At 59.9% G+C, this 57,671-nt stretch carries 44 protein-coding genes, 4 tRNA genes and 1 pseudogene (2 of these 49 running past the window's edge); 9 read left to right on the top strand and 40 right to left on the bottom strand.

Annotation, left to right across the window (positions count from 1 at the left end):
- Both T5B8_RS05515 and T5B8_RS05510 read left to right on the top strand, forming a co-directional pair.
- A protein-coding gene (locus T5B8_RS05515; protein WP_353176937.1) for a CocE/NonD family hydrolase crosses the window boundary here: on the top strand, positions 1 to 1,080 show its 3' portion. It extends 936 nt beyond the left edge of the window; the window shows 1,080 of its 2,016 coding nt (coding positions 937-2,016); the start codon falls outside the window, past its left edge; it ends in the stop codon at positions 1,078 to 1,080.
- 43 nt (positions 1,081 to 1,123) lie between these two features.
- Positions 1,124 to 2,539, top strand: coding sequence for an amidase (locus T5B8_RS05510; protein WP_353176935.1), 1,416 nt, complete (start codon positions 1,124 to 1,126; stop codon positions 2,537 to 2,539).
- On the opposite strand, the gene ectA is transcribed toward T5B8_RS05510, so the two are convergent.
- Entirely contained in the window at positions 2,536 to 3,063 is a 528-nt protein-coding gene (gene ectA, locus T5B8_RS05505) for a diaminobutyrate acetyltransferase (RefSeq protein ID WP_353176934.1), read from the bottom strand. The two genes, T5B8_RS05510 and ectA, sit on opposite strands and share 4 nt — an antisense overlap.
- Positions 3,064 to 3,280: 217 nt before the next feature.
- Between ectA and T5B8_RS05500 the strand changes: the two genes are divergently transcribed.
- Positions 3,281 to 3,745 (top strand): DUF2243 domain-containing protein, encoded by a 465-nt coding sequence (locus T5B8_RS05500; RefSeq protein ID WP_353176932.1) that lies wholly within the window; start codon positions 3,281 to 3,283, stop codon positions 3,743 to 3,745.
- Positions 3,742 to 4,530 carry a cytochrome c oxidase assembly protein gene (locus T5B8_RS05495; protein WP_353176930.1) on the top strand — a complete coding sequence of 263 codons (789 nt, stop codon included), beginning with the start codon at positions 3,742 to 3,744 and terminating at the stop codon, positions 4,528 to 4,530. Before T5B8_RS05500 ends, T5B8_RS05495 begins: the two co-directional genes overlap by 4 nt.
- Before the next feature lie 38 nt (positions 4,531 to 4,568).
- On the opposite strand, the gene T5B8_RS05490 is transcribed toward T5B8_RS05495, so the two are convergent.
- Positions 4,569 to 6,422: an alpha/beta hydrolase gene (locus tag T5B8_RS05490; protein ID WP_353176929.1), complete on the bottom strand. Its 1,854-nt coding sequence runs from the start codon at positions 6,420 to 6,422 to the stop codon at positions 4,569 to 4,571.
- A 554-nt stretch (positions 6,423 to 6,976) separates the two neighbouring features.
- On the opposite strand from T5B8_RS05490, the pseudogene T5B8_RS05485 reads away from it, so the two are divergent.
- Positions 6,977 to 8,066 (top strand): annotated as a pseudogene (locus T5B8_RS05485) (IS3 family transposase).
- A 422-nt stretch (positions 8,067 to 8,488) separates the two neighbouring features.
- Here the strand turns inward: T5B8_RS05485 and brxL are convergent.
- From brxL to T5B8_RS05365, 24 genes are all read right to left on the bottom strand, one after another.
- Positions 8,489 to 10,627: a BREX system Lon protease-like protein BrxL gene (gene brxL, locus T5B8_RS05480; protein ID WP_353176927.1), complete on the bottom strand. Its 2,139-nt coding sequence runs from the start codon at positions 10,625 to 10,627 to the stop codon at positions 8,489 to 8,491.
- Positions 10,628 to 10,639: 12 nt separating this feature from the next.
- Positions 10,640 to 13,138, bottom strand: a complete 2,499-nt coding sequence (gene pglZ, locus T5B8_RS05475) for a BREX-1 system phosphatase PglZ type A (protein ID WP_353176925.1) — start codon at positions 13,136 to 13,138, stop codon at positions 10,640 to 10,642.
- Positions 13,135 to 13,812, bottom strand: coding sequence for a DUF4276 family protein (locus tag T5B8_RS05470; protein WP_353176924.1), 678 nt, complete (start codon positions 13,810 to 13,812; stop codon positions 13,135 to 13,137). The genes pglZ and T5B8_RS05470 overlap by 4 nt, the downstream gene beginning before the upstream one ends.
- Complete coding sequence (locus T5B8_RS05465) at positions 13,809 to 14,921, bottom strand: AAA family ATPase (RefSeq protein ID WP_353176922.1); 1,113 nt, start codon at positions 14,919 to 14,921, stop codon at positions 13,809 to 13,811. The genes T5B8_RS05470 and T5B8_RS05465 overlap by 4 nt, the downstream gene beginning before the upstream one ends.
- 61 nt (positions 14,922 to 14,982) lie before the next feature.
- Positions 14,983 to 15,618: a retron system putative HNH endonuclease gene (locus tag T5B8_RS05460; protein WP_353176920.1), complete on the bottom strand. Its 636-nt coding sequence runs from the start codon at positions 15,616 to 15,618 to the stop codon at positions 14,983 to 14,985.
- Positions 15,615 to 16,895, bottom strand: coding sequence for an AAA family ATPase (locus T5B8_RS05455; protein ID WP_353176918.1), 1,281 nt, complete (start codon positions 16,893 to 16,895; stop codon positions 15,615 to 15,617). The genes T5B8_RS05460 and T5B8_RS05455 overlap by 4 nt, the downstream gene beginning before the upstream one ends.
- A gap of 10 nt (positions 16,896 to 16,905) precedes the next feature.
- Positions 16,906 to 20,394 carry a BREX-1 system adenine-specific DNA-methyltransferase PglX gene (pglX, locus tag T5B8_RS05450; RefSeq protein ID WP_353176916.1) on the bottom strand — a complete coding sequence of 1,163 codons (3,489 nt, stop codon included), beginning with the start codon at positions 20,392 to 20,394 and terminating at the stop codon, positions 16,906 to 16,908.
- Between the two features lie 5 nt (positions 20,395 to 20,399).
- Positions 20,400 to 21,779 (bottom strand): DNA-processing protein DprA, encoded by a 1,380-nt coding sequence (locus T5B8_RS05445; protein WP_159177829.1) that lies wholly within the window; start codon positions 21,777 to 21,779, stop codon positions 20,400 to 20,402.
- A 3-nt stretch (positions 21,780 to 21,782) separates the two neighbouring features.
- Positions 21,783 to 23,879: a RecQ family ATP-dependent DNA helicase gene (locus tag T5B8_RS05440; RefSeq protein WP_159177830.1), complete on the bottom strand. Its 2,097-nt coding sequence runs from the start codon at positions 23,877 to 23,879 to the stop codon at positions 21,783 to 21,785.
- A 141-nt stretch (positions 23,880 to 24,020) separates the two neighbouring features.
- Positions 24,021 to 25,691: an ATP-binding protein gene (locus T5B8_RS05435; protein ID WP_353176913.1), complete on the bottom strand. Its 1,671-nt coding sequence runs from the start codon at positions 25,689 to 25,691 to the stop codon at positions 24,021 to 24,023.
- Positions 25,692 to 25,731: 40 nt separating this feature from the next.
- Entirely contained in the window at positions 25,732 to 29,313 is a 3,582-nt protein-coding gene (gene brxC, locus T5B8_RS05430) for a BREX system P-loop protein BrxC (protein ID WP_353176912.1), read from the bottom strand.
- 43 nt (positions 29,314 to 29,356) lie between these two features.
- The gene (locus T5B8_RS05425) at positions 29,357 to 29,947 is read right to left on the bottom strand and encodes a DUF1788 domain-containing protein (protein WP_353176987.1); all 591 of its coding nucleotides are present in this window, start codon (positions 29,945 to 29,947) and stop codon (positions 29,357 to 29,359) included.
- 17 nt (positions 29,948 to 29,964) lie between these two features.
- Positions 29,965 to 30,582, bottom strand: a complete 618-nt coding sequence (locus T5B8_RS05420) for a DUF1819 family protein (protein WP_353176910.1) — start codon at positions 30,580 to 30,582, stop codon at positions 29,965 to 29,967.
- Positions 30,583 to 31,354: 772 nt separating this feature from the next.
- On the bottom strand, positions 31,355 to 31,816 hold the full coding sequence (locus tag T5B8_RS05415) for a hypothetical protein (protein WP_353176909.1): 462 nt from the start codon (positions 31,814 to 31,816) through the stop codon (positions 31,355 to 31,357).
- A 164-nt stretch (positions 31,817 to 31,980) separates the two neighbouring features.
- Positions 31,981 to 32,057, bottom strand: a tRNA-Arg gene (locus T5B8_RS05410).
- Between the two features lie 14 nt (positions 32,058 to 32,071).
- Positions 32,072 to 32,164, bottom strand: a tRNA-Ser gene (locus tag T5B8_RS05405).
- A gap of 168 nt (positions 32,165 to 32,332) precedes the next feature.
- The gene (locus tag T5B8_RS05400; protein WP_353176907.1) at positions 32,333 to 32,512 is read right to left on the bottom strand and encodes a carbon storage regulator; all 180 of its coding nucleotides are present in this window, start codon (positions 32,510 to 32,512) and stop codon (positions 32,333 to 32,335) included.
- Between the two features lie 9 nt (positions 32,513 to 32,521).
- Positions 32,522 to 33,796 (bottom strand): aspartate kinase, encoded by a 1,275-nt coding sequence (locus T5B8_RS05395; RefSeq protein WP_353176905.1) that lies wholly within the window; start codon positions 33,794 to 33,796, stop codon positions 32,522 to 32,524.
- Positions 33,797 to 33,858: 62 nt separating this feature from the next.
- Positions 33,859 to 36,471 (bottom strand): alanine--tRNA ligase, encoded by a 2,613-nt coding sequence (alaS, locus tag T5B8_RS05390; protein ID WP_353176985.1) that lies wholly within the window; start codon positions 36,469 to 36,471, stop codon positions 33,859 to 33,861.
- Positions 36,472 to 36,563: 92 nt separating this feature from the next.
- Positions 36,564 to 36,863, bottom strand: coding sequence for an MTH1187 family thiamine-binding protein (locus tag T5B8_RS05385; protein WP_353176903.1), 300 nt, complete (start codon positions 36,861 to 36,863; stop codon positions 36,564 to 36,566).
- Positions 36,864 to 37,236: 373 nt separating this feature from the next.
- Positions 37,237 to 37,716: a regulatory protein RecX gene (locus T5B8_RS05380; RefSeq protein WP_353176901.1), complete on the bottom strand. Its 480-nt coding sequence runs from the start codon at positions 37,714 to 37,716 to the stop codon at positions 37,237 to 37,239.
- A 30-nt stretch (positions 37,717 to 37,746) separates the two neighbouring features.
- Positions 37,747 to 38,832: a recombinase RecA gene (gene recA, locus T5B8_RS05375; protein ID WP_353176899.1), complete on the bottom strand. Its 1,086-nt coding sequence runs from the start codon at positions 38,830 to 38,832 to the stop codon at positions 37,747 to 37,749.
- Positions 38,833 to 38,910: 78 nt separating this feature from the next.
- A complete protein-coding gene (thpR, locus tag T5B8_RS05370) occupies positions 38,911 to 39,465 on the bottom strand; it encodes an RNA 2',3'-cyclic phosphodiesterase (RefSeq protein WP_353176897.1) in 555 nt (184 codons plus the stop codon).
- A 19-nt stretch (positions 39,466 to 39,484) separates the two neighbouring features.
- On the bottom strand, positions 39,485 to 39,994 hold the full coding sequence (locus tag T5B8_RS05365) for a CinA family protein (RefSeq protein WP_353176895.1): 510 nt from the start codon (positions 39,992 to 39,994) through the stop codon (positions 39,485 to 39,487).
- A 306-nt stretch (positions 39,995 to 40,300) separates the two neighbouring features.
- On the opposite strand from T5B8_RS05365, the gene mutS reads away from it, so the two are divergent.
- Positions 40,301 to 42,931: a DNA mismatch repair protein MutS gene (gene mutS / locus T5B8_RS05360; protein ID WP_353176894.1), complete on the top strand. Its 2,631-nt coding sequence runs from the start codon at positions 40,301 to 40,303 to the stop codon at positions 42,929 to 42,931.
- A 26-nt stretch (positions 42,932 to 42,957) separates the two neighbouring features.
- Here mutS and T5B8_RS05355 read toward each other — a convergent pair whose 3' ends face one another.
- The 11 genes from T5B8_RS05355 to T5B8_RS05305 form a co-directional block, all read right to left on the bottom strand.
- Entirely contained in the window at positions 42,958 to 43,194 is a 237-nt protein-coding gene (locus tag T5B8_RS05355) for a DUF2970 domain-containing protein (protein ID WP_353176893.1), read from the bottom strand.
- A 3-nt stretch (positions 43,195 to 43,197) separates the two neighbouring features.
- Positions 43,198 to 43,698 (bottom strand): DUF2505 domain-containing protein, encoded by a 501-nt coding sequence (locus T5B8_RS05350; RefSeq protein WP_353176891.1) that lies wholly within the window; start codon positions 43,696 to 43,698, stop codon positions 43,198 to 43,200.
- A 44-nt stretch (positions 43,699 to 43,742) separates the two neighbouring features.
- Positions 43,743 to 45,146, bottom strand: a complete 1,404-nt coding sequence (locus T5B8_RS05345) for an ABC1 kinase family protein (protein ID WP_353176890.1) — start codon at positions 45,144 to 45,146, stop codon at positions 43,743 to 43,745.
- Between the two features lie 184 nt (positions 45,147 to 45,330).
- A tRNA-Met gene (locus T5B8_RS05340) sits at positions 45,331 to 45,406 on the bottom strand.
- An 84-nt stretch (positions 45,407 to 45,490) separates the two neighbouring features.
- The gene (gene ychF / locus T5B8_RS05335; protein WP_353176889.1) at positions 45,491 to 46,582 is read right to left on the bottom strand and encodes a redox-regulated ATPase YchF; all 1,092 of its coding nucleotides are present in this window, start codon (positions 46,580 to 46,582) and stop codon (positions 45,491 to 45,493) included.
- A 51-nt stretch (positions 46,583 to 46,633) separates the two neighbouring features.
- Entirely contained in the window at positions 46,634 to 47,224 is a 591-nt protein-coding gene (gene pth, locus T5B8_RS05330; RefSeq protein WP_353176888.1) for an aminoacyl-tRNA hydrolase, read from the bottom strand.
- A 48-nt stretch (positions 47,225 to 47,272) separates the two neighbouring features.
- Positions 47,273 to 48,001, bottom strand: a complete 729-nt coding sequence (locus T5B8_RS05325; RefSeq protein ID WP_502950777.1) for a 50S ribosomal protein L25/general stress protein Ctc — start codon at positions 47,999 to 48,001, stop codon at positions 47,273 to 47,275.
- A gap of 169 nt (positions 48,002 to 48,170) precedes the next feature.
- Positions 48,171 to 49,124: a ribose-phosphate diphosphokinase gene (locus tag T5B8_RS05320; RefSeq protein ID WP_353176886.1), complete on the bottom strand. Its 954-nt coding sequence runs from the start codon at positions 49,122 to 49,124 to the stop codon at positions 48,171 to 48,173.
- 219 nt (positions 49,125 to 49,343) lie between these two features.
- Positions 49,344 to 49,418 (bottom strand) — tRNA-Gln (locus T5B8_RS05315).
- A gap of 342 nt (positions 49,419 to 49,760) precedes the next feature.
- Positions 49,761 to 50,387: a lipoprotein insertase outer membrane protein LolB gene (gene lolB, locus T5B8_RS05310; protein WP_353176885.1), complete on the bottom strand. Its 627-nt coding sequence runs from the start codon at positions 50,385 to 50,387 to the stop codon at positions 49,761 to 49,763.
- Entirely contained in the window at positions 50,384 to 52,024 is a 1,641-nt protein-coding gene (locus tag T5B8_RS05305; RefSeq protein WP_353176884.1) for a tetratricopeptide repeat protein, read from the bottom strand. Before T5B8_RS05305 ends, lolB begins: the two co-directional genes overlap by 4 nt.
- A gap of 257 nt (positions 52,025 to 52,281) precedes the next feature.
- On the opposite strand from T5B8_RS05305, the gene hemA reads away from it, so the two are divergent.
- From hemA to prmC, 3 genes are read left to right on the top strand one after another with little or no spacing between them, the layout of a single operon-like run.
- The gene (hemA, locus tag T5B8_RS05300; protein WP_353176882.1) at positions 52,282 to 53,595 is read left to right on the top strand and encodes a glutamyl-tRNA reductase; all 1,314 of its coding nucleotides are present in this window, start codon (positions 52,282 to 52,284) and stop codon (positions 53,593 to 53,595) included.
- Positions 53,592 to 54,677, top strand: coding sequence for a peptide chain release factor 1 (prfA, locus tag T5B8_RS05295; RefSeq protein ID WP_353176880.1), 1,086 nt, complete (start codon positions 53,592 to 53,594; stop codon positions 54,675 to 54,677). The genes hemA and prfA overlap by 4 nt, the downstream gene beginning before the upstream one ends.
- A gap of 7 nt (positions 54,678 to 54,684) precedes the next feature.
- Positions 54,685 to 55,515, top strand: coding sequence for a peptide chain release factor N(5)-glutamine methyltransferase (gene prmC / locus T5B8_RS05290; RefSeq protein ID WP_353176878.1), 831 nt, complete (start codon positions 54,685 to 54,687; stop codon positions 55,513 to 55,515).
- Positions 55,516 to 55,551: 36 nt separating this feature from the next.
- Here prmC and T5B8_RS05285 read toward each other — a convergent pair whose 3' ends face one another.
- The 3 genes in view from T5B8_RS05285 to T5B8_RS05275 are tightly spaced (at most 5 nt apart) and all read right to left on the bottom strand, a layout consistent with a single transcriptional unit that may run on beyond the window.
- Positions 55,552 to 55,878 carry a circadian clock KaiB family protein gene (locus T5B8_RS05285; protein WP_353176876.1) on the bottom strand — a complete coding sequence of 109 codons (327 nt, stop codon included), beginning with the start codon at positions 55,876 to 55,878 and terminating at the stop codon, positions 55,552 to 55,554.
- Positions 55,875 to 57,596: a circadian clock protein KaiC gene (gene kaiC, locus T5B8_RS05280; protein WP_353176875.1), complete on the bottom strand. Its 1,722-nt coding sequence runs from the start codon at positions 57,594 to 57,596 to the stop codon at positions 55,875 to 55,877. The genes T5B8_RS05285 and kaiC overlap by 4 nt, the downstream gene beginning before the upstream one ends.
- A 5-nt stretch (positions 57,597 to 57,601) precedes the next feature.
- Positions 57,602 to 57,671, bottom strand: partial view of a putative bifunctional diguanylate cyclase/phosphodiesterase gene (locus T5B8_RS05275; protein ID WP_353176874.1) — the 3' portion only. 2,003 nt of this gene lie beyond the right edge of the window; only the last 70 of its 2,073 coding nucleotides appear in the window; its start codon lies beyond the right edge, outside the window — the gene reads right to left on this strand; it ends in the stop codon at positions 57,602 to 57,604.

Below are 57,671 nucleotides of genomic sequence, written 5' to 3'. Positions count from 1 at the left end.
GCCTGGATGCAGGAGAGCATTCCGCCCTCGGGGAGCTACAGCTTCCGCCCCGGCTATTGGGCTGGCGAAAGCCAGTGGCCGCCGCAGCGCGATGAACGCGTATACCAGCTCGAACCCGATCTGCTGACCGAGAACTTCGACAATCCCGAAGTCGGCCACCACGATGTCGAGTCGCCGCTGAGCGTGGGCCTGTTCGCCGGCAAATGGTGCTCCTATGCCGCCGGCCCCGACCTGCCCCACGATCAGCGCGAGGAAGACGGCGGCGCCCTGGTGTTCGATACCGAGCTGTTCGAGCAGGATTTCGAAATGCTTGGCGCGCCGGTGGTCGAACTGGAGCTGTCCTGCAATCAGCCGACCGGCATGGTCGCGGTGCGTCTGTCCGACGTTGCCCCGGACGGCAGCGCCACGCGTTGTACCTACGGGCTGCTCAACCTCACCCATCGCAACGGCCACGACCGGGTCGAGGAACTCGAGCCGGGCAAACGCTATCGCGTATCGGTGCAATGCAACGAGCTGGGCCAGATCATCGCGGCCGGCCACTGCCTGCGCCTGAGCGTGTCCTGCTCCTACTACCCGCTGGCATGGCCGCCGGCGCAGTCCACCCGGCTGACGGTTCATACCGAGAACTCGCGCCTGCGCCTGCCCGAACGCGAGCGCCAGGCAAGCGACGCCGATATCGCCTTCGATGCGCCGCGCGACGTACCCAAGCTCGACGTCGAACAACTCACCCAGGGTCAGCAGCGCTGGCTGGTGCATCGCGATCTCGACAGCAACGAGTCGACGCTGGAGGTCATCAAGGACGGCGGACGCTACCACATCGCCGACGCCGATCTGACCGTCGCCGACGATACGCGCGAGTACTACAGCTTTCGCACCGGCGATTTCGGCTCGCCCAGCGCGGAAGTCGTGGCGCATCGCACGCTCGAACGTGAAGGCTGGTCGGTCTACACGCGTACCCGCACCGTGCTCACCGCGGACAGCAAGGATTTTCACGTGCACGCCGAGCTCGACGCCTACGAAGACGGACGTCGCGTCTACTCGAACAACTGGAATCGAACGATCGCGCGCAACGGCGTTTGATGCGAGCACGCGCTACGCAGATTTGGACGACCCGAAAACAGCTATGCAAATCGATGACTACATCCGCCTGACTGGGACCGATATGCTGGCGCGCCTGGCCCGGCGTGAGGTCAGTGCGACAACGCTGGCCGACTGCGCGCTGCGGCGTATCGAACAGGTCGATGACCGGCTCAACGCCTTCTGTCATATCGACGAACGCGCTACCCGGGATGCCGCGGCAGCCGCCGACGAGCGCTACCGCAGCGGCCAGCCCATGGGCCGGATCGACGGTTTGCCCGTGGCGGTGAAAGACGCCTTCGACATGATCGGCTGGCCGACCCGCGACGGCTCCAAACTCACCGACAGCCAGGCCAAGACCTTCGATGCACCCACGGTCACGGCCTGTCGACGCCATGGCTTCGTGCCCGCCGGCAAGACCACTACACCGGAATTCGGCTGGAAAGCGGTCACCGATTCGCCGCTGACGGGCATCACCCGCAACCCCTGGAACACGAACATGACCTGCGGTGGCTCGAGCGGCGGCAGTGCCGCGGCGGTGGCCGCAGGCGTCACCCCGGTCGCGCTCGGCGCCGATACCGGCGGCTCGATACGCATCCCGGCCAGCTTTTGCGGCGCGGTGGGCTTCAAGCCATCACATGGCCATGCGCCCACCCTGCCCGGCAGCCACCACGACAAGCTTACCGAACGCGGGCCGATTACCCGCACGGTTCAGGACGCGGCTACGCTGATCGACGTTATTACCGAAAGTGATCCGAGTACGCCCCAGCACGGCGGCGACGAAAGCCGCTCCGACCGTGCCATGGCCGGCGACATCCGCGGTCTGCGTATTGCCTTCAGCCCGGCGCTGGGTTTCGATGTCGACGTGGATCCGCAGATCGCGGCCGCGCTCGAGCATTGCGCGGACCTGCTGGCCAGCCACGGTGCGCGCGTGGTGCGTACCGATCCGCCCATCCATCCGGATACGGGCTCGCTGCGCGACAGCTACCACCAGCTGTTCTTCACCGAGACGGCGGTCATGGCCCGGAACTGGAGCGCCGCCCAGATCGAAACGCTGGATGCGCCCCTGCAGCCGATGGTCCAACGCTATCTACAGGCCAGCGCGGCCGATTATCTCGCCGCCGACAGCGAACGGGTCGCGCTGATGCAGCGCATGAGCGATTTTCATCGCGACTACGATCTCGTGCTCTGTCCGACCGCGCCCGTACTGCCCTTCGAGGCCGGACGCGAAGTACCGGCCGATTGGCCGCACGAGCGCTGGACCAGCTGGGCGGTGTTCGCCTGGCCCTGGAACATGAGCGGCCAGCCGGCCATCACCGTACCCTGCGGCTTCGGTGACGGCGAGCGCCCGATCGGCGCCCAGTTCGTCGGCGCCCGCCACGCCGATCATCTCGTGATGCGCGCCGGGCGCGTACTACAGCAGACCCATCCGCTCACCGACCGGGCACCACGTCTGGGCTAAGCGCCGTCGCTTGCCTGGCCGCGCCCCGGTGTCGATAGCGGCGTGACCGTGAACAGTTCTTCCGGATAGACGTTGTCGGGGCCGAAGTGGGTAGCTTCCAGGTAATCCGGGGTCACGTGGCACTGCGCGCCCTCGGCCTGGGCCAGACGTCGGAACAGCCCCTGCGAGGCGCTGTTGCTCGCCGTCACCGTGGCTTCGAGGGTCGTGACCTGGGCACAGACCGGTCGCGCCAGCACGGCCTGAATCATGCGCAGCGGCAGGCCTTCACCCCGCCCCTCGGCATGCACGCCCACCTGCCATAGGAAATAGGTGTTCGCCTTCTTCGGATGCAGATAGCCGCTCACGAAGCCGATGATATGCCCGCCGCGTTCGGCGACCACGGTGGTTTCCGAGAAATGGGTGCACTGCAGGATATTGCAGTAGACCGAGTTCTCGGCCAGCGGATGCAGCGCCCGCACGAAACCGTGCAGCCGCGCGCCGTCGTTTACATCGGGTTCGCGAAGAACCAGCGTTTCGTCGCTCATTGCGTTATCGCCGTTTGGAATCTGGCGCCATGCTAAAACCCAGACTGCGTTTCCTCCTTGAGTAGAAGTACGTAACGGTAGCCACCGGGGCGTCGGACATCGATTACGGTATCGATGGCCAACGCAGCGCGACGCAACCGCATGCGGAAATTGCGGATTGTTCGTGGCGGCGTGCCGGCCTAGCCTCGGACCGACATTTTTCGTTCAAGGCCGCGCGATGTCCGCTTTTGAACACACCGGCGTCAATACCCGTGCCACCCTCCAATCCGGCCTGCTGATCGGCATCGGGCTGATGGCAGCGATCGACGAGATCGTGTTCCATCAGCTGCTGGCCTGGCACCACTTCGTCGACGTGCGCTCGGGCGCCTTCGCCCTGTTCTCCGACGGTCTGCTGCATGCCGGCGAGCTGCTGTTCCTGGTGGCCGGGGCGTTTATCGCCCGCTCGCTGTTGCAGGCACAGCGCTTCGCGCCCCGGCATTTCAAAGCCGCCCTTTTGCTCGGTGCGGGTGGTTTCCAGATCTTCGACGGCGTGGTCGATCACAAGATCCTCGGCCTGCATCAGGTGCGCTATGTCGACCCCGTCTGGCCCTACGACGTGGCATGGATCGGCGCCGGCCTGCTCATACTCGTGGCGGGCATGCTCGCCCTGCGCAACGCGCGGCGACACAGCGCCCACCAGTGATCGGGCATGCGTTGCTCGTCGCGGGCGTCTGCGCGGCGACTCTGGCCTATGGTCGGGCCTGGTACGCCTGTCGAAACGAATGGCCCCTGCGACGGGGGCTGAGCTGGCTGGCGGGCGCCGCGCTGGCCCTGATCGCACTCAGCCCGCCCATGATGCATTTTGGCCATGCCCGCATCGAAGGCCATATGATCCAGCACCTCATGCTCGGCATGTATGCCCCGGTTGGGCTGGTGCTGGCCGCGCCCGTCACCCTGGCGCTACGCGTGCTGCCAAAGCGCGCCGGCCGTACCCTGGTGCGTCTGCTCGCCAGCATACCGGTGCGCATGCTTGCCCATCCGGTCAGCGCCGCGCTGCTGGATATCGGCGCCATGTTCGTGCTGTATCTCACTCCGCTCTACGGCTTCATGCACGACACGCCGTGGGCGAGCACGCTGCTGCACCTGCACTTTCTGCTCGCCGGCTGTCTGTTCGTATGGTCGATCGTCGGGCCGGACCCGGCCCCACACCGCCCCGGGCTACGCCTGCGCCTGCTCGTGTTCTTCCTGGCAATGGCGCTGCACGGCGCCCTGTCGAAGTACATGTATCTGCACGGCTATCCGCTCGATTCGGCGAGCACGCTCGATCAGCGGCGCTTGGCAGCAGAACTGATGTACTACGGCGGCGACCTGGCCGCGATCGCCATGGCGATTGCCTTCTTTGCCGCCTGCTTCAGACCGCGCGCGCCGGCCTGCCGTAGCCAGGGCGGGATCGGCACAAAGCGAACACGTACGCCCACCCGTTGCTGATGCGCCGGGCGCCGTGCCGGCCACGCGTCACTCCGTCACTACGGACGCGGGTCGTCTGGCAACAACGGCAGATCGACGGCCCCCGAAAGCGTCACCACGCGCGGCAGCCGATTGAAGCTGAGGTAGTACTGGTTGTGAAAACCGTAGGCCATGAGATACACCTCATCGCCAGCTTGCAGATGGGTCGATACACCCACCAGCGGTTGGGCGTAATTGCCGTCGCTGTGTCCGCGCAGCGGGGCCACCTGGGTGTTGATCAGATCGATCCGGGTTTCGCCCCGGCGCTTGACGCCCAGCCCCACGAATACGATCGCGTCGTCAGCCGTGCTATCGAGCTGCAAATCCGCCATCGGGATGCCGGCCAGGGTCATCGGCTGATCGGCCGTGAACAGGAACAGCTCGCGCGAGGGCGCGGTCAGTTCGTTGAGCAATTCGGGCGGTAGCAGCTGCAACACCTCGTCGGTGAGTACGCTGTCGATTTCCGCGGGATTGGTGAGTAGCGCCTCGAGCGTGTCGAACAAATTCGCGACGGTCATGCCCAGCGACTCGGCGATCGTCGGCAGCAACGGGCTACCGTTGACCTGCAGACCCTGGAGCACGTTGACCACGGTTTCGACGACCGGCCCGGTGGTTAACGTGGTCGCCGGGATCGAGTAGCGCGCTCCGCCGATGGGAATATCGTCGGTGACGATGCCGTGGGTATCGTCCTGAACGAAACAGTTGGCGTCGATCGCCGGCCGGGCCGGCACGCCCCGCAGTTTCTCATCGAGAAAGCTGAGCATGCGTTCGGATGTATCGTAGGTGGCATTACCGCAGACCACACGCGGGTCCAGATCGAAACCGAACGCGCCCTGTACCGCCTGGAACAGCGGCAGAATATGACCGGTACGCTGCACGAGCAGGCGTACGTCGTTACCGGCAGCGCGCAGACACTGGGCGTTGCGAACGGCCTCGTTCATATTGAACAGGGTGTCGTTGACGCCCTGCACGATAAAGGCATCGACTCGCGGCACGCCTTCGCTCGGACGCAGGCCGTCACAGAAGGCATTCAAACCGTTGCCACGGACTTCGTCGAGAATGTCGTCGGAAATACTGCCGAACTGCGCCTGCAGGAAGCCTTCGTAGAGAAAGGGGTCGAGTGCGCCTTCGGCCCCGGTCACACCCAGCAATACCAGCAGATCCAGCCAGACCGTCTTCGGCGTGTCGTTTGGCGCCAGACTATAGGTGAGGTCGTACCAGGTCGCTGCCGGCACGATGGCGTCGATACGCGGGTCGATACCCGACGCAACCAGTTGAAATCCGCCCCCGTAGGACAAACCCAGCGCGCCAATCACCGGATCGCCGCGGCGATAGGCCAGATGGCCGCCTAACTCCGCCACGGCATAATCGATCACGGCGCGGGTATCGCGACCCTCGAAATCCGGATTTTCGACCTTGACGCTACCACCGGTTTCGCCAAAGCCACGCTGGTCGAAACTGACCACGAAATAGCCCGCTTTCCAGGCCTCGCGCGTAGCCAGTTCCGATGCATTGGCATCGTCGGGCACGTCGTCGAGATCGGTAATACGGCTACCGCCAAAGCCGTGGCTTTGCACGATCAGCGGCGCACATTCGCCCGCCTCCAGTGCGGGCGTGTACAGCGTCATGGCCACATCGATGGTTGTGCCGTCGATCGCCGTGGATTGGGTAATGGCGTCCCGACTGTCTGCCGCCTGCGCCGGTGCGTCTTCATCGCAGTACAAGTTGGCCGAAACCGGCGGCGTATCGCCACCGCCGCCCAGCGATGGGCTGGAGCCGCCCACATCGACCGAACCGTCATCGCCGCAGGCCGACAAACCGGCCACCGTGATCAGCACTGCGGCTGATCGTATGCACACACGCCCTATACCCATGGTCTCCCCTCGCGCTGGCCATCTGAGTCGACGACCTGGTTCTAATAGTCACTCGACGTTAGCGCACCGGCGACAGCGAGTCATCGGTATTTATTACCTTTTACGACGTTAATTTCAACGCTCCTGCACCCAGGCCGAGCCGTCGTCGCATTCTGTCGAGGAGGAGAATCGCTGCACTCACGCAACAACGCAGGCCCATCAAATAATGAGCCTTCTTTGCTTGCATGGCGGGCCCGGGAAGATTATTCGCCGCTACGCGGCTCACCCCTTCGGGGCCGGTGCGGCTGACGCCGCCCCGTTCAACCGCGCCGGGCGCGGTTGTCGAACTGACTTGTTATTTGTCGGGAGTTCGAATTGCGTCGTTGCAAATAAAAAAGGCTCCCCATTTCTGGAGAGCCTTCTTTGCATGGCGGGCCCGGGATGCGGTTCGTAGCCATATTTAACGGCATGCTTTCCATTGCCGTTACTTTTCTTCTATCGCGCCCACGACCATCCCCCGCTATTGAGTAGCAGCCCAATCTAGAGTCCAATCACCCAAAGCCTGGAGATTGGATATGAAAAAACGCTATACCGAAGAGCAGATCATCGGTTTTCTGAAGGAGCCGAGGCCGGTACGCCCGTTAAAGAGCTGTGCCGCCGGCACGGCTTTTCCGAGGCGAGCTATTACACCTGGCGGAATAAGTTCGGCGGCATGGACGTCTCGGATGCCAAGCGACTGAAAGCGCTTGAGGCCGAGAACAGTCGCTTGAAGCGGCTATTAGCCGAGTCGATGCTCGAAAACGAGGTCACGCGCGAGGCCTTGCGAAAAAAATGGTAACCGCAGCAGCCAAGCGCGAGCTGGTGCGGTTCATGGGTCAGCGCGGCTTGAGCGAACGACGTTCGCTGGCCGTGGTGGCGATGAGTGCTAGCGCATTCCGGTATCAGCCGACACCGGATCAGAACGAACGCTTGCGGGCTGAGATTCTACGTCTGGCACAGCGTTATCGGCGTTATGGCGCGCCGATGATCTATCTCAAGCTTCGCCAGGCCGGCTGGTCCGTGAACCACAAGCGCGTCGAACGACTCTATGCCGAGCAAGGCCTGCAGGTTCGACGAAGACGACGAAAGAAGGTGCCGATCTCCGACCGGCAGCCGTTGATACGCCCCGCTCGGGCGAACGAAGTCTGGTCGATGGATTTTGTATTCGACCGTGTAGCTGACGGTCGCGCCATCAAATGCCTGGGCATCGTCGACGACGCCACGCACGAGTGCGTGGCACTCGTGCCCGGTCGATCGATGAGCGGCACGCAAGTCGCCCGTGTACTTGATGCGTTGGCACTCACCCGCGGTCTGCCGACGGTCATACGATCAGATAACGGGCCCGAGTTCATTGGCAAGGCGATGATGAACTGGGCGCATGACAACGGTGTCGAGCTCAAGCAGATCGAGCCTGGCAAACCGAACCAGAACGCCTATATCGAGTTCTTCAACGGCCGCTTCCGCGATGAATGCTTGAACGAGCACTGGTTCGTAAGCCTTGCCCATGCCACCACGATCATCCGCGCCTGGCATCGGGAGTACAACGAAGAACGACCGAAGAAGGAACTTAGCGGGCTGACGCCCGCTGACTACGCTGCGCAAATGGCCGCAGAAGCGGCAATCTGAACTCGTGGGCTCTGGATCGAAATGCTACTAAAGCCGGGGGATGGTCGCTGCCATTACGCGGGCGCGCCGCCGATGCACTCACGGCTTGGATGAATGCGAGGGGCGGCGACGAAGGCCCACTCTTTATGGGCATCCACCGTAGCGGTCGTTAGCTCGGCAGACTGAGCGGCCGCGCGATCGACCGGGTCGTGCGATTGCGTGCCGAGGCGGCCGGGATCGATGCATCAAATATCGGGGCCCACAGCCTGCGTGTGGGATTTCTGACGGAAGCCGGGCCCCGAGGAATTTCGTTGACCGATGCAATGGAAATGTCGCGACATCGGAAATTGCGAATCACGATGGATTATTACGAGCACGGGCGGCTGGAACGGAATGCGGCGGTTGATGTGCTCAATGACGCGGAAGATAGGTAGCGGTCTCACTCAACAGCCCGCGGATTCCGACTTTGAAATATCCGGTCCACGCACCTGGCGGACGAGGGTCCGGGCGCCATTGCCCTCCGTAATGCACCTACGCTTGCTGATGAAAGTTACCTCGAAGGCTTTGCTCGACCGAAACTGCTGCAACCTGTTCGCAAACGCGAAAGCCTCATTCATCTCGTAATGCTGAAAGATGTCCAACCCCCGATCCAGTGAAATCTTCCAGCCGTAGTTTGTAACGATATGACGCGCGTGAATAGTACCGCTTTCGTCAAACTCCCAGGTGAAGTCGATGCCCACGGTGCGAGCGGACTCCTGGATCTTTTCAAAACTCTCGTCTTGCAGATCACCCTTGAACTCGTCCCGGACGGTGACGAGGTGAACCGACACTTCATCTTCTTCGGCCTTGTTTTTCACGATGACCTCGAGAAACTCCATGAAATTGCGGATCTGATAGAAAAGCCGAATGTAGGGGTCTGTGACGGTAATCTTGCTGGCTCCCTTCAGGTATGCGCCAAACAAGCCGTCGAATGAGATGCCTTTTTGGTTCTCCTGGAAGGTCAGGTGTTTTTCCTCCAGCGCAGGCTCAGGGGCGCGGGGCTCTTTGGGCCCGCCACCTTTGACGTCTGCTGCTGGCTCGGGGTCTAACCCCCCGTCATCAGGGGTGGACACCGTCTGGTGGTAGTAACCTGGGTACTCTTCTTCCTCAAGTGTCGTGACCAGTATTTCATGGCCTTGTTGATCCTGATAGGAAAACCGGACTTCGCCGTAGGTGGTATCAATCCGCTGTAACTGGTCCTTGACCCGCTTGCGCCCCTCGATGGCAAAACGCAGCACTTCTTCAACCTCATCACTGGTTGCTCCGCCCTGGGGGAACAGGATCTTCATCAAGCCAGAAAAGGTCTTGTTAATACCGTCCCGGTCACGGGTCGAGATATCCGAAGAGAGGGTAAAGTACTCCCCGTACTGATCGGAATAATCGTAGTTCCGCATCGAGCGCAGGATTTCCGCAAGGTAGTCCACCACGAAGCCATAGCCGTCGGAGAACATCTCGCCCCGGATGATATCCACCTCCCACCCGGGGATGTAAAAATGGATCCGGTCGAGGAAGGCAGAGTCGTAGAATTTGTCCGGCAGCTCATCGAACAGGTCCGAATGCTTCAGCATATAAGGTACGGTATGCCGGGTATTCCCCACGAACACCATGGACGCCTCGGCGCCCAGGGTCTCCACGCCCCGGGAGAAGGACTTGTTGGCCATATAGTTCTTCATGATGTCAACGAGGGCTTTGTCGACGCGCTTCTGCTTGCCGGCGAATTCGTCGAAGGCCACACAATCCCAGTACCCTACCAAGCCGATCTTGCCGCTGGAGTTATTCACAAACAGCTTGGGTACGGTGACTTCACCTCCGGATACCAGAATCCCATGGGGCGAGAACTCCGAGTAAACGTGGGATTTGCCTGTCCCCTTGGGTCCGAGTTCGATCAGGTTGTAGTTGCGCTCGCAGAAAGGAACCAGGCGCAGGAGCTGGAGGAGCTTACTGCGCTTGCCAAACATTTCCGGATTAAAGCCAATGCTCTGTATCAGCAGGTCAATCCACTCATCGGTGCTGAACTGCTGCCGCGCAGCGACGTAGGCGCCGTAGTCGAAATGCGAAAGCTGAATTGGCTTGAGGGTGGACAGGATCCAGGGGCTGGCGTTCTGGTCTTCAGAAAATACGTATTCGATGTCCGCGATGCACCAGACGCCGCTTACCAGGAGTTTGGGGTGGGCCTTCACGGTTCCCGAATCCACCAATACCTTCTTGATCCCCAGGTTGGAGAACTGCGCCTCGTAGGCATCTGTCTTCTCATTCAAGGCTACGCTGATCTTGTCGATCACCTTGTAGCGCCCTTTCTCCTTGATATTAGAGCGCACCAGTCCGGCTTCATTACGGTGGACATAGTGCTTGGCCAGAATTTCCTTGACCGTTTCGATACCCGTCTGAATCGTGGCCTCATCACTGGTGGCGCAGTACTGGCCGAGCAGATACTCCAGTACGTATGAGGGAACGATGGCGTTGCCCTTGACCGTTTTCACCAGGTCTTTGCGCACTACCAAGCCCGGGAAGTGTTCGTTGATCTTTTGGTCAAGCGTACTCATTGGCTACAACCCTCAAAAATCGAAATCGCTGGTAAAGGAGCGCCGCATCAGATACCTGAGCGACTTGTACTCCTTGTAGTGGGAGGTACCGGCGTGCTGCTCGTCCAGGCGCAGGAAGACCTCCTGGCCGTTGGCTCCATCCGCATTGCGGCTGAGCACGAAGCGCACCTGAAGCTCCCGCTCGCGAGGATTCTCCGATGTCAGATCGAACGACAACTCATGACTATCCGAGATCAATTCCCCTGCCTGGGTGTAAATTCCGGCCCGCAGGTGGCGAGGCTGTACTTTCTCGGTAACCGGTCCGGACTGATACAAGGTGACGGCCAGTTGGCCGGAAGTGATCACCGAGCTGGCCCCGCGCAGGATGTCCACCTCAACGGCGCTGACATCGCTCTGGCGCTTCTTGTTGACCTTCAGGACCGGAATCACAACTTCCTGAAGGGACGCCCCGCCATGCACAAAGCGGCTGCCTGAGCCTTTAAGGCGCAGCCGGTTGATGGATTTGGGTATCTGCACTTCCATCTCGCCATCCAGCCCAAGCTGCTCAGACGAGAAGTGATGGAACGCCGGAGAGGCGGACAGTCCCTTACCCAGCACGAAACGACGGTCCCGGTAGCGAATATCATCGCCAGTAACGACATCGCCCAGGAAGTCACTCTCATCCAGCTCACGGTTCTGGTAAATAAAGCCGTGGTCAGCGGTGATCAGCAGGTTGTTGGCGTTGGCCGCCGTAAGCTTCTTGATCAAGCGTATGAGATCAGCCAGGGTCTGTTCCGCCGCTTCAAAAGCCTGCCCCTCTGAATGCATCTTGTCGCCGGTATGGTCGATGCGGTTGTGGTAGATGTACAGCACATCATTACCTTTGAGCAGTTCCCGGCTGTCTTCCCGGTTGAGCTGCATAAAATCCTCTGCCTTGACGGCCCGGCCCCGCCCATCCAGGGCGGCCTGCAGGATCTTGGTACGGTTGACCGTGCCCTGTGAGCTTTGGCCATCCACCAGTACCGTGCCGGTATCGTTGTCGGCGATCGCCAAGGACTTGTTGGGCAGCAGCGCCGCCATACCGAGCTGCGTATAGCTGGGAAGGGTCGAGAGTGCCGGTTCGAGCTCCGCGCTGTAGCGATCTTCCTGCCGGATAAGGCCCAGCAGCTCGTCACCAATCTCGTAGCGCATAGCGTCGGAAATGATCACGCAGATCCGCTTGTCCTTGCGCAGGTACGGGCGAACCCAGTGCTCGAAAAAGGCCTTTTGCTGAACGACTGGATAGGCCTCCCAGCGCGGCGCGGCGTCCACGTGAACCTGGAAGCTATCGCCCAGCTTGAGCAAGTAGTTGTTGGAATACAGATTCTCCACCTGATCACTGAGTTCACCCATCAACGAGGCCTGGCCAGACATGCGCACATGGTAGGTAAACTTGCGGTAGAGCTGATCCAACTGGAACCAGGTGCGGCTGTATCGCTGAACGCCGTCGGAGAGGCTGTCCATGGTGAGACGAGCCTTACCCAGCATCTGGACAAAGCGCGCCGCAAACTCAATGGCTTCATACAGGTGGCGGAACTCCCCGTACCAGTGGCCCTGCCGCCGCTGCCGGACCCACAGCGCCACATCGCCACTAGTGACCGTGCGGCCTACCACCGCCCGTACCAGGTCACTGATAATCTTCTGGTCGATTAGCCGGAAGTAGTCCAACTCAACCAGGTCCCGGAAATCCCGCTTACCCAGATCCTGCTCAATGCCCAGCACGTCGGCACACTCGGCAGACAGAGTTTCAAACCCCTGCTCGAACTGCCGGCTGTCTTTCCAGCGCTTGAGGAACACCAGGGCATCGCCGGTCAGTTTGACCTCGCCATCGGTACCCATGGCGTAGCAGGATTTGAACAGCTCGATCACAAAGTCACGCAGGCTGGGGTCACTGGCCTCATAGCCGTAGAAGCGGGTGAGCTGCTCCCACAAAAAGCTATCCAGACCGCAACGCTCAATCAGCCGAATGCCATCATCGCGCTCTTCCGCCAGTTGCTGCAGCAGGGTTTCCACCACCGAGTCCATACGAGGCTCACTACCGGCACACACGGCCAGCATCTTCAGGCGCAGCTGACCGGCGGTATCGTCCGGCTTCAGCAACTTCTTCAACGCCTCTTTGCGCTTGATCGCCTGGAAAAACTCCGCGTGAGCCTGGGCCACCTCGGCAAACTCCAGGCCCAATTCCAGTTCGGACAGCCAGATGGCCACCTGGTCAGTCCGGAACTCGCCGTGGGCCAGCTGTACGTCCAGCAGCCAGTTGTCCAGGTCCTCTGGTTGTGGCCCCTCCTTGTACAGCAAGAATTTCTGTTCCGGTGACTCCCGCAGGATGCGATATTTCAGGCCGTACTCGTTGTTGGTTATCTCCAGCTTCTCCACGTCAGGAATGGAAACCGCTTCGAAGTCACCGCGCAGCTCCTGCTTGCTGTCATACCAGAACACAACCCGGTGCTTATCGAAAAGCCTGCTCAGCGCATAATTGATTTGCTGGCTCATTCTTTGCCCCCGAGCTTCTCCAGGCGCGACACCCATTCATCAAAGTGTTTGCAAGAGGCCCGTAGAGCATCGAGGCCGATGTGAGCCGCAACCGATACCCCCGATGTCACCTTGTCGTATTCCGGTATCTCTTTGAGAATTCGTTTTGACGGCGCTGTTTCGCGACCGTCGTTGATGAGCTCCGGATTTTGGGTGCCGACCATCTTCACCAAATTTCCAATTGGCTGGTCATGCTCCAGGTATTCCCAATCCAGCTTGGCCGGATCAGCAAGAATCAGGCTTTCAAACTCATGCAACTGGATATAGGGAATAAAGTTTGGTTTGTTCATTTCATTGCCAAAAGCAGCTTCGAGCCGCTCTATTCTTTGATAAGGCTCCAGCCGTTTCGCCTCTTCAAACCCTGGAAAATCCTCTGGCAAGGCATATAAATCGAACATACTGGTAAACCAGCATTCCTGATTGGCGTCTTCCTTCATCCAGGTTTCGATGTCTGCTTTTGCCTTCTGGTAACTGATCAGACCACCCCGGTATTCTTTGGCCGCCCGTTTGTCCTTGCTCGTCAGGACACAGCGCGCGTCGGTGTAGATATCAAAGTGCGCCAGATGGGGTGTCAAAACCTGGTCGACAAAGGCTTTCTCGGTCTGGCCCTCTGCGGTTATATGCAGTCGAATCACGGCTGCCCTCCCAGCACATTTTTCTCCCACAACTCCGAAAGGCTATATCGCTGCAACCATTCTCCCAACGCCTCCGGCTCGAGCCGGTGAAACGAACTGGCGCCGGTTTTTGAATCCCGCTCCACAATCACGATCTGCTCGGGAAGGAACTCGTCCACTAGCCGTGTGGACTGGGTGGCCAGGACCACCTGCGTTTTTTGGGATGCGCGTTTGATCATGCCAGCAAGCTCAAGCGTGGCAGCCGGATGAAGCCCCAGTTCCGGCTCATCCAGAACGATCACTTTTGGAAGCAACGCCGGTGGCTGCAACAGCAGCGTGGTCAGCGCCATGAAACGCAGGGATCCGTCGGAAATCTGATCCGGACCAAAAAGATAATCCTGGCGGTAGGTATCAGACCAGTTCAGTCGCACGAAACGGTCGTTGCCAGGAAGGGCATCCAGCACGAAGTCGTTGAACTGCGGCATAATCTTGCGAATATGCCGGACAATCCGTTCGTAGTACGGACGATAACTGTCCGACTCCTTCAACATCTTAAGAAAGGCCGCGAGGTTGCCCCCATCGCTGCGTAGGTAGGACACATCATCAACGTACACCCGATCCTTGATCCGGGCGGTGTCGGATGTGTCGTGAAACTGAAAGGTCTGTATGCCTCTAAGCAGACCGGTAAGCACCTTACTGGTGGGCCGATCGTCCTGCCCCAGCTCCGCTTCAGGGCCACCACTGGACAGAAAGTATTCCTGCGGCTTGGGGTGACCGGCCTTGTGGTAGCTCACCTGTTCACCACTGACGAATAACCGATCCGGTAACCCGTAGGACAGCTTTACATCGTAAGAGTCGGTGGTACTGTCATCTTCCAGCTTCACGCTGAAACTCAGCGATTCGGTCACCTTTGGGCCGTAGAACAGTAGCTGGCTGACACCCTGCCTGCCAACGTACTGCTGCAGTGCGCCAGTAGTCATAAACCCCAGCAGCCGAAACAGTGAAATCAGGTTGCTTTTCCCGGAGCCATTCGCCCCCAAAAGCACCGTGACATCGTTAAAGGCAATACGCTCGTAGTCGTGGTTGCTGATGGATTTAAAGCCTTTAACGGCAATTTCTTTCAATTTCATAGGTAGCCCTCCTTCACGAGCGACCTGAGATATTCATGAGAGGCCTGGAAAATTCGATTACTCATGCGACGGCATAGTCCCCAAACAGGTATTTGATGGTGGTCCAGAACTCACCGAAACGGCCGTCTGCTCCCATGGTTAAGTAGCCCGACACGAACTGGCCCAGCTCATCATGGGTCAAGCTATCATCCAAGAAAGGCTCAATTGCGCCAGCTCGCAAGTCATTCAGCTTGGGCAGGTCCAGGCCCAGTCGGGTGATGGTTTCACGGGCCGCCCGATCATGCTGATCAGCAGGCTTAATCAGACCGTCACCTTCGAAACTGAATCGATTTTCGCAGTCTGGATCCAGTGGCGATATCAACAGCTCGGGGTCAAACCAGTCGCATTTGAGGTTACCGCAGTGGCGGGGCTCACCCTTTCTGATCTGGTTTTGGCAGGAACACAAAAGATTGCGGTAATCCAACGGATCCACAGCCGGGTCACTCTGGGGCTGGAAGTGTTCTATGTGGGAATCGCCCTCGGCCAACCGGCGTTCACAATAGCAGCAGATGTAACCCTGCTCCTGCATCAACGTTCCCTTTACCGAGGCTTTTAGATCACCGCTCAGGTCACCATAAGTGGGCTGCCAGTCTTCATTGGCCAGATCCTTCCATTGCGTAAAAGCTTCAGGTTCATGACGCTTCTCCACATACTTCATCGGCCAATCAGCTCCTTTCGTTTGATCAGCACCTTGGCTTTCACCAGTTCCGGGTCTTCACCAATGTCTCTTTCCAATTCAGCAATGCCTTCTCTGGCAGTATCGAGATCGCCATCATCGATTTGCCCGTAAATAGCTCGAAGAGCGTTTTCCACCTGGTTCGGGCGTGTGGTCTCAAGGCCCATCAGATCCTCAAGTACCCTATCCGCCGTCTTACCATAAGATTCACTCGGGCGAACAACCTCCAATTCTCCGGAATCTTTCATGTTCAGAAGGAACAGTTTCTCCGGTTTCACATGGGTGATTACATGTGGTGAATGTGTGGAGATAAAGAACTGACAGTTCGGGAAAACCGCCCTCAAACTGGGCACCACCAAGCGCTGCCATTTGGGATGCAGGTGCAGATCAATTTCATCGATCATCACAATCCCGTCACCCAGCAGCGGATCCTTTCGCTCCGGGTTGGCTATGGCCATTCGCCTGGCAAGGTCGCCAACCATGGCCATCAAACATTTTTCGCCATCAGAAAGTTGGTTTACCGTGAGCCGCTGGCCTTTCTTCGTTACCTCCATCCGCAGCGGTTGGCGCCTTACGGTTAGGTTTTGGAAGTCCGGCATAAAAATCTCAAGGGCCCGCCGCACCGCCGTTAGCTGAGGATCCGGGAATTCGAAATCCTCCGGCTTGATCAAATCGTCCTGATACTTGCGGTTTTCGTTTTCAAGATCTTCCCGCTCCCGGAACCATTCAAAGAAAGTACGGAAGTTTGCGCCACTGGTAAGCGACTCCTCGTAAGCAGAAAGCAGCCCGAACTGATGCTTTTCTCGGATACGCAGTGGAATATCCAACACAGCGCGATTCACCGGGTAGTAGGCAAACAAGGGTATGTTTACCTTCCCGTTATGCTCGGTGATGCCGGCCTGAATACCCTTGGCTGTTTCGGATGCAGAGATCAGAACAGAGGCCAGGTCCTTTTTGCTGTACCCCTTACGCACCTTCGCCAAGTTCCAGCCGAAGTAAGTACCCTCATCACACAGCTGAATGGCCAAATTTGCGGAGGATTCGCCATTTTTGATGTCGGATTCGGCAATCGGCCTGCCAGACGCACCCGCATGCTTAATCCGGTTCGCTAACCAGGAGAGCATGATGGCTGAGGCATCCAGAATGCTGGACTTACCGGCGCCATTCATGCCGACAAACACATTAAGCTTGTCATCCAGATCCAGCGGTAGATCTTGAGCTCCACGAAAACGCTGCAAGGTTAGTTTGTTGATATGCATGCCTGTGCTCCTAGCCAGTGAGGCCGGTAATCTTCTTTAAGGCTTCGCCGAATTTCGGATAATTGGCTTTCACCCCGTCATCGAGATCGATTTCCTTCTGCTCCGTCGCTAACGGGTAAAGCACATCCCGTTCGTAGTCATCCAATTCGACGAGAATTTTGTTGATCTTCTCGATCTCTTTCAGGGCCTTGGTCTTATCACCCTGGGAGGCCCCGGCACTGATACTGACGGCTTCCAGATGGTTCTTCCGGGCTTGCAGCTTTTCATCTTTGAAATCGCGCAAATACTCCAGCACCGTCCCTACGGTGTGAGGCTGGTAGCGGTGCATATAGATCAGCGCGTTGAATGAGCCCTTGGGAGAGGAGAACAGCCAGTATATGGGGCGTTTCTTATAACGGCGCACGTGGTCGTTGTAGAAGTCCTTCAGGAAGTACTTGCGGATGTCCTTACCCAGTGCCTGCTCGACAAAGCGAAGGTTCTCCTCGTAGTGCTCTTCGCCAAAGGCAATACGCAGGAATTCACGGAAGCGCTCGGTGATGTCATCGGTGAACCAGTCGCCATCGAGCATAGGAATGACATTGTCATCGTCCGCCGGGAAGCTCGGCTCCGGAACCCGCTTCAGATAGTCCTCTATGGTCTCTCCCTGATTGGCCAGGATCAGCCCCGGCTCTTCCAGTGCATAGCGACCGAGCATACAACCTACAGCGTAAGAGACCAGATCGCGCATGGTGTCGGCCAGCAGCAGCGCCTCCAGTTCCTCCTCACTTTTGTTGTTGCCGTAACGATAGTGGGGATTGCAGGTCAGAGTAATCTCTTCCAGAGGTACATCTGGTGTCAGCTCATCCTGCAGGCTGTAGGCTTCAATAAAGATGCCGTTGTTCTCTTCTTCTAACCGCTGCATCTCCTGCGTCATTTCCCGCCAGAGTGTGCGAATCTTCTTGTATGTAGATTGCAGAGCTACATCGCGAAAATCAGGATCCAGTAGTGGTAGGCTGGTGAAATCCCATGCGGGTTCAAACGAATCCCAATCTTGCTTGGTTAAATCGACAGTTCTTTTTGCTATGAAATTAGCTTTTTCAGAAAAGACTTTCTCAAGCTTTAGAAATGGAAGTTCTGATACAACGCCTGAGGTTACATTTAATGTTGCACCACGAACCTTCAAAAGCTCCCGGATAATTTTTGAATTCATTTGATTGATTGTCTTGAAAACGTTGTTTCCAAAAAGGCTCGGGGCCGCGCTGACAAAACCATACCCCTCTGGACGCCACCGAAAGCTCGTCATACCTGAGCCAATAAGTCCCCAAGCAACGGCCTCCCTGAACAAGTAACTCAGGTTCTGAGGCCGTGATCGTAAAGAGCCATCTGGATTTCGGTAATTCTTGATGCGGTAGCCATCATCTTCCCAGTCCATAAGAAAGTCTGGTCCCATATACCACTTCCGAAAATCTCCTGCTTTATCAGTCAGTATCCAGCGTTTATCTCTACCAATATTTTCGGAGGGAACTTCCCAGCACATCTTCATGAAAACATCGTCATTACGGGTGCCGACGCCCTCCTTCACGTCGAAAACATTTTTTAGAATTGGGTTTTCATAAAGCGCAAGAAAATTATCGCTTAGCCAATAAGCAATAGGGCTTCCAGGAATCTTATTAAACTCATTAGCTGATGCGCGATAGAACCACCCGCAACCTGGATTCTGAATAGCCTCCAACGCTTTGGGGCCTTGGTTTTCGGAACCTCGAAAATCGGAAAGCCGTACATACCCACCTCTGTACTGAGGATGGTGCGCGTTCTCAGCTGTGAAAGTGCAGATAGGCACCGTTGCGCCGTCAAAGCCTGAATACTCTAATTGTACCAGTGAAGTAATGGTTTTCTGATTGACCAAAAAATCACGCAATCTCTCGTAGGATGAGATAAACATCCACACAAATGGCGACATAAGGCCGAGTTGGCCTTTGGGCAGTGTTAGTTCCGTGTTGCGGACAATGAAGGCAGAAAACAAATCCGATTTCACGTCCTTGTAGTTATCCTTAAGCCAAGCTGCTAGCCGACCGTTCATCCCCTTTCCACCCATATACGGCGGATTCGCAATCACCACATGGTATTTCGGGCTCAGGTAATCGGCCTGCCGCAGTGCTTTCAAAACTCTTAGGTGTGTTTCATTTAGAAATAACTGCCCGGAAATATCTTTGGCCACCAAGGTTCGGCGTATTTCTTCTGTACCGGTGACTTCCGGGCGGATCAGAGAGCCGAAGTTATCGGCCTCTTCAAATTGCTGGAGCATGGTTTTCAGCTGCTTACTTAACAGGTCGCGCCCGACAAAGTCCATGTATTCATCTAGTTCTCCTTCTTCGAAATGCAAATTCTCCAAAACACAGATTTTGGGCTGCACAGGCTTTCGGAAGAAACGCCGCTGTTTGCCCCGTGCCTTCATGGTCAGCGCGAAGGCTGCCAACTCACCAGCACGCTCGTCGATCTCGATGCCGTAGAGGTTATGAGTCAGAATCTTCACAGGAATATCGGCAGGCTCGTAGCCTTCCTCCTCATAAATGGCATAAAGCAAATCGAAGGCATAAGTCAGCATGTGTCCCGACCCACAGGCAGGGTCACAGATCTTGATCTGTTCCGGGCTACTGATACGCAGGAAGTCGGTCTCGAGCTGCTCTTCACCATCCGCCACAGGCGCTGGCTTGAGGTAGTAATCCATCTGCTCGATCAAGCCAGAGTCGGGACGGTTGAGCATCCAGAGGCGTCCCAGCGAGTTTTCCACCAAATAGCGGACAATCCAGTGCGGCGTGAACAGCTGAGTCGCCGCCGGGATATTCTCGGGAGCAACCTTCTTGTTCTTCTTGAGATCAGCAAATACCTGGTCTTTCTTCTCGGAGATATAGAACTGATACAGCCAGCCGATCACCTCGACATCTTCACAGGCATCCGGCGTCATGGCTTCGCGGGTATAGGCCAGGATCGAGTTGCCTGAGAGCAAATCATCCGGCATCAAAAGTTCGGTGTAATCGTCAATGCGCTCGAACAGGAACGGCATCGCGATGTACCAATAGTTACAGGCGCCTACGACCAGTAGGCGATAGGCTTCTCCTTGGGGATCCTGACTGGGTGTCTTTCCATCCAGCAGGGCGAAGATCTTTTGGCGGGTTGGCTCCGGCACCATTTCTTCATCGATATGGCCCATTTTGGCATCCGCCAGGATCTCGGGCTGGAACTGCCCCTCGGCGGGCGAGACCACGCCAATGCGGTTATATCGGTTCACGTCCATAAACCGCAGGGCTACGAGCCGGTTAAACCAGATATACGCCACCCGCTCGACAACCTGCTCTTTACCCTGCTCGGCTATCGCCTCTTCCAGCTTTTTAATCGCCTGTGGCCTTTCTCGCCGAGCGGGACTCTCTTCAGCCAATACCAGCTTGAGCTTGGCTGTGACCTGTTCGAGGAGGCTGCGACGAGCGAATTGGGCGAACTTTTTAAGTTTTGCGGTTTCCATGGAGACTACTGATCCTCGAACATCTTGCGCTGATTGTCTTCCACCCACTGATACCGAACCGGGCGATTTAACTTGGTCACCTTGTCATCCGCGACAGCCTGTTTTAACCATTCGTTAAGCTGGGTTTTGTGAAGCTGTGTAGTTTCCAGCAATTCATCAATGGTTTTTGGTGAGCCTGTTTCATTTCTAAGCAGCAGGAGAAAGTGGTCGTACAAGGAAAGCTGCGTAAGAGCTGTTTTTTCTTCGCATTGGTCACTCGAAACAGGCGAAGGTGTTGCGTGTTCCTGCTTTGGTGAAGGCTTGGAAGCGTCTTCAGCAGTCTCTTTGGCAACCTCATCCGACGCCACTTCGTTTTCTTCTTGTTGACCCGTATCAGCCAGAGGTTCGTTTATAATCACCTCGAGCACGGTTTCTGTCTGGTTTTGAGCAAATAAATCAGCACCCTGATCTGCAGATGAATCTGCGGTTCGCAGCAAGTGGTCAAGGTCGATTTCAGCGAGATTTTCAGGTAGCCATTTAGCGCCTTTTTGCACCAGTGTGGCATTGCCGGCCTCCGGGTCGTCGGTAGGCTTGATCCACATAGGTACCCAGTTGTGCTTTATGTTTTCTAGCACCCCGTTCCAGGTTCCACCTGAGGTTCCGGAATGCACGGCAATAGCCGCATCCGACAGGCAATAGATGTACTTGTTGCGCTGCATGGCATTGCCGGCATTGAAGCCGGCCTCGGGATAAAAAGGCGAGAGCAGAACCAGGTTGTTCGCCATCAGGTACTTTCTGTACTTTACGGAGGTAGCGACGCGCAGCAGGTCATTGGCGAGAATCCCAATTGCCGTACCTTCAGACTCAAGGGCACCCAGCATGGCGGCTTCATCGACGCCTTTTGCACCGCCGGATACGACAGATCGCCCATCGTTTGCGGACTTAGCTCCCATATCGCGGCTAAACTGAAGATCCGCATCAGAGGTCTTACGGGAGCCGATGACAGCAATGCCACCCTGGCTCAGGAGATTGCGGTTGCCGCATCCGAAAAAGACAGGGGGTGCATCATTGCCTAGGCGTGCTTTAAGACGTTTGGGGTAATCACTGTCTGAGCGCGTCAACACCCATAAGCCGGAGCGGGTCCATTTTTCCATCGCCATTGCCAGGGCGGACCCACGATTGAGCAGGGTTTGAACGCGGTCAGATGTAATCTTGGTGTCTGTCCATCCCGCCAGTTTTTGACTGAGGTCTCCAGTCAAGAGGTCCTCGGGGTACATCCCCTGGTTCTTCAACCAGAAGGCAAAACGCCCCCACTCTTTATTCGTGAGGGGCTTTGCTTCTGAGCTTGTTGACCTGGAAAAGTAGGCGGTCAGTAACAGGATTGCCTGTGTTTTAGCAGCGAGCATTCGTCAATCCCCCGTTGCAGAAGAAGCAAGAGCGACCGGATAGACTTCGCCACTGCCTTGTTGCCGAAGTAAGGCTGCCAGAACGGTCATGGTCCAACCGGAATCGACGACATCGTCCACCAATAGGACTGGGCCGGAAGGGAGGCCTGCATCAACCGCGAACACTCCATCCAGGTTGCTGCACTGGTGATAGCGGTTGTTCTGTAGTTTTTGTGGTTCGTTATCCTGCACTTTGGAGATTACCGGATGGAATGGCAGACCCAGTTTATTCGCCAGCCGCCGCGCAAACTCCGGCACCAATTCGGGGTGCTTGAGCGAGGGTACGCAGGTGACCCACTCAGGCCGTGGCGTTGGCTGCCAACGCTGCTGAATCATTTCCGCCATGGCGTCCACTAATTCATCCCGGAAATAGCCCCCATGTTTGTCCTGTTCGACGAAACCGCCCCATGCTGCGTCAGCCCACCGACTAAGTACTCTGCCTTCCTGCGCTCTGAGGTTTTGTGGCAGGTTCCCTCGCAATCCGTATTGCGGAAACCCATTGGCGGCCACTTGAACCTTGGGTTTGAAAACGAATTCTGAGTGGCGAAGGAACTGCGCTGCAGCAATGACTCTTTGGCGATCGGGCGAGGCACTGACCAGCGGCGCACCAAGACAGTTAGCGCACTTGCCACAGGGTTGCGCCTCCGGGTCATCAAGAGACCTTCGCAGATATTCCATCAAGCAGCCCGAAGTTGTCGTGTACTCCTGGATTTCTTGCCACTCCTGCTCTCGCATGTTCGTGAGCCGCTGGACTTGGTCATGATCTAGCTGGTAAGCAACCGGTGTTCTTGTCCATTGGCTGCCCGCTTTGTATACAGGCGCAGGGTTCTCCACGCTCAGAAATTTAAGGACTTTTTCGATTTGCCCTTTACGCATATTCAAGTGTTCTTCCAGTTTCGGTACAGATAAGCCATCACTGTCTTCGAGAACGGAAAGCACCTGGTTAATCTGGGGCTGATTCGGAAATGCGGAGCGACGGAAAAAGTCGTGAATACGCTCATCCTCCGCCCCTGAAAGCAGAATGCCGAGAGACTCGTCAATACCGCGTCCGGCCCGGCCTACTTGCTGGTAATAGGATACGATTGAGCCCGGTGTTTGGTAGTGAATAACGAAGTGAAGATCGGGTTTGTCGTAACCCATGCCCAATGCCGTCGTGGCTACAAGCACCTTCAGCTGATTGTTGAGCAGCAGATCTTCCAGATGCTCCCGGTACTGATCGGAGTTCTCGAAATCAGAATGCTCAATGCCGCTGTAGTAGGCCTTGGCATCAATTCCCTGACTCAACAGCCAGCTTTTTACCTGTTCTGCATCTCGCTTTGTAAGCACATAGACGATTCCAGCCCCCTGCAGAGTCGGTATTGTTTCTGACAGCCAGGCGAGACGACTTGCCTGATCTGCAAGGACAATGTTTTGAAGGGACAAGCTATCGCGAACCAAAGGGCCGCGGAGCACCTCAATATCACCCAACTGATCAACAACATCTGTGATGACCCGATCATTGGCTGTGGCCGTTGTACCTAATACCGGCATGTTGGGGGGCATCTGGCGCAAAATATTGAGCAGGCGACGATAATCCGGTCTAAAGTCGTGCCCCCAGTCCGAGATACAGTGCGCTTCATCCACAACCAATAACCCTACGTTATCCAGAATAGGATGGAGCGCTTGCTCAACAAACTGCTCGTTGGCCAGCTTTTCCGGTGAGATCAACAAACAATCCACCTGGTTTGTATGTACCTGCTGGATCAATGCTTCCGCTTGATCACGGTTGGTAGAGTTGATGGTGATCGCGTGAATACCCAGTCTTCGAGCTGATTCAATCTGATTACGCATCAAGGCCAGCAAAGGCGAGACAATGATGGTGGGCCCATAGCCCTGATCACGCATGATTCGGGTCGCTATGAAATAGACAGAGCTTTTGCCCCACCCGGTTCGTTGAACCACCAGTAGCTTTTGGCGCTGATTTACCAAAGCATCAATGGCTTCCCATTGGCCACTACGGAAGCTTGCGGCTGCGTTTCCCACCGCAGTACGCAGCAATGCTTCAGCATCGGTTCTGTTCATACGTCATCCTTATGTAGCGTTGGGAAGTCAATTCGCTCAAATATCACTATGGGGCTCGGCTCCAAACTATGGTGCTGACAGCACGAAAATACGCGCACCGCTCGTATCTGCTCGTATTTTTCGTGCGCCGCACGTATTTTATCAGCTTCGCTCATATCGGGTCCCCTTGCCCTGGCCTAACGGGCGTATCACGCCCTTGTCTTTCAAGCGGTTGAGCAGCCGAGTGGCCTGGAAAGGGCTGATATGGCACAGATCAGCGGCATCCGCTCGTTTGATGCTGCCGTGGGTATCGATGAAATTCAGCACCATCTGCTCTTGCTGGATAGGATCAAACCCTGCCTGGCGTACATAGGCGGCCTTTTGCCCCGCTCCTTGATATACCTTGGCGCTCAGGGTGTAGGTGCGGCCCTTGCCGGTGCCGTGGGCTTCCACCATGCCGGCTTCCACCAGTTTCTCCAGGGTGCCCCGGACCACGGTTTCCGGCTTCTGTACCGACTTGGCCAGGTCTGCCGTTCTTAAACGCCGCTCATTGCGCAGCCGGGACAGGATAATCAGGCTGTCGATGGGCATGGCGGCGCCGGTCTGTTCCTCGCGCTCGACGATCATGCGCAGGAATTCGGCGTCTGCGTCTGCCGCGCTCATGCGCACGGAGACGGTATGTGCGGACGACATGGAGTAGTCGGGGGCGGTACGCCCGTAGCGGAGCATGCCCTCGAAGATCCGGTCGATGCCCCGGCCAGTGCGTTCGGCAAGGCCGATGCGCTTGATAATGTCAGCCAGCAAGGGGTTACGGGAGCGAGGGTCGGCCACCAGCAGGTTGTCCAGGTTGACGCCTTCCACAAATCCACCGGGATTGCTGATGCTCAGGCCGTCGTCGTCCAGTTTGACGTGTACGGCGCCCAGGGCGCTGTAGTCGCGGTGAACCAGGGCGTTTACGAAAGCTTCCCGGAAGGCCCGGCGGTCGAAGTTGGGGATGGGCACGCGAAACAGGCCGACTTGAATTTCCTCTTCCTCCACTCGGGCGCGGAAGAGCACCTCGACCTCTTCGAAGGTCTCCAGCAGCGGTTTGCGGTAGAACTCATTGACCAGCACATCGGTTCCGCGCAGCACCTGGAACGCTACCTCGTGGGAGGGCAGGTGCTGTCGGAGCTGCATGTCGTTCCCCAACAGCAGCAGCCCTGCCACGGTGGGGTGACGCTGGCCTCCCACGTTCACGGTCAGCCCCAGGGCGCCGTCCAGCTCATCGTCCGCCAGGGGCGTCAGGCTCTGGTCGCCGCCGTATTTCTTGATGGCGTTGCGGATGCGGATGCGCTGAATCGGGTCCAGGTCTTCAACCGCCAGGTTTTCCAGCGGCAAGGCAGAGGGGTCCGTTACTCCCAGGCTGGACTGGCGCTGAACAAACTCATGGGGGTAGAAGGGCACGGCCTCCGGAGTGCCGTCCATTCTCAGGCGCCGACGTTGCAGCAGGCCATCCGAGGTCGACACCAGCTGCCGGGACTTGGGCACCTGGATCCTGGCAATAGGTTGCCCCTCCAGCTCCAGGGCCTCAACGCGCACGGCCAGCGAGGGGATGGTCTTATTGGCAATCAGTGCGGGCAGGCCGGCGAGGTTGCGGTGGTTGGCATGCAGCCCGGTCGGGGTGCCATCGTCTTCAACGCCCAGGAAAAGGTCGCCGCCCTCGGTGTTGGCCAGGGCCACCACCGCGGCTACCAGATCCCGGTCCGGCAGGCTCTTGACGTCGCTCTTGAATTCGACGGCAAGGTTTTCGCCGCCGCGAATGAGCGCCTGGATTTCCTGTTCGGCTTCGTGCATGGCTATCCCCAACTTTGACCGATTAGACGGTTCGGCACGCTTAGATCTGGACCTTGCGCCCTTGCTGGACTTCAACCAGCAGGGCCTCGCGCAAGGCATTCAGGTACCGGTCCACATCCCGCTCGTCGGCCAACCAGGCCTTGTCGAACGCGACACGGAGGTTGCGGGTGTGAACATAGTCGGCGGGCGATTCCTTGACCTCGTGAGACTGCCCCTTATTCTCGTCCTCGTCCTGGCTACCCTGAGGCTGCTGGGAGTCGTCTGCCGGTGCTGATTTTTGATTGGCCAGCGCCACCATTTTGCCCAGCAGCTTCTGGTAGCCCTCTTCTTCAAAGTACCGGGTACGGTCCTTGATCACGGCAATCAGGCGCTCCTGCCCGATGTAGTCGACCAGATCCCGGAACGGTTTGTTGAGCTCATCCTGGCGTGGTCCCGGCAGGGACTGATATTCGTCCATACTTTGCATGCGTTCCTGCATGGTCTTCAGGGAGGTTTCTGCCTGAGCTCGGGTTTGCTGCACTTTCTCGTCGATGCGCTCCTGCAGGCTATCCAGTTGGCCCTTGAGCTGCTGAATGCGATTCCCTTTGTAGCAGTTGGGGTCGTTCAGGATGGTGCGGATCTGCTCGATCTCGTCCCCGGACACATAGATGAAGTTGGGCTCCTGGCTCTGCAGGAAGGACCGAGCCTGGTTGTAGATGTCTTTTTGTGAACCGCCCATAAACTTGCGGATGGGGTCGATGACATCCTCTTTCAGGTCCAGCAGCTGGTCTTCCTGCTTGCCCAATTCCGTCAGGTGCCAGGTGTAGGGCTTTCCGGCGACCTCTTTCAGCGTCACCAGGGCAGGTTTCAAGGCATTGAGAAACGGGTACTGATCGACCTGCGCTATCCGCCGATCCAGGTCGTGGTACATGTCCTGGAAGGCTTCGCCGGCCTCTTTACCCAGGGCCTTGGCTTCGCTGCTGCGGGGCGGGCAGTCGAAGAAGTCCTCGTAGAACGACTTGAGGGCTCGGACCTGAGAGGCGGTGAACTCAATCTGTGGTTCCAGCACCACGTTGCCGTGGCCGTGAGTGTTACGCAGGGCGCGCTCCAACTCGCTGTCCTCCAGGATGTTACCGTCGAGACGAACCTCCACCTTGCCACGGGCACAAAGGTTGGCCAGCGTGCAGAGAATCGCGGCGTAATACCAGCCGTAGGGTTTGCGTTCGAACTTTTCCAGCAGGCTCTTGAGGGTGGTGCGGACACCGCCCCGATTGTTGCTCTGAATGAATGCCAGCACCTCTTGCTCGGATTCCGCCAGGGCCGTGGCGTCATTACCGAAAAGGCCATCGTCTGTGCGGTTGAGGCAATTGCTGATGTCGTTTTCCGTGTAGGAAACGCCGCGCAACATGCGGAGGTTGGGGTAAGCCCGTGAAATCAGCTCATGGAAGCCCCGAATAATGCGGGTCTGGGGGTCCTCATTCGCCACTTCCACATCGGCGCCGCCAATGAGCAACTTGGACTTGCCAATGAGGGTCTGAACCTGCTGCCGGAGCCTGGCCTCGCGCTCACGGTTCTGGAAGCCCTTATCATTCAAGATCCGCTTGACGGCTTCCTGCTGGGTAACGGAGATATTCTGCTTGATGTACTTCTCGGTGCGCTTGAACATGAGCAAATCGCGCACCAGGCGCTCGTCCGACGGCATGAGCACGAACAGCTCGTCCGCCTTGTAGGTCGACGCTGTGCGCAGCATCTGCTCGTTGTCGGTATGCTCGTGGAACGGGCTGATGACATTAATGGAGAGCTCGTATTCACGCCCATGCAGGCGATCATCCAGTTTGCGCGAATAGGAGTAGTCCTGCCCCTGATTCTGGGAGGAGCCGGCGTCATAACGGATCTTGCGTTGCTTGATGACAAAGTCGAAAACGATCTTTTCCAGCTCGTCCGCGACGTCCGATGACTCGACCTCTGTGTTCTTGATTTCCTGCTCGACGTCCTTTTCCTCGTCCGTCAGGTACTCGTATTGATCCCCATTGCGCTGAATGTAGGTCTGCTGCTCCAGAAGGCTCAGAGCTTCCTCGACCTCAGTGCGAAGTGCCGGCAGATCCTGATCGAAGGCATCCAGCATCAGCACGCAAAGGTTGCGCACCGTGGGCTTGAATTCCTTGACGTATTTGACCAGGAACAGGGCCTTCAGCAACCGGATAGCGAAGGCATTATCGAGGTGGTTTTCGGCCTGAATAATCGCCCGCTGTATTTGTGATTTCAGTGCGGAGCGGATGCCTTCAAACATCAGGTCAAAGGTGGCCAGTTGGCCCACCTCATGGTTGCCGATGTGGATGGCGACCTGCTGGAAAACCCCTAGCATGGAGCGTTCACCGACGGAACTGTGTTTACCCTCGAAGGCGTTGTGCTGTGACAGGTTCTGGATCGCCGATTGAAACAGCGCGAACTGGTAGGGGACGAAGGGGTAGCTGTGGATGAAGTGATCCCTGTCCCGGAAGTTCCGGTAGGTGGCCGATCCATCCGCGAAGTCAAAGAGGGTTTTGAAGTTGTTCGCCTGTGCGTGGTAGACGTCCGACAGCTGATTGACGCCTTCTTCGGTCTTGGCCAGCAGGCGCTTCTGGATGACTTCCGCCACGTCCGCGCTGGACAGCTTCATGCGGTTATTGAACCGTGCCTGAATTTTCGAGAAGTCGTGGCCCTGCTGCTTGCCCATTTCGCCCACAACGTCTTTCATCTCTTCCTGGGCGGTGACGATAATCCAGGCCCGGCCCCGACACTTGGTGGCGAGGCTCTCGGCAATGGTTTGCAGGTTGGTCATCAGCTTTGTGTTGTCGGCAATGTACTGGCCGACCTCGTCCACAAAGAAGTTCAGACGGAACTCTTTGTGACCTCCCTCTTTCGCCTGCTTCTCGATGAAGGCATTCACATTGTCCGCGAAGTCTTCGATTGAGACCCGGTATTCGCTGCGGTACTTGTCGAGAATGCCCGCTGCCGTCTGCGGGTCGCCGCCGGTCACTGCGGCGTAGGCTTTGGCGATATTTGGGCCTTCCAGAAGGGCTTGCTCCCGTCCTTTATGCCAGGGGCGACCGGCGATGGCCTCGTACTCGGCTTTGAACTGTTTGTACAGGCCACGGCCGTCCAGATCGCGCTCAAACTGGGCGATGTGCCCTTGTTTGCCGTAGTAGCCGCACATTTCGTCAAAGACTTTAACGAACACGGCCAGAAGCGCATCGATCTGGGTTTTGCTGATGACATCGGCTTTCTGATCGATGTTGAACAGAATGCTCTTCGCCGGAATTGAGACAGCTCGCTTCAGGTCGCCCCGGAGAATTTCATTCTCGCTGCACTTGGGAAGGAAAAGGTCCAGTGTTGAAGCACCATCCATCTCCCGGTTTTCAAGCAGAAGGGCCAGCATCTTGAGCAGGTGAGACTTACCCGAGCCGAAGAAGCCGGAGACCCATACACCGTTCGCCCCTTCATAGTTGTTGTAAGCGTCCAGGAACTCTTCGAGGCGCTTTTCGACTTCGTTGGTCAGTACGTATTCTTCAATTTCGAGGCGAAGACTGGCTTCATCGTCGGCTTTGATAACGCCTTCAATGGGTCGGTCAACGGGCTTTAGAAAAATGTTCTTCAATGTCATTGCACTTTCCCTTAATGATTACGCCTCGAATCGTGTCGTCCGCTCAGGCTTCGTAATGAAAGATGTTGAACGCACGGTAGTACTTGTCGTCATGCAACCTGCCGAACAGGTCCAGGGATGCTCCGGTTTCCAGGGAGTGGGTGTAAGATCCCGGGAAAAACATCACCGTTGGCTGATCTTTGGCGGTGCTTTGTAAGTTGTTGAGCACGTTATGGGAGCGTATGTAAGGGAAGACCTCGCCCACCCCTGACAGAAACAGCACGTCGAATTCCACGGATTGGAGCTTCGCCGCGATGGCGGGTACCAAGTGTGCTTCCGGGTCCAGCACTCCCTGTAACAGTTCTTTCAGCTGATCCTTTGAGACCGTGGGTTCGAGCTCCAATACCTGGTCCCAGATGTCTCTTTGTTTCAAAATATCGACGGCCAGGTCATACAGATTGATGCTCAGGATCCGGATGCCCGCCTGCTCCAGTCGGTTAACCAGCTGCCGCTGAAGACGCTCTATTTCGACCGCCTCTTCAGGCCGGTGGGGGCAGATGAAGAAAGGCACTTCATTACCCAGTCCCTGTTTGTTCAGGAATCGCTGGCCCGAAACCACACTGAACAGGTGCTGCAGTCGCTCCTGCATCGGCATTTTGGCAATGTCCTTACTCAAGCTGACATCCCCCTGATATCGGATTCATAGACTGGGAAGTAAAAAAACTCGTCAGGATTGTTCTGACGCAGCAACTCAATCAAGCTGGGGCTTAGCAGTATTGCGTTTATGGTTTTGTCCTTAGCTAACAACTCTGCCTCCCGCAGCATTCTGAACAGGACCTGCCGCAATTTATCGCGCGTTGAGGCGCTGGCATTATCCAGTTCGTCATGCCATTCCGATTTACGGTTATAGAAGGCATCGAAATCCTCAAAGCTGAGATCCAGCTTCATCGCTACAAACCGTTCGTGAAGTACCTCCACTGCAAAGTCCGCGATAAAGCGGTACAGGCGGCACACCGCAACCCACAGGAGGTGTGCCTGGTCCTGGTGGCTTGCCTCGGCCAGGAAAGTTAGTTCGCTTTCGCCCAACGTCTTCAGGCGTGCAATCGCCTCTCTACAGGTGCGCTTTGCCGTGCTTTCCGTTCTGGCCTGCAACAGGTTGTCACGCAGCGCTTGAGCACGCACCGCATCCCAGTCTTGGAGCGACAGGTACAGCTCGGCCAGCTTCACCGATTCGCGGTGATACAGGCTGCCGGACGTGAAGGAGATGCGATACCTGCCCCGGGTGGTCATTCGGAGTTCTCATCGTTGCTTTGCGTTTCGCCGGCTCTGCCGGCTTTGACCCACGCATCCACGTCGACCTTATCGAACTTCCAAGATCGCTTCATACGGCTGGGACAGTTTGCGTCTGTTTTGTCAATCCCGTTCATTCTGTGAGAAATCACCTGGCCCGGAAATGCGGTAGACCACCCGCCAGCCTTTCGTTGGATTCATTGAACGCGCATGACGAAAGCAGATGCGAATGGCCTGCCTCTGACAGGATAGCCAAGCGAAAACCGTCGGTCCTGATTGCGGGGCGAAACTGGAAGGGCCGGGTAACGCGATGTCGATGGAGATCTACGATGCGATGCGGCTCGAAGGTGAAGGTCACCTTCGCGCGTCGCGGTTCGAGCGCAGCCCTGAACGGCAAACCTACGCCAACGGTTGTAGACCTGAGACGTTCAAGTCGCGTATTGTGAATAAATCGGTGAGTTTAAACACCGAGGCGTACATACCATACCCTTTGACGGCGGCTCAGTATGTTCTCCTTCGCAATCGACTGTAAACCGCTACTCAATCCGTTACTTATAACTTAAACGCCACGATAACGGTGTCCGATAACAACCAGTTATCAGACCGCGCATTACGGCGACGGTCCGGTGCACAATAGATATCCGCTTCGAAAGGTCGCTGCTTTCCCCGCCGAGAACAGCGCGCCAACCTCGCGCTTGTCCCAACGTGTTTGTCCATACGCCACCGCTCCTGAAAGCGACAGGTCAACGGATTCTCTTTGCCTGTCTCTCGGTCATTGAAGCCCCGAATACTCTAGCATCACACCCTCATTATCCAGCCGGATATAGGCCCGCTTCCCACGCCGCCCCACACCCAGAAAAACCGCTTCCCGCGAATTGATTTCGAGCAGCCTCAGCCGATGACCGTCGCCATCAACATGGGTCACCTCTTCGCCACCCGTCTCGCTGATGTCGTGATCGATCAGGAACTGCTCGTTCAGCTCCTGCACCCGCGCCGCACGCAGGCGCTTGGGTCGAATAAACAGCCCGTGCACACCGCCTAATGGCGAGACCACGGCTAGCGATGCAACCAAGTAGACGCCAACTTTCGCGTCGCCTGATTGCCCGGCCGCCTGCGTGATATCGGACGGCGCCGAGCCGACATCGAAAAGAACAGCCAAGATCGCGCCCACGATCACTAGGAAAAGAAAGGCGCCGACCAGGCACAGGAGCAGGTTTCCCAAAAGCGTACACACAAACCACGCAATCCCCGTAGGGCACAACGCAGTTAATTGCGTGTTCGAACGTTAGACGCTGGTTGCCACGCTGTAGAGGGCGATATAGCGCGGTGAAAGCTGTAAATAGCGACCAGCACATAAAAAAAGGGGTTGGACGCTCAATGCGTCCAACCCCTTTCAAGTGGCGGGCCCGGGAAGATTCGAACTCCCGACCTTGCGGTTCGTAGCCGCACGCTCTATCCAACTGAGCTACGGGCCCTTGACTGGTTGTCATGGCGGAGAGGGAGGGATTCGAACCCTCGAAGGGGCTATAAACCCCTTACTCCCTTAGCAGGGGAGCGCCTTCAGCCACTCGGCCACCTCTCCAAAAATCGTTGTCCTGCGAAACGCAATCGCCGTTCTAAAAAGCCGTTTGCGTCGACTGTTCGACAAACCGACTTACCGGAGTAGCGGCCTTGCGAAAACGAACTCTCATTCGTTCAAGGCCGCGAATAATACCCGGCTAAGCCTTGCGGGTAAACCCCTTATTCCACTTCATTTCATATCGTCTGTCGATTCGCCGCTCTCGTACGCCGAGTCGATGCTCTCAACGCGCACACCCCGCGGGGCTTCGACGGCGATGCGCACTCGCTCGCCGTCGCTATCGAGCACCCGTACTTCGATTTCGTCGCCGATCTGTACGCCCTCACCGGCGCGACGTTCGAAGATCAGCACGGGTGCTATCTAGCCCTGTTCCGCGCTCGGCGTGAGCTCGCTTTCCACCTTCTTGGGCTCTTCGTCGAGCTCGAATTCATCGTGCAGCGCGCGTACCGCCAGTTCCAGGTACTTGGTTTCAATCACGATCGAGATCTTGATCTCGGTGGTCGAAATCATGCGCAGGTTGATGTTCTCGCTGGCCAGGGCCTTGAACATGCGCGCGGCGACATTGGCGTGCGAACGCATGCCCACGCCCACCAGCGATACCTTGGCGATGCCGGCCTGGCCCGAGACTTCACGCGCGCCCAGATCCTTGGCGGCTTTCTCGAGCAGCTCCTTGGCCGCATCGAAATCGCGCGTATGCACGGTAAAGGTGAAGTCGGTGAGCGTGTAGTCGCTGGACGAGTCGCCCGACACGTTCTGAAGAATCATGTCGACTTCGATATTGGCCTCGCCGATCGGGCCGAGCAGCGCGTAGGCAATGCCGGGCTTGTCGGGCACGCCGAGTACGGTGAGCTGGGCTTCGTCCTTGGTGAAGGCGATGCCGGAGATGATCGGTTCTTCCACTTGTTTCTCCAATGTAATGAGCGTGCCGGGGCCGTCGTCGAAGGTGGAGAGCACGCGCAGGGGCACGCCGTACTTGCCGGCGAACTCGACCGCGCGAATCTGCAGCACCTTGGAGCCGAGGCTGGCCATTTCCAGCATTTCTTCGAAGGTGATCTGTTCGAGACGACGCGCGCCGGATACCACGCGCGGATCGGTGGTGTAGACACCGTCCACGTCGGTATAGATCTGGCATTCGTCCGCATCCAGCGCAGCCGCCAGGGCGACGGCCGTCGTATCCGAACCGCCGCGGCCCAGGGTCGATATTTCGTTGGACTCGGTAATACCCTGAAAACCGGCGACCACCGCTACATCGCCCTCGTCCAGGGCGCTGCGCAGGTTGGCGGGCTCGATTTTCTGGATACGCGCCTTGGAGTGCGCGTCGTCCGAGAGGATCGGCACCTGCCAGCCGGTAAACGAACGCGCCGAGACGCCGGCATGGCGCAGGGCCATCGACAACAGCGCGATAGTGACCTGCTCGCCGGTGGACAGCAGCACATCCATTTCGCGCGGTACCGGCCGGCCGTCAAGCTCCTCGGCCAGGCCCTGCAGGCGATCGGTTTCGCCGCCCATGGCTGAAACCACCACCACGACTTCGTCGCCGTTGTCGCGATAGCCTTTGATCTTTTCGGCGATACGCTTGATCTTGTCGACCGTGCCGACGGAGGAACCGCCGTATTTCTGGACAATGAGTGCCATGAATCCCGTTTTCCTTGTCGGGCGCGCAATCACGCCTGTCGTGAATCTTGGTACGCCTAAGCTTACCCGAGTCGCTGCTCGATCCAAGCGTAGACACTTTCCAGCGCTTCATCGAGCTTGCTCGCGTCGCTGCCGCCCGCCTGAGCCATATCGGGGCGCCCCCCGCCCTTGCCGCCGACCTGTTCGGCCACGAAATTGACCAGATCGCCCGCGGGCACTGTCTTGCTCTGATTCTTGGCCACACCGGCAATCAGGGCCACCTTGCCGTCGCTGGCCGCACCCAGGACCACCACCGCGTTCTCGAGCTTGTTCTTGAGTGCGTCCACGGTATCGCGCAGTACCTTGCGATCGGCGCCGTCCATACGCCGGATGACGACCTGGGCGCCGCCAATCTCGCGAGCGGCATCGGCCAGATCATCGCCCTGGCTGGCGGCAAGCTTCTGGTTGGCCTGGTCGAGCTGTTTTTCCAGCCTGGCCACACGCTCGAGCATGCGATCGAGCTTGTCTTCGAGCTCGGTGGGCGCAGCCTTGAGACGCGAGGCCACCCGAATCTCGCGGGCCATCGTGTCCTGTACCCATTTGAGCGCATGCGCGCCGGTCACGGCCTCCAGGCGGCGCACGCCCGCGGCCACACCGCGCTCTTCGGTGATCTTGACCAGGCCGATCGCGCCGCTGGCCGGCACATGGGTGCCGCCACACAGCTCCACCGAGTAATCGCCAAAACGCACAACGCGTACTTCATCGCCGTATTTCTCGCCGAAGAAGGCCAACGCGCCTTCAGCAATGGCCTCGTCGTAGCTGCGGGTATAGAACTGGCCCTGAATATTTTCGCGTACGCGCGCATTCACCTGGGCTTCGATATCGGCCAGCGTCTCGGGCGTGACGGATTCGAAGTGCGCGAAGTCGAAACGCAGCCGATCGGGCGCGACCATCGAGCCTTTCTGGCGTACATGCGTACCCAGCGTTTCACGCAGCGCGGCATGCAACAGATGGGTGGCGGTGTGATTGAGCTCGATATCCTGACGGCGGCCGGTATCCACCTGGGCATCCACCACCAGGCCGGCGGCGAATTCGCCGGATTCGACCCGGCCGAAGTGCAGGAACACACCATTCTGTTTCTGTGTATCCGTGACCACGAAACGCGCGCCCTCGGCGTCGATCACGCCGTGGTCGCCCAGCTGACCGCCGGATTCGCCGTAGAACGGGGTGCGATCGAGTACGACCACGCCCTCGTCACCCGCGCTCAGGCGTTCCACCGGTTGTTCGTTCTGCACCAGGCTGACCACCTGGGCATTGCCTCGGGTTTCAGTATAGCCGATGAATTCGGTAGGCGACTGCACGTCGATCTTGGCGTGATAGTCGGCACCGAACTGGCTGGCTGCCCGTGCGCGCTCGCGCTGGGCCGACATTTCGGCGTCGAAGCCGCGCGTATCCAGGGTCAAACCGCGTTCGCGCGCGACGTCGTTGGTCAGATCGACCGGGAAGCCGTAGGTATCGTAGAGCTTGAATACCGTCTCGCCGGGGATTTCGGTACCGCTCATCGCGCCGATGGCGTCTTCGAGAATACGCAGGCCCTGGGCGAGCGTGAGCGCGAAGCGTTGTTCTTCCTGCTCGACCACGCGCTCGATCTGGGCCTTCGCCTCGGCCAGCTCGGGAAAGGCCTCGCCCATGAGTTCGACCAGCGGCCCGACCAGCTTGTAGAAGAACGTGCCGGTCGCGCCCAGCTTGTGACCATGGCGAATCGCACGCCGCATGATCCGGCGCAGCACGTAGCCGCGGCCTTCGTTGGACGGCATGACGCCATCGGTAATCAGAAATGCGGTGGCCCGGATATGATCGGCCACCACCTTGAGCGACGCCTGGTGTGCGGGCTCGGCCTCGTCGGCATCGATACCCACGGCATCCGCGGCGGCGGCGATCAGCGTCTGGAAAACATCGATACCGTAATTGTCATGCGTGCCCTGCATGACCGCGGCAATACGCTCCAGGCCCATGCCGGTATCGATCGACGGGCGCGGCAGATCGACCATCGTGCCGTCCGGCTGGCGGTCGTACTGCATGAACACGAGGTTCCAGATCTCGACAAAGCGATCGCCATCTTCTTCGGGCGTACCCGGCGGGCCACCGGCAATATGATCGCCGTGGTCATAGAAGATCTCCGAACAGGGCCCGCAGGGGCCGGTATCGCCCATCTGCCAGAAATTGTCCTTGGCGCCGATACGCGAAAAACTCTGCTCGGACACGCCAATTTCATCGAGCCAGATACGCGCGGCTTCCTCGTCTTCCTCGTAGACGGTCACCCACAGTTTGTCCTTGGGCAGGCCGAGTTCGACGGTGAGAAATTCCCAGGCGAAATGAATGGCTTCGCGCTTGAAATAATCGCCGAAGCTGAAATTGCCCAGCATCTCGAAAAACGTGTGATGGCGCGCGGTATAGCCGACGTTCTCGAGATCGTTGTGCTTGCCGCCGGCACGCACACAGCGCTGCGACGACACCGCACGGCTGTAGTCGCGCTTGTCGCGGCCCAGAAATACATCCTTGAACGGCACCATGCCGGCATTGGTGAACAGCAGGGTCGGGTCGGAGGCCGGGACCAGGCTGCTCGAGGCGACGAATCGATGCTTGTGCCGTTCGAAATATTCGACGAAACGCGCACGCAACGCGTTGGTGGACATCATGGGCAGGCGCCTCTTACGAAATCAGCGGGAAGCAAATAGCGCGATAGTTTAACAGAGCCTTTCCGCCTGCCCTACCGCTGAATGCCTTGTCAGTCAGCCTGCTGGCGCAGGCTATCGAGCTTGTCCTGATTGCTTTGTTCGCGGTCGCTGCGACTGCCCAGCTTGATGGTGGTGAACACCCGCGGCGCGCCTAGATCGTGAATTGCCTGATGGCACTGCTTGAACGCGGCGAACACATCGTCCCAATCGCCTTCCACATTGGTGCCGTAGGCATGCGCGACCGGATTCAGACCGGCGTTGTCGAGAATCGGCTGACAGGCGGCGATAAAACGCGATACGGACACACCCGCGCCCATGGGAATGACACAGATTTCGGCGGTGATTTTCATGAGGCACTCCCCGGCGGCAACGCTTGGGCTGACAAGTTACCTGTTGACTATGCATGAACCGCGGGTGGCTATGCACAAGCAAGCAGGTTGTCCGCAAATGAACGCGAAGACCCGCGAATAAGGCGAAAGACAGATCGCGCCAGGCCACTTGGCTTGCTGTTCGCGCGGCATGCTCAACGGTTTACCTAAAAAGTGCTGGCTCGTATTCGCGTTTATTGGCGTTCATTCGCGGACCGGTTTGCTTGATGAAACAGGACCGAACGAAGCTGATCGCTGGCAACCTGCCCGGTCTGCTGCGGATGCGGCCTGCCGGCATTTGCGCGTGGTCACGCATGCCTTGGCACCGGCAGGCCGGGCGTCGACGCCCGGCCGTTCAATCGTCAAAGGCTGCGTTGAGCATGTCCATATCGAAGCCGCGGCGTTGAAGAAAACGCATCTGCTTGGCCTTGGCGGGAAAATCCTCGGGCTGGGCCGCGCCGAAGCGTTTGGCGCGTACTTCCTCGGCGAGCGTGTTCCAGTCGGTTTCGCTGTCGGCGAGTGCGCGTTCGATCTCGGCGTCGTCGATCTGTACCGCCGCCAATTCCGCGCGGATGCGCACCGGGCCGATGCCGCGAGCCGCACGCGACGACACCATGGCATCGGCATAGCGGCTCGACGACAACAGCCCGTCGTCGATCAGTTCGTCCAGCACTGAATCGATCTGATCGCGCTCGTGACCGCGCTTGGACAGCTTGGCCGCCAGTTCCGCCGGCGCATGCTCGCGCCGTGCGAGCATATCCATCGCCCGTTTTCGGATTGCGAGCCGCTCGGCCTCGGGGTCGAGCGGCTCGTCGCTATCGGTTGGCTGGCTCATCGCTTTGTCGCTGCGTGAACCGGAAAGCCGCTAGCCTTTCTTGCCGCCCTGGGCCGAACCCAGCAGATCGTCTGCGGCTTCGCCTTCGGCAGCGTCGGCCTCGGGTTGTTCGTCCTTCTTCTTGCGCTTGGGCGCGAGCAGCTTTTCGCGCAGTGCGTTTTCGAGCTGCTGGGCGATTTCCGGGTTTTCCTTGAGGAAGTTGCGGGCATTGTCCTTGCCCTGACCGACACGATCGCCGTTGTAGGAATACCAGGAGCCGGCTTTTTCGATGAGGTTGTTGGCCACGCCCAGGTCGATGATTTCGCCTTCGCGGGAGCTGCCCTCGCCGTAGAGGATTTCGAATTCGGCCTTGCGAAACGGTGGCGCCATCTTGTTCTTGACCACCTTCACCCGGGTTTCGTTGCCGATGACCTCGTCGCCTTTCTTGATCGCGCCGATACGGCGGATATCCAGGCGTACCGAAGCATAGAACTTGAGCGCGTTACCGCCGGTAGTGGTTTCGGGGCTGCCGAACATCACGCCGATCTTCATACGGATCTGGTTGATAAACATCACCGTGGTACCGGTACGCTTGATGTTCGCAGTGAGCTTGCGCAGTGCCTGGCTCATCAGGCGCGCCTGCAGACCGACATGGGAGTCGCCCATTTCGCCTTCGATTTCCGCCTTGGGCGTGAGCGCTGCCACCGAGTCGACCACCACAATATCCACGGCCGCCGAACGCACCAGCATGTCCGCGATCTCGAGCGCTTGCTCGCCGGTATCGGGCTGCGAAATCAGCAGGTTTTCGATATCCACGCCGAGCGCTTCGGCATAGGTCGGGTCCAGCGCGTGCTCGGCGTCGATGAACGCGGCCGTGCCGCCGGCCTTCTGGCATTCGGCGATCGCCTGTAGCGTAAGCGTCGTCTTGCCCGACGATTCCGGGCCGTAGATTTCGACCACGCGACCGCGCGGATAACCGCCGATACCCAGCGCGATATCCAGGGTGAGCGAACCGCTGGAGATGGACGGGATATTGCTGGTGTCCTGGTCGCCCATCCGCATGACCGAGCCCTTGCCGAACTGGCGCTCGATCTGGCTCAGCGCAGCGGCCAGTGCTTTTTTACGATCTTCGTCCATAATTCTCGTCGCTTTGTCGTTCGTGGATACGATCGCCGTATCGATCACAGCGATATGGTGACGCGCCCCGCCATTATTTCATAGCCCGCGCGGCCCAACCGAGCGTGCGCCCAATGGCCATCGGCCCAGCTCGCGATAGATGCCCGGCCGGCCGGATTCGCCGCTGGCAATCAAGGAAAAATCGCTGACCGGCCATTCGATCGGCACGATCGCCCGGCCTTCGACGGCCATGGCCTTGCGCCTGATCGTGACATGCGGCCGGTAGCGCCCCTTCTCAATAGCCGACGCTGTATTTTTATCCAGTTTCGCCGCCAAGTCCAGCAATGGGCTCGGTACGGCCGATGGCCCCAGCCAGACAATACCCGGGCGTACGAAACAGCCCAGCCGATCCAGCACCAGAGTAAATGCCGGCGCCTGCACACGGCTGGCTTTTTCGCATAGCTGCGTACAAGCCTCGGCCTCGATACGGCCGAGAAACGCCAGGGTCAGATGCAAGCGCTTGGTGTCGACCACACGCCCGTCGAGCGCCAGCGTCTGGCCACGAGCTGCGATCGCCTTGGCGATCCCGGCCGGGGGCATCAAGGCAAAGAACAGCCGTTGTACGTTTGCGCTCGGCGGTTGCGTGTCGACCACGAACGATCCGGGGTTCGATTCAGCCGGCGTCGATACGCTCGCGCAAACCCACGAGGGCCGCGACCACGCTTTGGCTACGCACTTCGTCCCGGTCGCCCTCGAACTGATAGCGCACGACTTCCGGCTCCGCCGCGCGCGCGCGCCAGCCGATAAAAACCGTGCCCACCGGCTTGTCCGCACTGCCGCCACTCGGGCCGGCAACGCCGGATACGGCAATGGCCCAGTCGGCCGGACTATGGCCGAGCGTGCCTTCGAGCATGGCCGCGACCACGGGCTCACTAACCGCGCCATGGCGTTCGATCAGATCCGCATCCACGCCCAGACTCTCGTGCTTGGCCGCATTCGAATACGTCACGAACCCCCGCTCGAACCATTCCGAGCTGCCGGCCCGCTCGGTACAGGCAGCCGCAATCAGGCCGCCGGTGCACGACTCGGCGGTGGCCAGCGTTTCACCGCGGCCGGGCAGCAGTGTAGCGAGCTGATCGACCAACGAGGCAATCGAACGTCGGGCATCGTAAGGTACGGTCATGACAGTATTATGCCTGTTAATCGGCCAGGAAAATATCGGCGCGGCGACTTGAACACCGCGATGCCGCAAGCGCTTGCAGGGCCTTGGACCCTACGACAGCGCCCGGCAGCGCTGGTTTTAACGGCGCTGAAAAACCGCGCATCGGCCCCGTGGGTGTTGCGCAATCGATCGCATGAATCGTAATTCAAGCTCGATCCCGCCTGTCAGGCCGCCAGGATTCTGCGCGCAAGGGCGCACGCGTCTACAATTGCGCGCTGCGGCCCGTTCCGGGCCTGCCCTGGCTTGTTTATCCATACAGACTGCTTCATGAGCGCACGCCCCAGCACCGAATCATCGACGGACAGCCAAGCGAGCGCGCACGCCGCGCATACGCCGATGATGCGCCAGTATCTCGGCATCAAGGCGGATTATCCGCATATGCTGCTGTTCTATCGCATGGGCGATTTCTACGAGCTGTTCTTCGACGATGCCCATCGCGCCGCCGAACTGCTCGATATCACCCTTACCGCGCGTGGCGAATCGGCGGGGCGCTCGATTCCCATGGCCGGCGTGCCCTACCACGCCGCCGAACAGTACCTGGCACGCCTGATCGCGCGCGGCGAGTCGGTGGCGATCTGCGAACAACTCGAAGCGCCGGGCGCGAGCAAGGGCCCGGTCAAGCGCGAAGTCGTGCGCGTGGTCACCCCTGGCACGGTCACCGACGATGCCCTGCTGGATGCACGTCGGGCCAATCTGATCGTGGCCATTGCGCCGGCCAAACGGGCGATCGGTATCGCCGTGCTGGAACTCGCGCGGGGCGATTTCGCGGTCACCGAGGTCGCCGATGAAACCGCGCTGGCCGCGGAACTGGCCCGCCTGGATCCGGCCGAGATCGTGATCAGCGAGCAGAGCACGCTGGCATTGCCCAGCGACGGCGTGGCCATCACCCATCGCCCGGCCTGGCTATTCGATGCAATCAGCGCACGCCGGCGCCTGGAAGGATTCTTCGAAGTCGCCCAGCTGGATGCCTTCGGTTGTGCCGATCTGCCGCGGGCAATCGCCGCGGCCGGCGCGCTCATCGATTATGTGGAGGCCACACAGCAGGCGGCGCTGTCGCATATCAAGAGTCTGCGCACCTATGCGGTCACCGATACGCTGGTGCTGGACGCGGCCACGCGCCGCAATCTGGAAATCGAACGCAGCGCCTCGGGCGATAGCCGGCACAGCCTGGTCGGTTTGCTCGATCACTGTGCCACGACCATGGGCGCGCGAGCCCTGCGCCGCTGGCTGGCCGAGCCGTTGCGTAATTTCGATATCCTGCGCCACCGGCATCTGGCGATCGAAACGCTGCTCTCGGGTAGCCATGCCGGGCTGTCCGAACGCCTCAAGGAAATTCCCGATGTCGAGCGGATCGCCACCCGTATCGCCCTGGCCTCGGCACGCCCGCGCGATCTATCCGGGCTGAGCCGTGCGCTGGGCGCGCTGCCGGCCATTCGCCGGACGCTCGCCGACCTGGATGCGCCCTTGCTGGCCGCGCTGCACGAACAGATCGACCCAGCCGAGGATGTGCGCGCGTTGCTCGAGCGCGCCGTGGTCGCCGAGCCGCCCGTCGTTGTGCGCGACGGCGGCGTGATCGCGCGCGGCTACGACGACACACTCGACGAACTGCGCGATCTGTCGGCCAACGCCGACGGCTATCTCGCCGATCTGGAAACGCGTGAACGCAAGCGTACCGGCGTGGATACGCTCAAGGTGGGCTACAACCGCGTACACGGCTATTACATCGAAATGGGCCGCGTACATGCCGATGCGGCGCCCATCGACTACCAACGCCGCCAGACGCTCAAGGCGGTCGAGCGCTATATCACGCCCGAACTCAAGCAGTTCGAGGATCAGGTGCTGTCGGCCCGCGAGCGCGCGCTTGCACGTGAGAAGGCGCTGTATGCCGAGCTCGTCGAGACCCTGGCCACGCATCTGCCCAAACTGCAGGCGATCGCCGCGGGGCTGGCCAGCCTCGACGTGCTCTGCGCGCTATCGCGCTGTGCGCTCGATTATCACTGGGTCGCACCCACGCTCACCGATACACCCGGTATTCATATCACCGGCGGACGCCACCCGGTAGTCGAGCATTTCTCGGATACGCCCTTCGTCGCCAACGACACCCAGCTCGACGACGATTGCCGTGTGCTGCTGATCACCGGCCCGAACATGGGCGGCAAATCCACCTACATGCGCCAGACCGCGCTGATCGTGCTGTTGACCCATATCGGCAGTTTCGTGCCGGCCGAGGCTGCCGAAATCGGGCCGCTCGATCGTATTTTCACCCGCATCGGCGCGGGCGACGATCTATCCGCCGGCCAGTCCACCTTCATGGTGGAAATGAGTGAAACCGCGCAGATCCTGCACCACGCCACCGAGCGCTCGCTGGTGTTGCTCGACGAGATCGGGCGCGGCACCTCGACCTACGACGGCCTGGCCCTGGCGCGCGCGGTGGCCGAGCGCCTGGCCCGTCACAACCGGGCCTACACGCTGTTCGCGACCCATTATTTCGAGCTCACCCAGCTCGCCGAGGACTGGCCCGCCAGCCGTAATGCCCATTTCGAAGTCGCCGACTACAACAGCGGCGGCGAGCAGAAACTGGTGTTTCTGCATGCAATCCGTCCCGGGCCTGCCTCGCGCAGTTTCGGTTTGCAGGTGGCCTCGCTGGCGGGCGTGCCGCGAACCGTGATTCGCCAGGCCGAAAAGCATCTGGCCGAGCTGGAAGCTCAGTCGCGTGCCCAATCCGGCCCACAGCTGGGCCTGTTCGAGTCAGCGCCCAGCGAAAAACAACCGGCTGAGCCCGACCCGATCCACGAAGCACTGGCCGAACTCGACTGCGACGAACTCACCCCGCGCGAGGCGCTCGAGTTGCTCTACCGCTTCAAGCGTCTGGCCTCGCAAAGCGGCGAGCCGGGCTAAGCCGCGATTGGCCGCGCTCGGCGCGCTCAGGCCATCGACGTCGCGAACTTCACCAGCCCGATCAGCAAGGCGATCAGCAACACGGTCGCCACCACCCCCAGCAGGATAAAATGGCTGGCCTTGCCGCGAGTAAAGTCGCGCTCGCGGTTGGCGCTCGATTGCACGCCGAAAAACGCGGCCAGCACGCTCATCCAGCTCTGCCAGAGCGTCGGCGGGCGCCGGGTCTCAGAGTCCTGTTCTTGCGGGCGCTTGTGTTCGCTCATGACCTAGGCGCTGGCGTACTCGGCCGCCATTTTGTTCGATATCTGCATATCGCGCTTGAAGCGTTCGGTGATCGGGCCGGCGATCGCCTTTTCGATCTTGGAGCCGAGCAACGGCACCTGGGCGTCGATATCGAAGGCCAGCTTCAGACGCGCCTTACCGGAATCGTCGGTCAGACGCATATCGATGGCGATATTCACCGGCGTTTTTTCGATGTCGATATCGATCCGGCCACTACGGCGCGGGATGTCCCAGGCATCGGTCTGGCGCAGCATTACGCGATCGCCGATGCGTTTCTGGATGATCTCCGGGAACGACAGCCGGTTGGCATCGAGCGCGTGGCGTACGGTGATCGAGAAATGATCGTCCTTCTTTTCGCAGTTCACGAGCTCCGGCTTGTGCGTGCCCATGCGCTCGTACTTGGCGATGAAGTAGTTCTCGTCGGTGAACATGGTCATCACCGTTTCGAGCGAATAATCGAAATCGAAGGTTTCCTCAAACTTCATTTATGCTTTTCCTTTGAATGAATCGCAGCGCGCAACGGCTCGTATCAGCCGGCGCGCTCGGGGTCGACTTCCGTTTCGCGATAAAGATAGCTGGCGAGCATGTCGTGTGCGTCGATTTCGGCATCGAGCACCGCCAGCAGTACGAACACGCCGCCCATGCGTCGATGCAGAAACACGATCTCGCGGGGCGGAATCCGGAACCAGCGTGAAATCGCGGCATCCGATACCGCGCGCGATACGCGAAACGGCAGGTCGGATTCGCCCCAGCGATAGGCGCCGTCCGACGTGGTCAGCTCATCCGGCGCATCATCGGCGAACGGCTCGATCATGAGCATGCCGACCTTGGCGAAGGCATCGAAAACATGCTGGGGCGAATCGCGGCGCAACAGGTTGATTCCGATCGCGCCGTCGATCAACCGCTTGGCATCCTTTTCGAAGGCGCCGGCAACCACATCGTAGTAGGAGCCGAGAAAACGCGGGGCGAATTCGCGCGTGGCGCCGAAATCCAGTAGTACCATCTGATCCGGCCCGTCGTCGCGCAGGCGAATCTTGTAATTGCCGAAATGCGGGTCGGTCTGAACGATGCCCCAGACGAAGAATTCCCGAAAGAACAGATCCAGGGCATGCCGGCCGATCTCGTTCTTTCGGGCCTGTTCCAGGCCCTGCACCGTCTCGCTTTGCACGTGATGGGCGCTTTCATAGGACGTCACCAGCACCGTTTCCGTCGAGTATTCCGGAAACACCTGCGGCACCACATAGCGGTCGTCGCCTTCCAGGCGCGTGGCGAACTCGCGGGTCATGCGCAGTTCGCGGTCGTAATCCACCTCGCGGTAGATCATCTCGCGCACTTCTTCCATGATCGCGTTGAGCTCCATGCCCTTGGGCACGAGCCGCGCGAGACGCACGATCTGGGTAAGCGTGCGGATATCGCTGTCGATGGCATCTGCCAGACGCGGATACTGGATTTTGACGCACAGCTCCATGCCATCCGACTTGCGGGTGGCCCGATGCACCTGTCCCAGCGACGCCGCGGCCATGGGCTCGGGGTCGATCTCCAGCTCGGCCAGACGTTTTTCGCCCAGGCGCTCGACGACCACCGGCTCGAGCTCTTCCCAGGCCACCGGCGGGCTGTCGTCCTGCAGGCTGCGCAATACCTCGATGGCTTCCGGCGGCATGAAGTACTGCCCATAGACCGACAGCATCTGGCCGACCTTCATCACGCTGCCCTTGAGCTGGCCCAGTTCATCGGCAAGAAACTGTGCCTGCTTGACGTAGAACTCGCGGTTGCGGCGCTCGCGGCCTTCCTTGCTGCGGAACATGTTGCCCAGCGTATGACCAGCAAACGAAGCACCGGCCATGACGCCCATACGGGCCATGGCGGCATTACGGTCGAAGGAGCCGGTCTTGAGCTTGAGCGGCTTCCGGTTACGGTCGGACTTGCTGGGCATACGGGCTTTCGGAACGCCGGATAAAGTTGGCAGTCTATCAGGTCGCCGCCGCTTGCCGGATCAGGATCGATACCCATACGCGCGGCGTATCGTAACTGCCCACGCGGGCGGGCATAAAAAAAAGGGATCCGGCGCCCGCCGGATCCCTTTTTACCCTTCGAGATGATCGAAGGGGCACGTCGCCTGGTGGCTATGGGTGGATTTGAACCACCGACTCTCGCATTATGAATGCGATGCTCTAACCCCTGAGCTACATAGCCGGAAAGCCGCGTAGTTTCTTCGCCGAGGGCCGTTGTGTCAACCCTTTCGTGACAGGCGACAACGCTGCGCCCAACGGGCTGTTTTCAGACGTTGAAACGAAAGTGCACCACATCGCCCTCGACCATGATGTATTCCTTGCCCTCGAGACGCTGACGGCCGGCTTCCTTGGACCCTTTCTCGCCCTTGAGGGTGACATAGTCGTCGTAGCCGATGACTTCCGCGCGAATGAAGCCGCGTTCGAAATCGGTATGGATCACGCCCGCCGCCTGCGGCGCGGTCGCGCCGCGACGTACGGTCCATGCGCGCACTTCCTTGGGCCCGACGGTGAAAAAGGTCTGTAGGCCGAGCAGTTCGTAGGCAGCGCGAATGACGCGATCCAGGCCGGGCTCTTCCAGGCCGAGATCCGCCAGGAATTCGTTCTTGTCGTCGCCATCGAGTTGCGCAAGCTCGCCTTCCAAAGACGCGCATACCGACACGACCGGCGCATTCTGGGCCGCTGCATGTTCGGCCACGCGATCGAGCAAGGGATTGTTCTCGAAGCCGTTCTCGTCAACATTGGCGACGAACAAGGCCGGCTTGGCGGTGATCAGGTGCAGCTCACGCAGCGCCAGGCGGTCGTCATCGCTCAAATCCATCGCCCGAACCGGCGCGCCGCTGTCCAGATGATCGCGCACGCGCTCGAACAGCTCGAAATTGCGCTTGGCGGTCTTGTCGCCGGATTTGGCAGCCTTGGCCGTGCGATCCACCGCGCGGGTGACGGTGGTCAGATCGGCCAGCGCCAGTTCGGTATCGATGGTTTCGATATCGGCGATCGGGTCGACCCGGCCGGACACATGCATGACATCGTCGTCTTCGAAACACCGCACGACATGCAGAATTGTGTCCGTTTCGCGGATATTGGCCAGGAACTGGTTGCCGAGCCCCTCGCCGGTGGAGGCACCCGCGACCAGGCCCGCGATATCCACGAACTCGATCGCGGTGGGGATCGTCTTCTCCGGGCTGGCGATACCGGCCAGCGCGGCCAGGCGCGGATCGGGCACGCTCACCACGCCCACGTTCGGGTCGATCGTACAGAACGGGTAGTTCTCGGCCGGGATTTCGGCCGCGGTAAGCGCGTTGAAAAGAGTGGACTTGCCCACATTGGGCAAACCGACGATACCGACCTGAAGAGCCATTTGATCTACCTTTTGATGGCGTGTAACGCGGGCCGCGCTACCAAGCGCGCGTCAATCGGACGCCGCCTTGCGGGAATTGAGCTTCTGCGCGCCGTGATCCCAGCTCTTGTCGAGGGCCAGTTCGAGCGCCTCGATACCGGCATCGATGGCGGTGTCGATTGCGATGCGATCATCCGGAGACGGCGTGCCCAGCACGTAGGACAACACCTGAGCGCGATCACCCGGATGGCCGATACCGATGCGCAGGCGCTTGTACTGGGTGCCGATCACGCGGGTGATATCGCGCAGGCCGTTATGCCCGCCGTGACCGCCCGACTGCTTGAAGCGGGCGGTGCCAGCCGGCAGATCGAGATCGTCGTGCACGACCAGCACGCTTTCCGGCGCGATCTTGTGAAAGGCGCATAACGGCTGCACCGCATCGCCGCTGCGGTTCATGAACGTCGTCGGCTTGAGCAGCCAGACGCTGGCATCGCCCATGCCGTGGCGTGCCAGATCGCCCTTGAACTTGCGCTCGGAAGAAAACGCAACGCGCCAGCGCTCTGCCAGCCGATCGGCGAGCCAGAAACCGACATTGTGTCGGTCGCTGGCATGATCGGCGCCGGGATTACCCAGCGCCACGACCGCGCGAATCGACTCGCTCACGCCATCACCGCGGTGCCTGCGCGCACGTTCGCCCGAGCGAGACGAAGACTACTTGTCTTCGTCTTCGTCGGCGGCGTCGCCCGCGTCTTCGCCCTCGGATTCGCCGTCTTCGGCCTCGCCTTCTTCGCCTTCCGCGGCGGCCGCTTCGGCCTCGGCTTCGGCTTCTTCCTCGGCTTCGAGTTCGATCGCCGCACGCGGCACCTGAACCGACACGACGGTGCGATCGGTCTGGTCTTCCTCGTCGCCCATGAGTTCGACGATCTGGACGCCTTCCGGCAGCACCAGCTCGCTCAGATGCACGGAGTCATGCAGATGCAGCTTGGAGCAATCGACTTCGATGTACTCCGGCAGATCGCGCGGCAGACATTCGATTTCGATGTCGTTCATGTTGTGCTGGACCACGCCGTCTTCGTCGGCCACGCCCGGGCACTCTTCTTCGCCCACGAAGTGCAGCGGCACGCTCATGCGCAGCGCTTCGCCGGCGACGATGCGCAGGAAGTCGGCGTGCTCGATGAACGGCTTGGCCGGGTGACGCTGCAGATCACGCAGCACAACCTCTTCGGTGGCACCGCCGTCGATCTTGATCTTGATGATGTGCGAGAAGAACGCCTCGTTATCCAGATGATGGTCGAGGTCGTTATGCTCCAGCGTGAGCATCACCGGCTCGCCGTTGCCGCCATAGATGATGGCCGGCACGCGGCCTTCACGACGCAGGCGACGGTTCTCGGCGCGGCCCTTCGCGGTACGTTTTTCCGCATTCAGCTCGAAAGCTTCCATATCGATTCGCTCCAATAATAAGGACGGCCGCCGGACGCTCCGTCGACCGCTCGATCGTTGTGTTTTATGGCGGGCCGCCGCCCACCGGCCTCAAAAGACCGCGTAGTATACGCGCTTGAACGGCAAATGCACGACCCGCAGCGCGACCGGGCAGGCGCCGGTTACGCGTCTAGTCCACGTACAGCGTGGACACGGACTCCTCGTTGCTCACCCGGCGGATGGTTTCGGCCAGAAGTGCGGCGATATGCAGCTGGCGAATCTTGCCGCAGGCCGCCGCATCGGGCGACAGCGGAATGGTGTCCGTGACTACCAACTCGTCCAGGCGCGAATTGCTGATGTTTTCGATGGCCTTGCCCGAAAGCACCGGATGCGTGACATAGGCCTTGACCTTGGTCGCGCCCTGATTCTTGAGCGCATCGGCCGCCTGGCAGAGCGTGCCGGCGGTATCCACCAGGTCGTCGACCATGATGCAGGTCTTGCCGCTGACATCGCCGATGATGTTCATCACCTTGGCCTCGTTGGCCTTGGGACGACGCTTGTCGATGATCGCCAGATCGGCATCGTCCAGACGCTTGGCCAGCGCCCGGGCGCGCACCACGCCGCCCACGTCGGGCGAGACGACAATCAGCTTTTCGTCCTTCTGACGCCAGATATCGCCGAGCAGCACCGGCGAGGCATAGACGTTATCCACGGGCATGTCGAAAAAGCCCTGGATCTGATCGGCATGCAGATCGACCGTGAGTACGCGATCGGTGCCCACCGCGCCCAGCATGCTGGCGACGACCTTGGCCGAAATCGGCACGCGCGCGCTGCGCGGGCGTCGATCCTGGCGGGCATAGCCGAAATATGGAACCACCGCGGTAATACGGCCTGCCGATGCCCGATGCAGCGCATCGATGAGCATCAGCAGTTCCATGACGTTGTCGTTAGTGGGCCGGCAGGTGGACTGCACCACGAACACGTCGCGCCCGCGCACGTTTTCCTCGATCTCGACCGCGATCTCGCCGTCGGAGAACTTGCCGACACTCGCCTTGCCCACCGGCAGCTTGAGGTAACCGGCCACATCCTTGGCCAACGCCGGATTGGCGTTGCCGGTAAAGACCATCAACCTGGAATCCGCCATGCGTTCGTGCTGCCGTGCTGTCAATTGAAAATGAGCGATCCGCGTTGCGGACGATTAATCTGCGTCAAGCGCGGGCGGCGCGGCGTTATCGCCTGAGCCCTGTCATGTCGTCGCGCTGCGCGTGGCGATGCTGTTCGCTTCGCGCGCTGCGTCGAACCTTGCAGGTCCTCATTCAGCCGCCCCGGCTGTCTCTCGTGTCCGCTCACGCGAACGCTTGTATGGCTGGGGCGGCAGGATTCGAACCTGCGGTACACGGGATCAAAACCCGATGCCTTACCGCTTGGCTACGCCCCATCTAACTTTCGTCGTCTTCGTTCGTTCGAATCCTGCCGCTGCGCGCAAGGAATCGAACCTGCGGGATTATCGTGCCTGCGGCGCAGGGGGATCAAAACCCGATGCCTTACCGCTTGCACCACCCCATCTAACTTCATCGTCTTCGTTCGTTCGAATCCTGCCGCTGCGCGGAAGAACCCGAACCTGCGGGATTATCGTGCCTGCGGCGCAGGGGAATCAAAACCCGATGCCTTACCGCCTGGCTACGACCATCCATCGGTCGTTGCTTTGGTTCAAGCCGGCTGAAAACCAATCGTCATCCGGCTCGAAGGCCGCGTATTTTCTTGACTGCTCCGGCCGGTGTCAATTCGCGCGCGATACAGCATCGATATCGAACCAGCGATCGACCACCAGCCGAATACGCGTTTCGCCGTTGTCGAGCACGATGCGGCGCGGCACGGCCGGGGTGTTTTCAGGTTCGACATAGTCTGGAAACGACAGCGCCCAGCCCTGCTGTTCGAGCGAGATCATGCGCCCCTGCGCATTCACGCTGATGCGATCGTAGCCGCCGGGCGCGGGTAGCCCACGCGCCCAGAAGCGCAGCGGCTCGAGCGGAAACGTCCAACCCAGCGTGCGCTCGACCAGCACATCCGGCTCGGTGGTGACAAAGCGTTCATCCTTGGTCTGAATAACGACCACGTCGTCCAGCGAGCCCTTGGCACGAAACCCGCCGGCGCCCAGCGGCCCGGACAGGCGCACATCGAACGCGTCGCCCTGCTGGCGCCAGCTCAGATTGCCGGTCCAGCCCAGCAACTGGCCCGTGGCCACGCGCCCCTGCAGCGACCAGATACGAAAATCGGCCAATTCCTTCTTGTGCGCGGCCCAGGCCGCAGCATTGACGACACCGGCTTCGGTTTCCGGCGGCTTGCGGATGATCGCGCAGCCGGACAGCACGGCCGCGGCGAGCAGCACGATAAACAGTTTCTTCATGGGTCGAGACGCTTGATGGTTTCAGTGAGCACCGGGTGCTCGGCATTGTCGGTCATGGCCTTTTGCCAGATGCGCCGCGCGGCCTCGTACTGGCCCTGCTGCCAGAGCACCTCGCCCAGATGCGCAGCCACCTCGGCATCCGGAAATTCGCGATAGGCACGCTCCAGATAATGCCGGGCCGCGTCCAGATCACCCAGACGATACGCCACCCAACCCATGCTATCGAGAATCGCGGGATTGTCGGGTTCGGCTTCGAGCGCGCGCTGGATATAGTCTGCGGCGCGTTGGTAATCGGTGCCGTGATTGGCAATCAGATAACCCAGGGCATTGAGCGCGCGGGCATCGTCCGGCTCGGCATCGAGCACGGCCTGCAAATCCGCCTTGGCCGCTTCGATATCGCCGAGGCGTTCGTAGGCCATGGAGCGCCCATAGCGCAGCTCGCTGCTATCGGGCACTTCTTCGAGGCCGTGATTGTAGATATCCAGCGCCGCGCGCGGCTCATCGGCCTCGTAGAGCAGCTGGCCTTCGGCCGCATAGAGCTGTTCGACCAGATCGGGATAGGTGGTGCGCAACTCGGCGAGCCGTCGCTGTGCACCCGGCAGATCGTCTTGCATGAAGATCATGCGTGCGGCGCGCACCTGGGCTTCGAAGGCATGCCCGCCGTTTTCGGCCCGCTGATACCAGCGCTGGGCCTGACCGTAATCTTCGCGCTGTTCGGCGATCGTACCCAGATAGAAGGCCGCGTCGTCGGCACGCTCACCGTTTTTGTAGAGCCGCTCGAACGCAGTTTCGGCGCGTGCGAGCTGGCCCAGGCTCAACGACAGAATCGCCAGACCATAGCGGGCGTCGGTATTGTCGGGTTGCAGCTCGATTGCCTGTTCGAATTCCCCCAGCGCAGCATCTTCCTGATCGGCTTCGATGAGCAGCCGCGCCAGCGCCAGATGGTACTGGGCACGGCTGGCGGCATTACCGGGCAGCCGGTCGACCAGCTGCCGAGCCTTTTCGGTTTCGCCGGCACGAATCCAGACCCCGGCCTGTAGCAGCACCGCATCGTTCCAGTTCGGATCGAGCGCGAGCGCGCGCTCGGCGGCACGCGCGGCGATTTCGCTTCGACCGTAGCGTAGGGCGACCACGCCCAGCGCGTACTGCGCGGGCGCACTGTCACGATCGGCGCGGGCCATGTCGGTGAGCGTATCGAGCACCATGTCGGTGGCATTCGGCGCGCCACTGACCACGTCGGCAAGCAGGCGATAACCGATATCCGGCGAAGCTGCGGCCGCGACCAGCGCCGGCGCATAGATCGCCAGGCCTTCGGCATCTTCGTTGGCCACCGCCATGCGTGCAGCGGTACGCTGCGCGTCGAGCGAATCCGGCGCGGTGCGCGCCCAGGTGCCGGCCGCGCGATACGCCAGCGCGGGCTGCTCGGCGAACAGCGCAATTCGCGTGGCGCGTCGTGCCAGCGCCGGGTCGTTGGAATAATCGAGCGCGGCCACATATTCGCGCGCAGCCAGGACGCGGTTATCGCGCTGGATCGCCATTTCGCCGGCGAGCACGTGATATTCGTAGGCCTCGCGGCGGCTTACCGGACTCGCAGGCACGGCGTTGGCGTCGATACGTACATCGGTATCGGCGCGCATGGCCGACGTGTTCGCGCAGCCACTGGCCAGCAACACAGCCAGGACGAGCGACGCCGCGGGGAGCCGCCGCGAAGCCATGGGAAAAGAACGACGAACAGGCGCCGATGTTCTTTTTCCTATGGCGTTGAAAACAGCTGACACCGTCAGCCGTTTTGGTGCCGGATTAATAATATGCATGAATCAATGATAGCGCGACGATCCAGCCAGCGGCTATGCAAAGCGCGCGTCGTAAGTGACTGTAGCGGTAGAATAGTGCAATGACGCTGCTGACCGTCGGCCTGAACCATATCACTGCCCCGCTCTCGGTACGTGAGACCGCGGCATTCCCCCCCGAGCAATTCGATGCCGCGCTCGACGATTTTCTGCGCCTGCCGCATGTGCACGAGGGCGCGATCCTGTCGACCTGCAACCGCACCGAACTCTATGCGGTAACCGACGCCCCCGGTGACGGTTGCCTGCGGCACTGGCTGTGCGAACAGCGCGGCCTAAACGACGACGATATGGCGCCCTATTTCTATATTCATCGCGACCGGGAAACCGTGCGCCACAGCCTGCGCGTAGCCGCCGGCCTGGACTCGATGATTCTGGGCGAGCCGCAGATTCTCGGACAGATGAAAAACGCCTACCGCAGCGCCCGTGCCGCGCGCGGCGCCGGGCCACTGCTCACCCGGTTGTTCGAGCACAGCTTTGCCGTCGCCAAGCAGATTCGCACCCAGACCGATATCGGCGCCAATCCGGTATCGGTCGCCTATGCCGGGGTCAGCCTCGCCCGCCAGATCTTTGCCGACCTGACCGAAACCACGGCCATGTTCATCGGCGCCGGCGAAACCGTCGATCTGGCCGCGCGTTACCTGGCCGAGGCCGGCGTGCAACGCATGATCTTCGCCAACCGCAGCATCGAGCGCGCCCAGGCCCTGGCCACGCGCTATCACGGCTATGCGATCGCACTCGAGGATGTCGCCACCCATCTGACCGAAGCCGACATGCTGATTTCCTCGACCGCCGCGCCCGGCTATCTGGTGCGCTTCGACGAGCTACGCAGCGCAGTCAAACAACGCCGACGCAAGCCCATGTTCGCGCTCGATCTGGCCGTGCCGCGCGATATCGACCCGGCCGCCGGCAAGCTCGAGGATATCTACCTGTATTCGGTGGATGACCTGCAAAGCGTGATCGACGATAATCGCCGCTCGCGCGAAAAGGCGGCCACGCTGGCCGACGGCATGCTCGATGTCCGTATCGAGGAATATATCGACTGGCTGGACTCGCGCCAGGCGATCGATACCATTCGCGATCTGCGCCATCAGGCCTATGCCGATCGCGACGACGTGCTCGCCAAGGCAAGACGGCGTTTGGCCCGGGGCGAAGACGCCGACGACGTGCTCGCCTACCTGGCCCACACATTGACCAACAAGCTCATGCACGAGCCGAGCGCCACATTGCGCAAGGCCCGCGGCGCGCACCAGCAGGAACTGCTGACCAGCGCCCGGCAGCTGTTCCAGCTCGATCGCGAAACGCCGCCCTACAGCGCGCGCGACCTGTTTTCCAAGACGAATATAGAAGACAACGAATGAAAGATTCCCTGCGCGCAAAACTCGAGGAACTGGTCGAACGCCACGAGGACCTCGCGCATTCGCTGGCCGACCCCGAGGTCATCGGCGATCAGGACAAGTTCCGGCGCATGTCCCAGGAATACGCCCAGCTCGAGTCGCTGGCGGCGGACTATCGCGCCTGGCGCGCCCTGGTCGATGAAATCGCCGATCTCGAGGAAATGGAACAATCCGACGAGGCCGAGTTGCGGGAAATGGCCGAGGTGGAACTCGACGATGCCCGCGAACGCCTGACCGGCCTGGAAGCCGCACTGCGCAAGCACCTGATCCCGCGCGACCCGAACGACAATGCCAATCTGTATCTGGAAATCCGAGCCGGCACCGGCGGCGACGAAGCCGCCCTGTTCGCCGGCGATCTATTGCGCATGTATTCCAGCTATGCCGAAAAACAGGGCTGGCAGGTCGAGATACTGTCGGCCAGCGAGGGTGAACATGGCGGTTACAAGGAAGTCATTTCGCGCCTGATCGGCAGCGGCGCCTTTTCGCGGTTGAAGTTCGAATCCGGCGCGCACCGCGTTCAGCGCGTGCCGGCCACCGAATCCCAGGGCCGGATTCATACCTCCGCGTGCACCGTAGCGGTGTTGCCGGAGGCCGACGAAATCGAAGCGATCAAGATCGACCCCAACGATCTGCGCGTGGATACCTTCCGCGCCGCCGGCGCGGGCGGCCAGCACGTCAACAAGACCGACTCGGCGATTCGTATCACCCATATCCCCACCGGCGTGGTGGTCGAGTGCCAGCAGGAACGCTCCCAGCATAAAAACCGGGCACGCGCGATGAGCCTGCTGCAGACCAAGCTGCTGACCGCCGAACAGGACAAACAGGCCAGCGAACAGGCTGCTACGCGCAAGAAACTGGTGGGTAGCGGCGATCGCTCCGAGCGTATCCGTACCTACAACTTTCCGCAGGGCCGCGTCACCGATCACCGTATCAACCTCACCCTCTACAAGCTCGACGACGTCATGGCCGGCAATCTCGAGGAGATCGTCGATGCCCTGACCAGCGAACACCAGGCCGACCTGCTCGCCGAAATGGGCGCAGCCTAAGCACCGCGTGCACGCGACCATCGAGACGCTGCGCCGCGCCGCAGGTACACGCCTGCGCGGACACAGCGACAGCCCCGATCTGGATGCCATCCGATTGCTCGAACACGCCCTGGGCGTGGGCCACAGCTGGCTGCTGATTCATGCGCATGAGCGCGTTGACGATGCCGTGCGCGCGCGCTTCGATACCCTGCTCGCGCGCCGCGCCGCCGGCGAGCCGCTGGCCTATATCACCGGCCATATCGGCTTCTGGACACTCGACCTCGCGGTCACGCCGGCGGTGCTCATTCCGCGCCCGGATACGGAAACGCTGGTGGAAGCGGTACTCGAGCACCATGATGCGCAGCGTCGTGATGTGCTGGATCTGGGTACGGGCAGCGGCGCCATCGCCCTGGCGCTGGCCAGCGAACGCAGCGACTGGCGGCTGGTGGCCACCGATGCCAGCGCCGCGGCGCTCGCCTGTGCCGAGGCCAACGCGACACGGCTGGGCATCGAAACGGTCGTTTTCGCCCACGGGCCCTGGTATGGCGCCGTCGGCGATCAGCGTTTCGATATCATCGTAGCCAACCCACCTTATGTCGCGCCCGGCGACCGACATCTGGCCGCGCCCGAGCTCGGCCACGAACCCGAGGCCGCGCTGGTCGCAGCCGACCACGGCCTGGCCGATCTGGCCGAGATCGTCGCCGGCGCGCGCGATCATCTGCATACCGGGGGCGCGCTGTATCTCGAACACGGCGCCGATCAGGGCGCGGCCGTACGTGCCCTGCTCGCCGGCTGGGCAAACGTTAGAACGATCCGCGACCTGGGCGGTAACGAGCGGGTCACCTGTGCCCGGTTATGAGCTCGGCAGAGCACAGCCGACGGCTGGCGCGCCTATTCAGTCCTGTTCGACTGCCTGAGCCAGTTCGTAAGCGACGTCTTCGCGTTGGTACAGGTCGCCGACATAGCGGCTGACGGTACCGCCATGCTCGATAATCAACGTCGGCGTGGCCAGCAATTTGGATTCGAGCGCGCGTTCGGGTTCGCGTAATACATCGACCACCTCGAAACGCAGGCCGGATGACTGTGCCTGCGCACCCAGCGCTGCCTCGACCGCACGCCGCGCCCGCCGCGAGCTGGGCGAATCGCCGGCGACAAACAACCGTACCCGAGGATGGGTCTGCGTCGGCTCGACGTCACAGTTAACCGGCTGCACTTCGCTCATGACGGCCACTCATCGGAAAACCGGCGATCGTTGGCATCCGCGCCGCGGCTGCGCAGCAGGCGTCCCCGATCCTGTACGCGCTGCTCGAGATGGTCCTGGGCGTGGCGCTCGAGCTGTTCGAGATCGACGCGCTGCTGATCGAGCTTGCGCGTGAGGGTGGCGATCTGCTCGCTGGTATCGGCGATCTCGTTTTCCACGCGCTGACGATCGCGTTCGTAGCGATGCTGTTCACTGCGCCGGCGCGCGGCGGCGTCCTGTTCTTCGCGCAGGCGCGCCGAGCCCATCAGCATCTCGCCGCTGGCGATATACACATCGGCCAGACTCGGCCCGCTGTCGTCGAGCGTGAGTTCGCGTATCTGATTGGAATGGTTGATACCCCGCGCCTTGATTACCGACAACGCGCGATTGCGCTCGCCCTCATCGACGCGATAACTCACGCCGATCCATACATCGACGATATTGGCGAGATGGCTTTCCATATCCGAGCTCGGCGTCCGCGACGACGACAGCGCGGTGACATAAAACGTAGTACCGCTGGCCTTGGCGAGATCGAGCAGCCGATCACTGACATCGACCGCCATCTCCAGGCCGCCAGCCTTGACCAGCGCCGAGATCGGGTCGACCACGATATGCGCCGGCGCGAACTCGCGAATCGCGTGATGGATATCGATATAGTGCGCTTCGGCACTCGTCGCGCCCGCGAGGATGCCGTGGATCTGCAACAAGCCGCTGTCCACATAGGGACGCAGGTCGATACCCACCGACAGCAAATCCTCGACGATCTGATCGCCTGCCTCGTCGAAACTCACATAGAGCACACGCTCGCCGCGCTCGGCCATCTCGCGCGCGAAACAGGCGGCAAGACTGGTCTTGGCTGCGCCCGGCGGCCCGGACACGAGCACACTGTTGCCACGGATCAACCCGCCACGAAGCATGGTATCCAGCCGATCGAGGCCGGTGCCCAGACGCTCGTCGAACACCTTGGCGGTCAATGGGTAGTTTTCTCGTTCGGCAACGAGCACGCCGCTGCTGCGAATCACGAACGGCATTTCCGCGCTGCTGCTCTGGCCGCCGCGCAGCTTGACCACCCGCAGCGTGCGCGCAAACGTGCGCTTGTGGGCGACGTTGCTGAGTTCGATCACGCAATCGGCGACATAAGGCATATCGCGAAAATGCGTACCGCCGGTGGTATCGGGGTGATCGAGCTTGGCGGTCATGATCACCGCCACGCCACAGCCCGTGAGCCAGTGCTTGAGCCGGAACAGTTCGCGCATCGCCGCCACGCGGTCGCCGAGCGTACCCAGCAGCGCATCGAGGCCATCGATGAGTACCCAGCGCGCGCCGGTCTGTTTGACCTTGGCTTCGATAGCGGCCAGCAGACCGGAAATATCGAAAGCGCCGGCATTATAGAACTCGTCCTCGACACGGGCAGCCATCAGATGGATCTTGTCGTCCACGGTCTCGGCCAGGCCCCAGTCGAACGAGACATGGTTTTCGACCAGTTCGTCCGGGCCTTCTTCGAAACCCACAGCCACGCCGGGCAGCCCCTCGCGCGCGCTGTTGACCAGTATTTCCAGCGCGAGCACGGTCTTGCCCACGCCGGTACCGCCGTACAACAGGGTCAGGCGTCGATCGGGCAAGCCACCGCCGAGCAAGGCGTCCAGGCCTTCGACACCGGTCGCCAGGCGCGGCGTGGCTACGAGTTCTCGCTTCGCCACTACGTCTATTCCTTGCTCAGTTGAGTTGGTTCACTCGCCAGCGTGCCGGTTTCGTTGCCCAGCGGCAACACCTCG

This window comes from Salinisphaera sp. T5B8, from assembly GCF_040361255.1.
In the GTDB taxonomy this organism is placed as follows: Bacteria; Pseudomonadota; Gammaproteobacteria; order Nevskiales; family Salinisphaeraceae; genus Salinisphaera.
The sequence above is the reverse complement of the archived record's forward strand: the minus strand, read 5'-3'. Positions and strand labels throughout refer to the sequence as shown.

What these genes read in the sequence shown, in the direction of transcription:
- T5B8_RS05510 (WP_353176935.1), top strand. Translation starts at nt 1,124, where the DNA reads ATGCAAATCGATGACTACATCCGCCTGACTGGGACCGATATGCTGGCG.
- ectA (WP_353176934.1), bottom strand. Translation starts at nt 3,063, where the DNA reads ATGAGCGACGAAACGCTGGTTCTTCGCGAACCCGATGTAAACGACGGC.
- T5B8_RS05500 (WP_353176932.1), top strand. Translation starts at nt 3,281, where the DNA reads ATGTCCGCTTTTGAACACACCGGCGTCAATACCCGTGCCACCCTCCAA.
- T5B8_RS05490 (WP_353176929.1), bottom strand. Translation starts at nt 6,422, where the DNA reads ATGGGTATAGGGCGTGTGTGCATACGATCAGCCGCAGTGCTGATCACG.
- brxL (WP_353176927.1), bottom strand. Translation starts at nt 10,627, where the DNA reads ATGAGTACGCTTGACCAAAAGATCAACGAACACTTCCCGGGCTTGGTA.
- pglZ (WP_353176925.1), bottom strand. Translation starts at nt 13,138, where the DNA reads ATGAGCCAGCAAATCAATTATGCGCTGAGCAGGCTTTTCGATAAGCAC.
- T5B8_RS05465 (WP_353176922.1), bottom strand. Translation starts at nt 14,921, where the DNA reads ATGAAATTGAAAGAAATTGCCGTTAAAGGCTTTAAATCCATCAGCAAC.
- T5B8_RS05460 (WP_353176920.1), bottom strand. Translation starts at nt 15,618, where the DNA reads ATGAAGTATGTGGAGAAGCGTCATGAACCTGAAGCTTTTACGCAATGG.
- T5B8_RS05455 (WP_353176918.1), bottom strand. Translation starts at nt 16,895, where the DNA reads ATGCATATCAACAAACTAACCTTGCAGCGTTTTCGTGGAGCTCAAGAT.
- pglX (WP_353176916.1), bottom strand. Translation starts at nt 20,394, where the DNA reads ATGGAAACCGCAAAACTTAAAAAGTTCGCCCAATTCGCTCGTCGCAGC.
- T5B8_RS05445 (WP_159177829.1), bottom strand. Translation starts at nt 21,779, where the DNA reads ATGCTCGCTGCTAAAACACAGGCAATCCTGTTACTGACCGCCTACTTT.
- T5B8_RS05440 (WP_159177830.1), bottom strand. Translation starts at nt 23,879, where the DNA reads ATGAACAGAACCGATGCTGAAGCATTGCTGCGTACTGCGGTGGGAAAC.
- T5B8_RS05435 (WP_353176913.1), bottom strand. Translation starts at nt 25,691, where the DNA reads ATGCACGAAGCCGAACAGGAAATCCAGGCGCTCATTCGCGGCGGCGAA.
- brxC (WP_353176912.1), bottom strand. Translation starts at nt 29,313, where the DNA reads ATGACATTGAAGAACATTTTTCTAAAGCCCGTTGACCGACCCATTGAA.
- T5B8_RS05425 (WP_353176987.1), bottom strand. Translation starts at nt 29,947, where the DNA reads ATGCCGATGCAGGAGCGACTGCAGCACCTGTTCAGTGTGGTTTCGGGC.
- T5B8_RS05420 (WP_353176910.1), bottom strand. Translation starts at nt 30,582, where the DNA reads ATGACCACCCGGGGCAGGTATCGCATCTCCTTCACGTCCGGCAGCCTG.
- T5B8_RS05395 (WP_353176905.1), bottom strand. Translation starts at nt 33,796, where the DNA reads ATGGCACTCATTGTCCAGAAATACGGCGGTTCCTCCGTCGGCACGGTC.
- alaS (WP_353176985.1), bottom strand. Translation starts at nt 36,471, where the DNA reads ATGTCCACCAACGCGTTGCGTGCGCGTTTCGTCGAATATTTCGAACGG.
- T5B8_RS05385 (WP_353176903.1), bottom strand. Translation starts at nt 36,863, where the DNA reads ATGAAAATCACCGCCGAAATCTGTGTCATTCCCATGGGCGCGGGTGTG.
- T5B8_RS05380 (WP_353176901.1), bottom strand. Translation starts at nt 37,716, where the DNA reads ATGAGCCAGCCAACCGATAGCGACGAGCCGCTCGACCCCGAGGCCGAG.
- recA (WP_353176899.1), bottom strand. Translation starts at nt 38,832, where the DNA reads ATGGACGAAGATCGTAAAAAAGCACTGGCCGCTGCGCTGAGCCAGATC.
- T5B8_RS05365 (WP_353176895.1), bottom strand. Translation starts at nt 39,994, where the DNA reads ATGACCGTACCTTACGATGCCCGACGTTCGATTGCCTCGTTGGTCGAT.
- mutS (WP_353176894.1), top strand. Translation starts at nt 40,301, where the DNA reads ATGAGCGCACGCCCCAGCACCGAATCATCGACGGACAGCCAAGCGAGC.
- T5B8_RS05355 (WP_353176893.1), bottom strand. Translation starts at nt 43,194, where the DNA reads ATGAGCGAACACAAGCGCCCGCAAGAACAGGACTCTGAGACCCGGCGC.
- T5B8_RS05350 (WP_353176891.1), bottom strand. Translation starts at nt 43,698, where the DNA reads ATGAAGTTTGAGGAAACCTTCGATTTCGATTATTCGCTCGAAACGGTG.
- T5B8_RS05345 (WP_353176890.1), bottom strand. Translation starts at nt 45,146, where the DNA reads ATGCCCAGCAAGTCCGACCGTAACCGGAAGCCGCTCAAGCTCAAGACC.
- ychF (WP_353176889.1), bottom strand. Translation starts at nt 46,582, where the DNA reads ATGGCTCTTCAGGTCGGTATCGTCGGTTTGCCCAATGTGGGCAAGTCC.
- T5B8_RS05325 (WP_502950777.1), bottom strand. Translation starts at nt 48,001, where the DNA reads ATGGAAGCTTTCGAGCTGAATGCGGAAAAACGTACCGCGAAGGGCCGC.
- T5B8_RS05320 (WP_353176886.1), bottom strand. Translation starts at nt 49,124, where the DNA reads ATGGCGGATTCCAGGTTGATGGTCTTTACCGGCAACGCCAATCCGGCG.
- lolB (WP_353176885.1), bottom strand. Translation starts at nt 50,387, where the DNA reads ATGAAGAAACTGTTTATCGTGCTGCTCGCCGCGGCCGTGCTGTCCGGC.
- T5B8_RS05305 (WP_353176884.1), bottom strand. Translation starts at nt 52,024, where the DNA reads ATGCGCGCCGATACCGATGTACGTATCGACGCCAACGCCGTGCCTGCG.
- hemA (WP_353176882.1), top strand. Translation starts at nt 52,282, where the DNA reads ATGACGCTGCTGACCGTCGGCCTGAACCATATCACTGCCCCGCTCTCG.
- prfA (WP_353176880.1), top strand. Translation starts at nt 53,592, where the DNA reads ATGAAAGATTCCCTGCGCGCAAAACTCGAGGAACTGGTCGAACGCCAC.
- T5B8_RS05285 (WP_353176876.1), bottom strand. Translation starts at nt 55,878, where the DNA reads ATGAGCGAAGTGCAGCCGGTTAACTGTGACGTCGAGCCGACGCAGACC.